The sequence below is a fragment of the Tessaracoccus flavescens genome (assembly GCF_001998865.1).
Taxonomy (GTDB): Bacteria; Actinomycetota; Actinomycetes; order Propionibacteriales; family Propionibacteriaceae; genus Arachnia; species Arachnia flavescens.
Window position 1 is genome coordinate 1,313,533 of sequence record NZ_CP019607.1, and the last position, 56,606, is coordinate 1,370,138.

The window sequence follows — 56,606 nt, forward strand, 5'->3', positions numbered from 1 at the left end:
GCGCAAGCCGCCGGACCACCGTGTCCCGCGGAACCCCTTCGCAGCCGCAGCGACGGCACCACTGGTCGAGCTCGACGACGCGGCAAGCGATCACCGCGCGGTCGGGCTCGAGCCGTTGCCCAACGGCTTCGAGACCGAGCTCATCCAGTCGGCAGAACGTGGTCAGGTCAGGGCGAGTGAAGGTAGCGTCGTGCACGTCGAGGTCTTCCGGATGGGCAGTGTGAGAACTTCCATCCTCGGGAGACCTCGACTTCGATCCCGACACCGCCGCGCCGTCAGCTTCTACACCCTCATCTGCGAAGAGCCGGTAAATCTCGTCGGTCGGGGTTACTCTGCCCAGCTCAGCGCCGACGGGAGAGCGAGTTGACCCAGGATGCGGCCGCGTCGAACTCCTGGTCGCTGAACCCGATGCCGATCTCAGGGCGTCGCTGGTTGGCTCGCGGGTACGACCCGAGGAAGTAGACCTGGGGGCAGACCCGGTGCAGGCCCTGCAGCGTCTCGGCGACCCGCCTGTCGTGCAGGTGTCCCTCGCAGTCGATGGAGAAGAAGTAGGAACCGAGCGCGGTCTTGGTGGGGCGAGACTCGATCCGGCTCAGGTTGACCCCTCGCACCGCGAACTGTTCGAGGATTTCCAGCAGGGCGCCCGCGTGGTCCTGGCGCATGAACGCCACGATGGTCGTCTTGTCCGCGCCTGTCTGGGGCGGGACGGGGCCGGCGGGCCCCACCTCGACGAAGCGGGTGACGGCGCCCGCGTTGTCCTCGATCTGGTAGGCGAGCTCGGTCAGCCCGTACATCTCGCCTGCGACCCGCGCGCAGACGGCCGCATCGAAACGCGAGTCGGGACTGGCGACCTCAGCCGCCGCTCCTGCCGTGGAGCCGGCCTCGGTCACCGTCGCCTCGGGCAGCGTCACTGACAGCCAGTTGCGGCACTGCGCCGCGGCGTGGCCATGGGTCAGGACGTTGCGCACGTCTTCGATCCGCGTGCCCTCACGGGCGTACAGCCCGAACTCCACCGGGATCACGATCTCGCGGCGGATAGAGAGCGGGCTGCCTGCGATCAGCTCGTCCAACGTCGCCGAGACGCCGCCCTCGACCGAGTTCTCGATCGGCACGACGGCGCCGTCCACAACGCCGCTGCGGACGGCGTCGAGGGCCTCGCGAACGCTCGCGAAGGCGAGCGCCTCCTCGTCGGTGACCGTACGCAGCGCCTGATGGGTGAACGTCCCAGCGGGACCGAAGTATCCGAGCACGGTCCTATCCTGCCCCCTCGGCCGCGGGACTTCGCACCGCGTCTTAGGTCGTGGCCCGCCACGGCGTTACCCTGTCGATCGTGAAGCGATGGTTGTGGCGCGTGGCATCGGCCGCGGTGGCGGCGAGTTTCTTCGCCGCGCAGGCGGCCGTCCCCGCCCTCGCAGACGGCTCCGGCCCGCTCCAGTTCATGTCCGACCGGTGCGCGGCACAGGCCCCGACGCCGCGCGAGGAACTGCGCAACGCATGGCAGCTGCAGCGACTCCAGATGGACAGCGTGTGGACCATGGCAACGGGCAAGGGCGTGAAGGTCGCGGTGATCGACACCGGTTCGTCCACCGCAGGTTCGCCCTATCTGAGCGGCGGAGGCCGGGTCCGCGGCTACAACATGATCCCGGACGTGCGCGCCGAGGACGGCACGATCACCTACGACTGCGCCCACGGGACGGCCGTCACCTCGATCATCGGGGCTGGCCGCACGGAGTCCGGCCAGGCTGTGCACGGGGCGACCAACTTCTCGGGCATCGCACCCGACGCAGAGATCGTCACCTACCGGGCGCTCAAGAACTCAACGCAGCCGGAGGGAGAGCCGAGCGAGGAGGAGAAGGAGAACCTGACCTACACGATCGACGCCATCCGGCACGCGACCGATGTCGAGAAGGTCGATGTGATCAACCTCTCCCAGGCCACGTTCAATGACGCGAAGCTCGGTCAGTTGCAGGAGGCGGTGCTTGACGCCATCGCCAAGGGCATCGTGGTGGTCGCCGCCGCTGGCAACCAGGGCCAGGCCGACAGCGAGACCGCCTCCGCCTTCCCGGCCGCGATCGAGGGTGTGATCGCGGTCGGAATGTCGAACCAGCAGGACTCCGGCGACGAGATGACCCACGTGGGCAGATACATCTCCATCGGTGCCCCCGGACGCAACCTCGTCGCACTCGCACCGTCGCAGCCGACGCAGACGCCGACGGCCGACAACCAGGCCTTCGCCCTCGAGGCCTCGGGCACGTCCTATGCGGCGCCCATCGTCAGCGGCGTCGTCGCCCTGATGATCGAGCACAACAACAACATGGGTAACCCGGAGGACCTGACCCCCGCGAGGGTGCGCGACATCCTCGTGCGCACGGCCGACCCGTCCGGGGTCCGCCCGCCCGACCCTTTCATCGGCTACGGCATCGTCAACCCGCTCAAGGCCCTCACGGGGACCATGGGCGCGTCGCCGACCCCGATGGCTGTCGAGACCGAGTCGACGGGCAAGATCCGCGTCGCGCCCGACGAGGGGACACCGCTGTCGTCCATGGTCGGGCTCGGGGTCGCGATCGGCGCCGTCATCCTCGTCGCCCTCGGCGTCGTCGCCGCCATCGCCATCCCGGCCGCCGTCCGCCGCCGCGCGACCGACTGACCAGGCTCTGCCGCGCCCCGCCACCCCGGCCGCGCCCCGCCACCTGGGCACGCCGCGGGGTCCGAGCATGCGAAACGCCCGCCGTCACGGGGACGGCGGGCGCTCGGCCGGGATCAGTCCTCGGCGCGGGGCAGGTGCGCCGTCTGGATCAGGCCCTTGAACTGGCGCGTGATCAGCGTGCCGCGGCCGGGAGGCATCGGCGAGCCCTTGACGTCGCCGTAGAGGTTGCCCTCCTCCTTGTTGCCGGACATCACGAGCGCCGGGTTGACCGAGTCCTTCATGCGGCTGATCAGCGGGTCGCCGAAGATGGCCCGGCTCGCACCGCCGAAGGCGCGCGTCATGATGATGTGCAGGCCGATGTCACCCGCCTGGTTGATCAGGTCCGCGAACACGGCCATCGGGTTGCCGGTGTTGGTCGCGACGAGCTCGTAGTCGTCGACGATGATGAACACCTCGGCGCCGGTCCACCAGGAACGGTCGCGCAGCTGCTGCTGGGTGACGTCCGGCCCTGGCAGCCTCGCCCGCACCGCCTCGGCCGTCTGCTGCAGCATCGGGGTGGCTGCGGACGCAGACGGGTAGTAGCCGATCAGATGCTCGGACTCGACCTCGCCGAGCAGCGAGCGTCGGTAGTCGACGATCATGATCTTGGCTTCCTTCGGGGTGAACCTCGTGGTGATGCCCTTCAGGAAGACCCGCAGCAGGTTCGACTTGCCCGACTCGGGACCGCCGATGGCGACGAAGTGCGGTTCCGACATCGTCTCGAGGTACATCGGCGCGAGCTCCAGCTCGTCGACGGCGTACGGGATCCGCTTGTCGGCGTCGTGGCCGATGGCGGGCAGCGACGAGAAGTCGAGGTTCTCGGGGAGCAGCCGGACCTCGGCCGCGCGGGGTCCCTTCCACGCGGAGTTGACCGCCTTGATGAACTCGCGCTGCCCTGCGCTGACGTCGGTCGCGTCTTCGACGCCGTCGATCCGGGGCAGCCCGATCAGCGTGTGCATGCCGCCGGTCATGATGCCGCGGCCGGGCCGGGCGGTCGGGATGATCGCCTGGATCTTGCGGTCGATCTCGGAGTCGAACGGGTCGCCGAGCTTCAGCTCGACGCGCGACTGCAGCGTGTCCTTCGTCGCGGCGCGGATCTCGGACCACTTGGCTGCGGCGATCCAGACGTGGATGCCGAAGCCGAGGCCGCCGTTGGCGATGGCCTGGATCTGGGGCTCGAGGGTCTCGAACTCCGTCTTGAGGGTCGCCCAGCCGTCGATCACCAGGAACACGTCGGTCGGGAATCGGTCGGCGGGGATGGAGCCGTCGCGACGGCCCTGCCGGTACGTCGTCATCGAGTCGATGCCGAGCTCAGAGAACTGCAGCTCGCGGCTCGAGCGCAGGGAGGTGATCTCGGCGACCGTGCGGCGCACGCGGTCGACGTCGAGGCGTCCGGTCACGGAGCCGACGTGGACGAGGTTGCGCATCGAGGTCAGCGAGCCGCCGCCGAAGTCGAGGCAGTAGAAGCCGACCTCCTGGGGGGTGTGGGTCAGCGACAGTCCGGCGATGCCTGCGCGAAGTGCCATCGACTTGCCTGCCTGCGGGCCGCCGACGACGCCAAGGTTGCCCCCCGAGCCGTCGAAGCGGATCCACCACGGGTCGCGTCGCTGCTGGCGGGGACGGTCGATCAGGCCGAACGGGGCCGCGAGGGTGCCGCGGTACTTCGGGTCGGCGATCTGCAGCCCGCGGCCCTCGACCTCCGCGAGGCCGCCGAGCAGCTGATCCACGGTGGGCGGGTCGTCGAGCGGGGGAAGCCACACCTTGTGGGAGGGCCAGCCGTGTCCCTTCAGACGACCGACGGCGATGCTGAGCAGCGTCTCGTCCTCGTCCTCCTCGCGCTCCCCCTGCTCCTCGGCCGGCTCGGCGCCGGCTGACGCCGTCAGGACCGGAAGCTCATCGGCATCGGGTTCCGGCGGCACGACGGGGATCACGTAGTCGGCGGTGAACTCGAGCACCGGCGGCGTCCAGCCCTTCGACTCGACGATGACCTCGTCGATCGGGCGGTCCTCCTGCGCGGCGGGCGCACTCGTGCCGTGCCAGGGCCCGGACACATAGGCGGCCTTGAAGCGCGTCATGCCGGTGGTATCGAACTTCAGATAGCCGTTGCCAGGCGGGGTGGGCAGTTCGTAGGCGTCGGGGACGCCGATGACGGTGCGCGACTCGGCGGGCGAGAACGTGCGCAGGGCGATCCGGTACGACAGGAAGGTGTCGAGGCCGCGCAGCTTGTTCTCCTCGAGCCGCTGCGAGGCGAGCAACTGGTGCACGGCGATGGATCGGCCGACGCGACCGATCTGGACGAACAGGTCAATGAACTCCGGTCGCGCGGAGAGCAGCTCGGAGAACTCGTCGACGACGACGAAGAGGCTCGGCATCGGCGGAATGTCCGCGCCCGCCTGGCGCGCGTTCTCGTAGTCCTCACGGTTCTTGAAGTTGCCCGCATCGCGCAGCACCTCCATCCGCCGGTCGAGCTCGCCGCCGATGGCGTCGGCCATGCGGTCGACGAGGGAGAGCTCGCCCTCGAGGTTGGTGATGACGGCCGACACGTGCGGCAGATGCTCGAGGCCGAGGAAGGTCGCGCCGCCCTTGAAGTCGACGAGGATGAAGTTGAGCTGCTCGGTCGAATGGGTCATCGCCAGGCCGAGCACGAGCGTGCGTAGGAACTCGGACTTGCCGGAACCCGTCGCGCCGATGCAGATGCCGTGCGGCCCCATGCCTCCCTGTGCCGACTCCTTGATGTCGAGTTCGACGGGCGATCCGTCGTCGGCCGTGCCGAACGGGATCCGCAGATGCTGGCGGAGCGGTCGTGGGCGCCACGCCTGGCGCGGATCGAGCGTCAGCGGATCGCCGACGCCGAGCATCGCCGGATAGTCCTTCGGCGGCTCGAAGACGACCTCTGCCGGGGTCTCCTCGTCACCGCCGGTGAGCTCCGGCATGCGGTACGGCGACATGGCGCGGGCGAGCATCTCGCAGTAGACGACGGGCACCTGGTCCGGCCGACCGAACGGTGTCTGGGCGTGCGGGGTGCGCGAGGTTCGACGATGCAGGATCACCGAGTCGGGCGTCACCTCGAAGACGGCGACGCCGAGCTCGAGGTTGCGGGGCAGTTCCTTACGGCCCGTGACCTCGATCGTCACGGCCTTGGTCGACGGGGTGACGAACTGCTGCGAGTTGACACCCTCGACACCGTCCGAGACGACGACGGTGAGCGAGGGAGGGTTGCTCGCCGACTGCGCGGAGGTGCCCATCTGGCTGAGCTCGCCCGCGCCGGTGGCGAACATGCGCACCGGCCCGACGCCGTCGGCCTCTGTCGGGTGCTGCAGGTGGGGAAGCCACTTGACCCACTGCCAGGCCTGCTGGTTCGCCTTGCTGGCCGCCACGAGCAGCGACACATCGGTCGGCGCATGCCAGGTGGCGAGCTGGGCGACCATCGAAAAGGCCAGCTTGCGGCAGGCCTCCTCGTCGCCGATCAGCGAGATGGAGCGGAAGCCGCGCAGGTCGACGGCGAGCGGAACCGACTGGATGACGCGGTGGGTGCGGATGAACCGGCGCAGCGCTCCGGTGGTGAGCGGCTCCAGGTCCTCGATCGGCTGCGACTCGGGAGGGGTGATCCGTTTTGCCGACTGCTGCCGACCGACGGAGAGGCGCACGGAGCCGAACTCCTCGGCGTCGGGACGGCGCTCCCACATCCGCATTCCCCCGACCACGGTCCAGAGGCTGTCGGGCGAGGGATGCCGGTAGGCGACGCTGGCGCGCTGCTCGTCTGCGGTCTTTGCGAAGTTGCGCCGGGTCTGGGCCAGGTAGCGGAAGTAGTCGCGGCGGTTGGCGTCGAGCTGGGCCGACTGGTCGTCGTTCTGCCTTCCGACCTGGGAGAGCATCATGCCCATCATCGAGACGGCGTAGAGGCCGCCGACGATGCTGCCCATCAGGCCGCGGCTGCCGCTGGAGAACATGATGCCCATCGCGAGGCCGCCCGCCACCATCGGCAGCATGCGCAGCAGGTTGCCGAACGGTTTCGACGGCGAAGGCGGCGGGATCTCCGGCGGGGACTCGAGGAGGAGGTCACCTCGTGGCATCGCCGGCGGGGTCACGCGCTTCGGCCGATGGAACGTGATCAGACCCATGCGTTGATTTCCCTCCAGAGACAACTCGACGCCTAACCTAACTCACAACCCGTCCGCTACAGCCGGGGTTCGGGCGGTGCCGGGGCGCCGAACCTGCCCGCGAGCAGCGCCGCCCCTGCCCTTCGCCTCCGGCCGCGCCACCCACAGAGTCGTCGACGACCCGCCTTCGTCCGGATGACTGGGTGCTGCTCCCGACGGGCGTTAGGGTGTCCAGCGTGACTACCACGCCCGAAGAAGACCTGTCGCGGGTCACTATCATCTCCAGCAGCCGTCGAGTCGACCTCGCCCTGCCGGGAGCCGTGACGCTGAGCGAGCTGATGCCGAGCATCGTGCGCTTCTCCGGGCTGGAGTCGAACACCCCCACCGACGCCGTGCACGCGTGGGTGCTTCAGCGCTTCGGTTCCGATCCGTTCGACCTCTACACCCCGGTCAACAAGCTGAACCTGCGTGACGGAGAGACGCTTCACCTCAGGCAGCGCGAGAACGCCATCCCGGACGCGGCCTTCGACGATGTCGTGGACGCGGTCGCCGGGGCCACCAACTCCCGCCCCTCCTGGATGGCGCGCAACTCGCAGCGCATGGGCCTGATCCTGATGATGCTGGTGCTGATCGGCCTTCCGCTGATGATCATCTTGTCGCAGGAGCCGATCGACCCCGAACGCGCCCGCTTCGACCCGTCGCTGCGGTTCCCGCTCGGTCTCGCCGTGATCGCCACCGCCTTCCTCAGCTTCGCCGCCTGCATCGGCTCGGTCGCACTGGCTAGGGCGGCGAAAGAGATCCCCACAGCCACCTGCCTGGCCTGGGCGAGCGCGGCGCTTGCAGGCATCGCCGGCTGGTTCGCCGCCGACCCCGTCTCGGAGTCGGTGCCGTTGTCGATCCGTTTCGTGCTGAGTTCCGCCGCCGTCCTCGTCGCCGCCGCAGCCTGTGCCCTCGCGGCGAAGGTGAGTGCGCTCGCCCTGTTCGCGGTGGCCCTCTCCGCGCTGTTCTGCCTGATCTCGGCCTCCTGCATGATCCTGTTTCCCGGCAATGACATCGAGGTCGCCGCGATCACCATGACGGTGATGGCCTTCCTCACGTCCTTCCTACCGACGATCAGCTACCGGATCGCCGGGATCGCAATGCCGAACCTGCCGGTCACGACCGAGGCGATGCTCGCCGACGAGACCCCTGTCCAGTCCGACATCGTCAGCCGCGCCCTCCTCGCCGACCACCTGCTCGGCTCGATGCTTGCGGCCACCTCTGCGACGGCGGTGCTCGGCGCGATCATGACGCTGATGCAGGGCAGCCTGTGGTCGACGCTGCTCGTGCTGTGCATCGGGTTGGCGTTCCTGCTGCGGGCCCGCGCCTTCGTCGGCCTGACCCAGCGCATGGCGCTGCTCCTCGGTGGGGCGCTCAACGTCTCGATGGCGCTGGTCGCCGTCGGCGTCGGCTTCGCGCAGTCCCTGCTCGGCATGTCGCTGCTGTTCGGCGGCTGCCTGCTGGTCGCCTACGTCTTCGCGCACTACTCCGCGACGACCTACAACAAGGTGCTCTCCCCCACCGTCGGCCGCTGGGGCGACGTGTTCGAGTGGCTCGCCATCATCGGCATCGTGCCGTCGCTGCTTGGCGTGCTCGACCTCTACTCGTACTTCAACAACCTGCTCTGAGCCTGCGGCGGCTCAGCGGCCGAAGAGCATCCGGTACTCCGTCGGCGACGGGGCAACGTTGACGCGGGACATGCGGCGCACGCTGGCCACCACCAGTTCGGTCTCCTCGAGGTCGGTGACCGCCTTCACCTGGCCGGAAGCCAGCGCGTAGGCGCGGCGCAGATGCTCGGCCGCCTTCGACGACATGGGGGCGATGAGCGCGACGTCTGCGGCGCGCAGGTCGCTGACCGCCTTCCCCGCCGACGGGTCACCCAGCGTGACGAGGCTCTGCCAGGCGCCGAGACGCTCGGTCGGAGGGATCGCCTGCATGCCGTCGATGATCAGGCTCGGGCGGTACGGGCGGCCCTGGCCGGGGATGTTCTCCGTGCCGCGCAGCAGGTCGATCGTGCCTCCGCACGCGCGGACGGTGTCGGCGAGGGTCAGCCAGCGGCGATGGTCCTCGACGATCACCGAGAGGTGCGCGCCGAGGCACATGGCGCGGAAGGCGAGCAGCCAGGTCATGTACTCCGGCGTCGCGAGGAAGAGCCGGGTCGCCTGGGAGCGGAAGAGGCGCATCGTGACGGGACCGCCCTGCCCGATGCCGAGGACCAGCCCCGATGGCCCGGTGGTCATGGTCTTGAGGTTCGGGTCTGCCGTGGGCGCACCGCTCAGCGCGGTGAAGGTGATCTCGCTCACTGTTCGATCTGCCTTCCGAGCGGAATCGTGGCCAGCATGCCCGGCACCTGGTTGCCGCCTCGCGGGCCGATCTTCAGATCGCCCTGGACCGACGACATCACGTACTCGTCTGCCGCGGTGGCCTGTTCGAGGTTCGAGGTGACGAGCCGGACGGCACCCTGCGGCGGCTCGCCGGGCGCGACGGTGATGGAGGTGACGGCGAACATGGCCGGCGCTGTCGTGATGACGTCGAGCAGACCCTGGTAGAGGGCACTCGGGCCGCCGCCGAAGCCGCGGAGGCCACGCGTCTCGTGGATGAGAGAATCGCAGACCCACTGGTTCCAGTCCTCACGGCTGCGGTCGTCGTCGCCGTGGTCGGCGGCGCCGGTGGTCAGCGCGAGCACCTCCGCGATCCCCATGGGGTCGAGCGGCTCGGTCACCATGCCGTGGCGCTTCAGGGTCGCCTGGGCGCGGTGCAGACCGAACCGCAGGGTCGCGAACACGCCCACCTGGCCGGAACCGCGGCGGTCGACGGCCTCGAGGCAGAGCCGGGGGTCGAGCCGCAGCGCGATCCAGGTGCGGCGGATCGCCGGGGGTGTGCCGTCGCCCGCGATCTCGCGGTACGCGCCGACCGCGGGCGAGTCCGGGGGCAGCATGGCCGCTGCCGGGCCGGGGACGGTGAAGGTCACGACCTGGATGCCCGCGAAGACGACGTCGTCCTGGCGGGTGAGCGACCCGAGTACCGCGAGGTCGAGCTTTGCGCCTCGGTCGGTGAAGAGCGAGTTGTCGGCGGTGACCTCGAGCAGGCCCGACCAGGACTCACCGTCGGCGACGACACCGATCTCGCCGTCGTGCGCGTCCTTGATCTGGGTCAGCTCGAGCTTCGGCAGCCACTGTGCGAGCGGAACGAGGCCGGGCGCGACGTCCGGCACGGCGACCTGGTGCCGCTTGCGGGCCGAGAACTCGCGCCGGATTCGGATGGTGGTCACGAGGGTGCGGCCGTTGACCGGGATGCTCAGGAGCAGCGCGACGAGCAGGATCACGGCTGCGACGGCGATGGACCAGATCTGGCGCTGGAGCACGAGCGCGAGGATGGCGATCACGACGATCTGCCAGGCCACGACGAGCCCGATATAGCGGGTCGAGCGCGTCCGGCGGGGCAGAGCCGCCCGCGACTGCTGGGTCCTGCGCAGCATCATTCCTCCTTCGCGACGCCGCTTACTCTATGGCCTCGTGGGGGCCAGACCCAGCGCCCCGCGACGCCAGAGGGCGGCTGGGGACCACCTGAGAGCTAAAGTTGCCGACGACCACCCGAGCCCGCTTCGACTTCCAGGACAGGTATGGCGACCCGGAAAGACCTCCTGAAGGCGCAGTCCTTCACGTCACGGCGCATGATCGCCGCGTTCGTCGACCGCGATCCGGACGATCCGACACCGCCGCTGCGCCGGATCGGGACGGCGACGTTCGTCTCGGTACTGATCGGTGTGGTGCTGCTCGCGGGCACGACGCTGCTCGGCCTGCTGGGCGGGGGCACGGCGAACGACTCGTGGAAGCAGGAGCAGAACGTCATCCTCTCCGATGCGCAGTCGGGCGCGCTCTTCGTCTACCAGGACGAGGTGCTCTACCCGATGGCCGATGTCGCGTCCGCCCGCCTGTTCGCCGCGGGACGCAACCCCTCCGGGCAGCCGCGCGTCATCGAGGTCAAGACCGAGGCGCTGCGAGGCGTCGAGATGGGCCCGGAGCACGGCATCCCGGGGGCGCCGCGCCAGCTTCCCGAAGCGAAGCACCTCGCGTCCTACCCGGTGCGGCTCTGCTCGACGGCCCCCCAGGGCGCCAACCGCTATCTGACCCTCGAGTTCGGCACCGACGATCCGAGCAGCACCAGCTTCGCGTTCGTGGCACAGCATTCCTCAGGTCGCCAGTACCTGATCTACGGCGGCCGCACCCACAGCCTCTACGCCAGGAACGGCCAGACCTCGTCGATCGTGCCCGATCTGCCCGTCGTCACCCCCGGCGACAGCTGGATCAACGCCCTCCCGGACGGACTGCCCGTCGTGCCGAAGGAGATCCCGGGTGAGGGTGAGCGCGGCAACATGATGGACGTGGGCGATGTTGGCATGGTCGTCGACGGCGACTCGACCCGCTACTACATCCAGCTGCTCGACGGCCTGTCGCGCATCTCCTACCTGGACATGAAGGCGATCCAGGCGAAGAAGGGCCTCGACGGTGACCCTGGCCTTTTGAAGACCGGCGAGGTCCCCTCTGCGACCAGCGCGACCCGCCCGATGTTCAGCGACGAGTCGATGCCGATGGACGAGCCGAAGGGGCCGCCCGGAATCTCGGGGCTGAACGACGTGTCGGTGTGCGCCACCTTCCGCCAGGACTCCCCCGGCCGCGTCTCGTTGAGCGTCGACCAGAAGACCCCGGAGATCGCGTCGAACGCCGCAGCACCGAAGGAGCAGTACGTAGACAAGATCACGCTGCCCACCCTGTCGGGTGCGCTCCTGCGCAACAGCGACATGGTCACCGATGACGGCGCGAGCACGCTGCTGCTCAACAACCGGGCCTACTCGATCCCGACGATGGGCGACCGCAGGGCCCTCGGCTACGGCGATGTAACCCCTCTTCCGGTGCCTCCCGGCCTGATCGCGCTGCTCGAGCCGGGGCTCACCGATCCGGGCAACTCGCTGACCTATTCGATGATCGTGGATGGGAACTGAGTAGGGGCGACACCCCCTCAGCGGCACGTCTAGGTATTGCTACTTGTTTACGACGAAGACCCTGGGAACTGACCCTGCCTCCGCATAGTGTCTTTCTCGACAGCACAGCAGCCCGAGTTAGCTCGAAGTTGCTACCAACGAGTCCAACCGGGCTCAACGTCGAAGGGAATGAACCATGGGCGACAAGTCCGTTGACCGCGCTGCAATGCAGAAGGCCACGCAGCAGATCGAGACCAAGCACCAGCAGATCCACCAGCTGCAGACGCGCCTCCAGGGCCAGATGACCGACCTCGCTTCGCGCTGGCACGGCAACGCCTCGACCGCCTTCCAGCAGGGCTACCAGCAGTTCGACACCGAGTTCGAGAAGGTCAAGCAGGGTCTCGACAAGATCCACACCTCCCTCGTCGAGACGCTGCGCGAGTACGGCTCCCGTGAGGAAGAGAACCAGGCAACCGCCAACCAGATCGCCGGCCTCATCGGCTGACCCCGTCTACACAAGATTCGATAGGAGAAACCAATGAGCGATTCAACCACGTACTCCGTTGCCGGCCTTCAGGAAGGCATCGGCAACCTCTCGGCAGCTCACAAGGAGCTGACCACCCTTCTCGACGACCTCAAGGCTGAGCTCTCGACCTCCCTCGGCGCGTGGGAAGACAACGCCCGCAACGCCTACGTCGAGGTTCAGCGTTCGTGGGACGCCTCGGCCGCCAAGCAGCAGGACATCGTGCAGCGCATGCCCGTGCTCCTCGGCAACATCGCCGATGGCTACAACGCCACCGAGTCCCGTAACGCGGGTATCTGGGGCTGATCCCACAACACCCTTCAGAAGGGGTCCGGCTTCGGCCGGACCCCTTTCGTGTTGCCCAGGATCGGCGGATTCCGACGGCGCGCGTCCGGTGGGCGTCGTGGATGTCGCGAACGCCCCTGCCCGACCGCTCCTCCCAGCGTCACGCCGCCGTCCCGGCCGGGCGATCAGCACAGCCCGCGACCCCCGTTGCCGGGCTGGTCGCGGGCTGCGAGGTGTTCGTCCTGAGGATGGCGGTGACGGCCCCCTTCCCGCCGGCGGGACTGGCCGCGGCTTCGCTTCGGGCTCAGTCGGCCCGGCGCACCACGGTCCGTGCCTTCGCGAAGCAGAAGATGCCGTAGAGGATCAGGCCGAGGCCGACCAGGACGAGCAGGAAGACGCCGAACGGCAGGCCGATCAGGGTCTTGAGGGCGCCGTCGAGCCCGGCGGCCTCCTCGGGGTTGCGGGTGAGCACCGCGACGATGAACAGCACGCCCATGATGCCGATGGCGACGCCCTTCGCGATGTAGCCGACGGTGCCGAGGCGGGAGAAGGTGGTGCGGAAGCGTCCGCTGATGTCGACGTCCTTGAGGAACTTCTTCTTCACGCCGCTGACGATCATGCCGATGCCGATGGCGAGCACGACGGCACCGATGATGAACAGAAGCACCGCACCCCAGGTGGTCGCCATGAGCTGGGCACTGATGCTCTCGTTCGTCTGCTCGCCGTCCGAGGAGCCGCCGAGGGCGTAGGTGAGCGCGACGGAGCCGACGGCGCCGAAACCGATGGCCTGGCCGGCGGCCTTCACCGCGTCCTTTGCGTCCTCGCGGGCGAGGCCGATCGCGGAGATGACCGAGTAGACGGCGAGCGCGAAGAGGGCGATGGCTGCCACCCAGAGCACGATGCCTCCCACCGGCGTGGAGCGGATGGCCTGCATGGCGCCCTGCTTGTCTGCCGACTCGCCTCCGAGGCCCGTGGCGACTCCGACGGCGAGTGCCCCGATCAGGATGTGCACGAGGCCGTTGACGACGTGACCGACCGACGCGAACCCTGCCGCAACCGGGTGGTTCTCGATCTGTGCGGCCTTCTGCTCAACTTTTCCCATCCCTTCATCCTAGGGAAGGGCCTCCACCCGCCCGCGGTTCAGGCGATGGTGAGCGTCTCGTCGGGCGCGGCGAGCGTGATCGACGGCGCATTCAGGTCGATCCGCACTTCGCAGACCTCGCCCCCCGACGTGCATCGGTAGGCCAGTTCCGTGTTGCTCTTCTCCCCCACCTCGACGTGGGCTGTCGCCAGCCAGGGGTGACGGCGACGGAAGCCGATCAGATCGCGATACGACTCGTACATCCCGCGCCCCAGCTGGCTCAGCTGGCTCGGTTCGTCGGGGAGCAGCGGTCGCACCTCGTCGTCGCCGCCGAACTGGTCGCGTTTGGTTCCGGTGTATCCCTGCTCGTCGCCGTAGTACACGCTCGGACTTCCCGGAAGCGACATCAGCACCCCCGCAGCGACGGCGGCGAGCTCGGGCCCGACGAGCGTGGCGATGCGCGTGACGTCGTGGTTACCGACGAAGGTCTGCGGAATGAAGCTGCGGCAGAACTCGTCGTGCCTGCCGATGGCATGGGCGAGTTCCCAGAGGTTGCGGTCGTGCAGCGACGACCAGATCCCCTTCCACAACTCGTACTGGGTGAGGGTGTTCAGCGTGGAGTCCTCGATGAAGGCCGGATAGTCGCCGTGGATGACCTCGCCGATGAAGACCACGTCCGGGAACTGGGCCCGGACCCTCGCCGCAACCTCGCGCCAGAACTGGGTCGGCACCGCGTAGGCGACGTCGAGCCTCCAGCCTGCGATGCCACGGCGCAACCAGTGCACCATGACGTCGACGACGAGGTCGACGACGGCAGGGTTCGAGTGGTCGAGCTCGACGAGGTCGTCGTGCCCCTCCCACGACCTGGGCCGGTCACCGTCGCGTGCGATGAGCTCTGGGCGTTCGGTGACGTAAGGATGGGTCCGGGCGACGTGGTTGAACACGCCGTCGAGCACCACCGCGAGGCCACGCCTGCCGCACTGGTCGATCAGCCGGTCCAGGTCGGCGTCGTCGCCCAGGCGCGGGTCGACCCGGTAGTGGTCGAGCGTGTCGTAGCCGTGGCTGACCGAGGCGAAGATCGGGTTGAGGATCAGGCCGTTGCAGCCGAGCTCGACCGCATAGTCGAGCCACCGTTCCAACCTCTGCAGCCGGTGCTGAGGCTCACCGTGTTCCTCGCGGATCGGCGCACCGACGGCGCCGAGTGGGTAGATCTGATACCAGATCGCGTGCTCAAGCATGTCCTCAAGCCTATCGCCGCCCACGTGGGCCCGGCGCAGTCGACGCGCTCCCCCGCCCGACCACCTCGCCGCAGCCGGCGGACGGGGTCGCGATACGGTCGGGGCGTGGAGAGGGCAGAGCCGTTCACGCGGTTGATCACCGAGGGTGCCCGAGCGGTGCGCGACGGGACATATGCGCGCGACGAGCGGCCCCGCGAGGGAGCTGCGCGGTGGCCGGTGACGGTCGTGTCTCCCCGACCGTGCAACCCGCGGCTGGACACGGCACTCGCCGAGTTGGAGCCGTTCGTCGGCCCGGGGCACTTCGCGACCGGGAACGCGGCTTCGGCGCACGTGACGGTCAGGGCCCTCGCTGTCTACGCGACCGGGCCGATCCCACGGCTGACGTCAACGCACAGCGGATGGCTGCGGTGCGCCGGACGGCCGCCTGTGTCGAGGCTTCCACTCTCCGGCACACGGGTTACGCCCTCACCCCCAGTCGCGTCATGGCGGCGCTGGATGCCGCCCGACGAATGGCAGCGCTCGGCCCTTCGTCCGGCTTGACGCTACTTCAGGAGCTTGGACATCCGGCGGTCGGCGAGCGGCTTGCCGCCGGTCTGGCAGCCGGGGCAGTACTGCAGCGACGAGTCGGCGAAGGAAACCTCGAGGATGGTCGAGCCGCAGACGTCACACTCCTCTCCCGCGCGGCCGTGGACCCGCATGCCGGAGCGTTTCGCGTCCTTGAGCTTGTCGATGGGCACGTCAGCGGCCGATGCGATGGCATGGCCGAGCACCTCGCGCAGCCGCTCGAACAGGTCGGCGACGGCGTCGTCGTCAAGTCCGTCGGTCGGCTTGAACGGGCTGAGTCTCGCCGCGTGGAGGATCTCATCGGAGTAGGCGTTTCCGATCCCGGCCAGCCGCTTCTGGTCGCGCAGCACGCCCTTGAGTTGGGCCTTGCCCGCATCCTTCAGCACCCGCCTGAAGTCGTCGAGGGTGAACGACGGGTCCATCGGATCGGGGCCGAGAGCCGCGATTCCCGGCACCTCCTGCGGGTCGTCGACGACGTAGACGGCGAGGTGTTTCTGGGTGCCTGCCTCGGTGAGGCTGAAGCCGGAGTCGTCGTCGAGGACGATCCGCAGCGCCAACCCGGACCTGCCCGGACGCGCTGGGACCTTCGGGGCGACGTCGTGCCAGGTGACCCAGCCGCCGCGGGCGAGGTGGAAGATCAGATGCACGCCCTGAGCGTCGATGTCGATGAACTTTCCGTGCCTGCCTACCCCGTCGACCTCGAGGCCTGCCAGCGCGTCGAGGGGGATCTTGAAGGTCTTCAGCGCGGAGAAGGAGACGAGGTGGCCCGCAGCAATACTGCGACCGCGGAGCTGTTCGTCGAGCGCGGCGGCGAGGGCTGCCACCTCTGGCATTTCGGGCATATCGACCTCCTCAGCGACGGTGCCTGGATGCCGTCAGGCTAGCAGCGCCGTCCGACCGATCCGCTCAGCCGATCCGGCCTATGGCATCGTGGCGCGCCTGCATCGCGCTCCACGCCCCGATCAGGTCCCGGCCGGGCATCGGCTCACGGGCGGGCCAGGCACGGTTGGGCAGGTCGAGCGCGCGGGAGAGGCGCCTCAGGTAGTCGGCGCGGGGGACCTCGTAGGCACCGAGCGAGCCGAGGTGCTCGGTGAGCCACTGCACGTCGAGCAGCGCGACACCGGTGGCGTCGAGCTCGAGCGCGAGCCGGATCAGCGCCGTCTTCGAGGCGTCCCTGCCCCGCTCGGGGTCGTGGAACATCGACTCTCCGGCGAAGAGACCTCCGACCTGGATGCCGTAAAGCCCACCGACGAGTTCGCCGTCGTCGTCCCACACCTCGACGGAGTGGGCCCATCCCGCGGCGGCGAGGCGCCGGTAGGCGGCTGCGATCCGGGTGTCGATCCAGGCGCCGTCGCGCGACGGCTCGGCGCAGCGCACGATCACGTCGTCGAAGGCCGTGTCGGTGGTGGTCGTGTACCGCTTGGCGAGCTTGCGCAGCGAGCGGGTCACCCGCAGGCCGTGCACCGGGAGCAGCCCGCGGTCCATGGGCGACCACCAGCCCATCTCCCGGTCGTTCATCGGCATCGGGAAGACGCCGCACCGGTAGGCCTCGAGCGCAAGCGCAGCGTCGAACTCATCGGAGTAGCCGATGAGGTCGCGCTGCGGCCAGTCCTCCGGCCGCCCGAACAACGAGCTGAGCATTGCTCCAGTGTGGCAGCGTCTGCCCCGGGTGCGCGGGATCGGCCCACGAGGATGCCCGGAGTCGACCCGGATTCCACCCGGAGTACCCTCGACTCGTTTGACAGCGTGTGCCACGCTTGACGTAAAGGAAAGGGGGCGCTGATGAGCAACCAGAACCAGGCGGTCGCGCTCACCGAGGGCATCACCGCCAACGTGTTCCACGAGATCCTCGAGTTCGCCATCGAGGGCAAGGGAAAGCTCCCAGGTGCCAAGCACGCAGCCAAGCAGTTGCTCGTGCAGCGCAACGATGTCGAGTCGGCCATCTCGCGGATGGTCACGACGCACATTGCCATGGCGAGCGGACAGGGCTTCGCCACCAACTGGGGCGGGTTCCTCGTCTCCATCGTCACCATCCCCGCCAACCTCGCGGCCGCGTCGTTCCTCCAGGCCCGGCTGGTCTCCGGCATCGCCCACCTCCGCGGCTACGAACTCAGCGACCCGCGGGTCCGCACGGCCATCCTGATGGTCATGCTCGGCCCGAGCGGCAACGCGGAGCTCGTCTCGAGGGGCGTGCTTCCTTCGTCCCCTCTCGTCGTGGCGACCGCGCCCGTTTTCGACGCCCGGCTCGACCTCCAGGTGTCGAAGGCGCTGCTGGATCGCGCCCTCAACCAGGTAACAGGCAAGCGCTTCGGCGTCTGGATCGGCAAGCGGATCCCGTTCGTCGGTGGCGGCGTCGGCGCGGCCGTCGACGGCTGGTCGACCAGGTCGATCGCCATGCACGCGCTGAGCGAGTTCCCGAGCCGCCGTCCGAAGCTGGCCCGTGGAACGGTCGAGACGACCGACTGAGCTTCAGACGTGTCCGGCCCCGCAGAGATGTGGGGCCGTCGGCGTCAGTAGGTGCGCTCGACGCGCCCGGCGATCAGGCAGGTCACCTCGTAGGTGATGGTGCCCATCAGCTGGGCCAGTTCCTCGACGCCGATGCGCTGCCCGCCACTGGTGCCGATCAGCACGACCTCGTCGCCGACGGCGACTGCAGGCGGTTCCGGGCCGAGGTCGATCATGGTCTGGTCCATGCATACGCGCCCGGCAACCGGGTAGGAGACGCCGCCGATCAGCATCCGTCCGCGGGACGAGTTCAGCCGGGAGTAGCCGTCGCCGTAGCCGACGGCGACTGTCGCGATCCAGGTGTCGCGCTCCGCCGTCCAGGTGCGGCCGTAGCCGACGCTCTCTCCGGCGTTGATCCGCTTGACGAAGTTGACCCGGCTGGTCCAGCGTCCGACGTCGCGCAGGTCGGCCGGATGGGACCCGACGACATCGGGGTAGGAGCCGTAGACCATGATGCCGGGGCGGATCAGGTTGGTGCGGCCGAGGTCGTGGCCGAGCACGGCGCCCGAGTTCGCGGAGTGGACCAGCTCGACCTGACCCGCGACGGCCTCGATCCGCTCGACGACCTCGTCGAAGCGGGCCAGTTGCTCGTGGGTGAAGTCGTCGCCCTCGTCGACGTCGCTGATGGGCAGGTGCGTGAAGACGCCCTGGAGCCTGAGGTTTGCCGCGGCGACAATCTGTTCGGCCAATTCCTCGGCCTGCACGGGTTCGGCGCCGACCCTGCGCATGCCCGTGTCGATCTTGAGGTGGACGGCGACTTCGCGCCCGGCGCGGCGGGCCGCGTCCTGGGCCTGGGAGATGGCGGCGGCGTCACCGACGGAGAGAGTGATGTCGGCCGCGATCGCCTCGTCCAGATCCTCGGGAAGGGTGGGAGAGAACTTGAGGATCGGGAGGGTGACACCCGTCGCGCGCAGCTGCGCGCCCTCCGCCGTCACGGCGATCCCGAGCCACTCGGCGGTGCCGCGTTCCTGGATGCTGCGGGCGACCTCGACGAGGCCGTGACCGTAGGCGTTCGCCTTCACCGGAGCCAGCACCTGCCTGCCGCCTGCGAGACGACGGGCGACGACGAGATTGTGGTGCAGCGCGTCGAGGTCGACATGGAACCTGGTCGGAGCGGGCATGGCCCAAGTGTCCACCTATGTCTCTTCAATCTGAAAACCACCCGGGGCTGAGCTGTGAACGTGGCAGACTTTGCGGCATGTCGAACAACCAGTGGAACAGCGGCCAGGGCTCGAACGAGTGGGCACCGCAGCAGGGCGGCTCCAACGAGTGGGGCGCTCAGCAGGGTGGCCAGCAGGAGTGGAACCAGCAGGGCTCCAACCAGGAATGGGGTCAGGCGCAGCCGCAGTCGAGCGCCCAGGAGTGGGGCCAGGCTCAGCCGCAGGCCTCTGCGCAGGACTGGAACCAGCAGCAGGGCCAGGCCGCTTCGGGCAACGACTGGGGCCAGGCTCAGCCGCAGGCCTCCGCCCAGGAGTGGGGCCAGGCTCAGCCGCAGGCCTCCGCCCAGGACTGGAACCAGCAGCAGGGCCAGGCGGCCGCGGGCAACGACTGGGGCCAGGGCCAGCAGTCGGCGCAGGACTGGAACCAGCAGGGCGGCCAGCAGGACTGGGGCCAGCAGGGCGCCCAGGGTGGTCAGCAGGACTGGAACCAGCAGCAGGGCCAGAACTGGAACCAGCAGCAGGGCGGCCAGTACTTCCCGGCGCAGCAGGGTCAGTTCCAGGGGCAGCCGGCCGAGCGTAAGGACAGCCCGTTCGACTTCAGCTTCAAGCAACTCTCACTGCCCAGCGCTGCAGGCATGATCTTCATGATCGGCGTCATCGCGGTCGGGGTCGAGTGGCTGTTCGGCTTCCTTCAGATCCTGGTCGTTGGGAACGTCTTGGGTGGCGCCCCTTCCGCGATGAGCATCGTCAGCGCCCTCGTCGGAGGCCTCGCGGCAGCACTGTTCAAGGTACTGGTGCTGCGCGTGCTGATCGAGATCGGCGTCGCCGGCGCCAAGCTCCTCAAGAAGGCCGAGGAGCCCAAGGACGAGGCGTAACCACACTTTCGCCTGAGCAGCGGGGCGCGCGGACTTCGGTCCGCGCGCCCCGTTGTTTCGCGAGCGGGTCGTCGGGCTCCCAGGGGCGCCCCAGTCGCCTCCCCGCCTCATGGCCAGAACCTGATGGTCGTCTGCGGACGTGGCCAGTACCTGATGGTCGTCCGCGGAAGTGGCCGGAACCTTTCGACGACGCCTCGCACGACTGCGTCGGCGGAGGCTGCTCAAGGAACGGCGGAGGGGCGACCGGACGGGTTCGTGCCACAGTCGCGCAACGACACGCGACCACCGCTCCCGACCCCCGACAGGACGCGACGACACGGACGGAAGGGACCGGGACGTCCGGCGGCCTCCCCCGACACCGCACGAAACAACCAGACGAGGAGCCAAGACCGGCCACGACGCCGCCGGATACCCGGAACCGACCGGCCGCCACCAAGCCCGACCACCGAGACCCGGCCAGGACCCAGCCCCAGCCTCAAGCCCAGACCCAGGCCCCAGGGAGCGGTAGCGCGTCAGTACAGCAGGCGGACACCGGCAGCCGCCAACTGCACCCACGGAGCACAGACCACGCGCCCAACTTCGGCCCGACCCCTACCGTCGCCCCTCGGCGCAGCACCGCCCAACCCAACCACCCACCAGAGCCGGACCGCCCGAGATCAACCCGGGACAACGGGGCGACCGGACGGGTTCGTGCCACAGCCGTGCAACGACACGCGACCACCGCTCCCGACCCCCGACAGGACGCGACAACACGGACGGACGGGACCGGGACGTCCAGCGGCCTCACCCCCGACACCGCACGAAACAACCAGACGAGGAACCAAGACCGACCACGACGCCGCCGGATACCCGGAACCGGCCGGCCGCCACCGAACCCGACCGCCGAGACCCGACATAGGCCCCCAGGGAGCGGTAGCGCGTCCGTACAGCAGGCGGACACCGGCAGCCGCCAACTGCACCCACGGAGCACAGACCACGCGCCCAACTTCGGCCCGACCCCTACCGTCGCCCCTCGGCGCAGCACCGCCCAACCCAACCACCCACCAGAGCCGGACCGCCCGAGATCAACCCGGGACAACGGGGCGACCGGACGGGTTCGTGCCACAGCCGTGCAACGACACGCGACCACCGCTCCCGACCCCCGACAGGACGCGACAACACGGACGGACGGGACCGGGACGTCCAGCGGCCTCACCCCCGACACCGCACGAAACAACCAGACGAGGAACCAAGACCGACCACGACGCCGCCGGATACCCGGAACCGGCCGGCCGCCACCGAACCCGACCGCCGAGACCCGACATAGGCCCCCAGGGAGCGGTAGCGCGTCAGTACAGCAGGCGGACACCGGCAGCCGCCAACTGCACCCACGGAGCACAGACCACGCGCCCAACTTCGGCCCGACCCCTACCGTCGCCCCTCGGCGCAGCACCGCCCAACCCAACCACCCACCAGAGCCGGACCGCCCGAGATCAACCCGGGACAACGGGGCGACCGGACGGGTTCGTGCCACAGCCGTGCAACGACACGCGACCACCGCTCCCGACCCCCGACAGGACGCGACAACACGGACGGACGGGACCGGGACGTCCGGCGGCCTCACCCCCGACACCGCACGAAACAACCAGACGAGGAACCAAGACCGACCACGACGCCGCCGGATACCCGGAACCGGCCGGCCGCCACCGAACCCGACCGCCGAGACCCGACATAGGCCCCCAGGGAGCGGTAGCGCGTCAGTACAGCAGGGCCATGGCGGGTTCCGCCAGAATCGACCCCACGTCGTGCAGGAACCGCGACCCCTGCTCGCCGTCGATGATCCGATGGTCGAACGCCACCGCCAGCGTCGTCACCCACCTGGGCTCGACGCGTTCGTTGGCGCCCTCCCCGACGACCCACGGCCGACGCTCGATCGCGCCCATGCAGAAGATCGCCGACTCGTCGCCGTTGATGATCGGCGTTCCGGCGTCGATCCCGAACACTCCGACGTTGGTGACGGTGAACGTGCCGTGCGCGTAGTCGCCCGGCTGCAGCTTGCCTTCGCGGGAGACCTGCACCAGCTGGTTGATCGACTGGCAGAGCTCGAGCAGGCTGAGGCGCTGCGCCGCCTTGATATTGGGCACCATCAGCCCGCGCGGTGTGGCGGCCGCGATGCCCAGGTTCACGTCGCGGTAGTAGACGATCTCCTGACGCTCCTCGTCCCACGACGTGTTGAGGTCAGGGTTGCGCCCGAGCGCGAGGCAGATGGCCTTGGCGTAGACAAGCAGCGGGGACACGCGCAGCCCGGAGAACTCGCGGCGCTCCTTGAGCCGCTCGACGAACTCCATGGTCCCGGTGACGTCGATGGTGGTCCACTCGGTGACGTGCACGTGGGTGTTGACGGAGCGCACCATGTTCTCGGCGGTGAACTTCCGCACCCCCTTGATGGGGACGCGACGCTCGGCCCTGCCCTCGAACGGGTCGAACCCACCGAGGCCCTCGGTGGGGCCGAAGCCTCCGCCGAAGCTGGACCCGCTGTAGGAGGTTCCGGCGTGGCTGGGCTGTTCCTGCGCCCCCTGGAACGGGCCACCCGACTGGAAGCCGCCCGCCTGGAAGGATGCCTGGTCGTTGATGATCCGGCCCTGCTTCGGCTGGTCGTCGAGGTAGCGGAAGGCGGCGGCCGCCTCGACGTCGCGGCGGGTGATGGTGCCGTCCGGGCCGGTGCCGACGACGGTGCTGAGGTCGACGCCGAGGTCCTTCGCGTACTTGCGCACGGGCGGCTTCGCCTTGACGGAGTTCGCGTCTGAGGCGAGCAGGAGCTGGGACTCGGCGGGGGCGCGTCCCGGTGTGGGGAGTGGGTCGCCCTCGGCCTTCGCGTGGACGGTGGTCGCGGGATGCACCTCGTCTGCTCGGCGTCCGGGCTCGTGCTGGTCGTAGGCGGCGGAGAGGGCCTCGGACGCCTCCGAGCGCTCGGGCGCGCTCTGCACGCGGCGACGGCGGCGGGTGGGAGCGGCGTCGCTGGCGCCGTAGCCGACCAGGTTGGGGCCGGACTCTTCGGCCTCGTCCTCGCCGTCATCGATCTCGACGATGGGCGAGCCGACCTCGACGGTGGTTCCCTCGGCGACCAGCAGCGACGTCACGGTGCCCGCGTACGGCGAGGGCAGCTCGACGAGCGACTTGGCCGTCTCGATCTCGACGAGCACGTCGTTGACCTCGATGCTCTGCCCCTCCGTGACCCGCCAGGCCACGATCTCGGCCTCGAGCAGGCCCTCGCCCGGGTCTGGCAGCAGGAACTGTCGCTTCACTTCTTGGCTCCCTTCGGGGACTTCACGGTCATCCTATGGCTCGGCTGCCCGCTGACGGCGCGATGTGGCGCACCCCTGCTCATCAGTACGCCAGCGACCGGTCGACGGCGTCGAGGATCCGGTCGACGGAGGGCAGGTACTCGCCCTCGACCCGTGCAGGCGGGTAGGGCATGTCGTAGCCGGCCACTCGAAGCACCGGGGACTCCATCACGTAGAACAGTTCCTCGTTCAGCTTCGCGGCGAGTTCCGCGCCGAGGCCCAGCGTGAGAGGTGCCTCGTGCACGACGATGGCCCGCTTGGTGCGGCGCACCGACGAGATCACCGTCACCCAGTCGACGGGGCTGATGGTGCGCAGGTCGACCACCTCGAGCGAGGTGCCCTCGTCGGCCGCGACGGCCGCCGCGTCCATGCAGCTCTTGACCATCGGGCCGTAGCAGATCAGGGTCGCGTCGGTGCCGTAGCGGGTGATGGCCGCCTGGTGCATCGGCGCCGGCTTCGCGCTGAAGTTGACCGCGTCCTTGACGTGGTAGCGGCGCTTCGGTTCGAGGAAGACGACCGGATCGTCGGACTGGATGGCCTGCTGGATCATCCAGTAGGCGTCGTTGGGGTTCGAGCAGCTGACGACTTTGAGGCCGGGGGTGTGCGCGAAGTAGGCCTCGGGCGACTCGGAGTGGTGTTCGACGGCGCCGATCCCGCCCCCGAACGGGATCCGGATCACCATCGGCATGGGCGTCTGCCCGCCTGTGCGCATGTTCATCTTGGCCACCTGCGTCACGATCTGCGCGAACCCCGGGAACACGAAGCCGTCGAACTGGATCTCGAGCACCGGGCGGTAGCCGCGCATGCACAGTCCGACGGCGGTGCCGATGATGCCCGATTCGGCCAGCGGCGAGTCGATCACGCGGTTCTCACCGAACTCGGCCTGGAGTCCCTCGGTGATCCGGAAGACGCCGCCGAGCTTTCCGATGTCCTCGCCCGCGAGGAGCACCTTCGGGTCGGCCTGGAGTGCACGGCGCAGCCCCCTGTTGAGGGCCTTCGCCATCGTCAACGACTCGCTCATGCTTCCTCCCCTGCGGCGTAGGTGGCGTACTCGCGGCGCTGCGCCTCGAGGGCGACGGTCGGCTCCGCGTACACGGTCTCGAAGAGCCGATCCATGGTGATGTCCTGCAGTTCAGGGATGACGGCACGCACCTGCGAGCCGAACTCCTTCGCGTCGTCCTCGACGGAGGCGAGCCAGGCGTCGTCGATCGCCCCGATCCGTTCCAGATATCGGGTGAGTCTGAGGATCGGGTCGCGTCCGCGCCACTCCTCCTCGTCGTCGGAGGCGCGGTACTTGGTCGGATCGTCGGAGGTGGTGTGCGCTCCCATCCGGTAGGTGAAGGCCTCGATGAAGGCAGGTCCCTCTCCGCGGCGGGCACGGTCGAGCGCCCAGTCGGTGACGGCCTTGACCGCGAGCACGTCGTTGCCGTCGACCTGGATGCCCGGGAACCCGAAGCCGCTCGCGCGTTCGAACAGCGGGATCCGCGACTGCAGGGCGATGGGTTCCGAGATGGCCCACTGGTTGTTCTGGCAGAAGAAGACGACGGGGGCGTTGTAGGAGGCGGCGAAGACGTAGGCCTCGTTGACGTCGCCCTGGCTGGCCGCTCCGTCTCCGTGGTAGACGATCACGGCCGCGTTCTCGTCGTCGTCGGGATTGCCAACGGCGCCGTCGAGCTGGATGCCCATGGCGTAGCCCGTTGCGTGAAGGGCCTGACAGCCGATCACGATCTGGTAGTTCTTGAATGTCTCGAGCCGCTCCCAGTCGCCGCCGGTGGATCCGCGGAAGAGCGCGAGCAGGTTGGTGACCGGCACGCCGAGCACCATCGCGACGGCGTGCTCCCGGTAGGAGGGGAACACGACGTCTTGCGTGCGCAGCGCATGCCCGGACCCGACCTGGGCGGCCTCCTGGCCGAGGAGCGGGGTCCAGAGACCGAGCTCGCCGTGACGCTGGAGGGCCGTCGCCTCGGCGTCGAAGCGCCTGGCGAGGATCATGTCGCGTAGGTAGCCGACGAGATCGCCGGTACTTCCCGTGAACTCGAACTCGTCGTGGGAGACGAGCTCACCCTCGGGGGTGAGAAGCTGCACCATGTCGTGGCTCTGACCGCGCACGCGGGCCCCTTTCGACAACCTACGAAACCGTAACTTACGCCAGCGTAGCTTAGGCGACGACGGCATTCCGGGGGTCGACCCGCACAATGCTGGCCGTCGTCATTGTGGGATTCCCACAACGTCCCCCGGCCCCCGGCTCGGGAGGGACGGCGCGGCGAACCTCAGATGACCCTTCGGTGAAGCGTCAATGAACTCCCCCATTCCGCCTTGACCGACCCGACGATTATCTAAAGTGTGGGCTCCGAGCCACGGCGGCCGGTGGCCCCCTTCATCGATCCCGTCGTGCATCCCCCCATCAGATCCACGAATCGGAGCAAGATGACCAGCAGGACAAGGCGGACCACGGCGGGACTCGCCGCCTCCGCGTTGGTGGCGAGCGGACTCTCCTTCGCCACCTTCACTCCCATGGCACACGCGGACGCCCTCGTGTGCACCGATCCGGCGAGCACCATCGACGTGTTCGCGTTCAACGATTTCCACGGCCGCGTCGAGGGCGCGGCGGCCCTCTTCACCCCGGTGGAGGCGGCGCGTACGGCGAACGGCGACGACGGCGTTCTCCTGATCAGCTCCGGCGACAACATCGGCGGCTCGACCTTCGTGTCGATGAGCCAGGATGACGTTCCGACCCTCGACGTGTTGAAGGCGATCGAGGTCGACTCGGTCACGGTCGGCAACCACGAGTTCGACAAGGGCTGGTCCGATCTCAAGGACCGCGTCATCCCCCAGATGGACGGGATGGCTTTCCTCGGCGCCAACGTCTACACGGCGGGCACCACGACGGTCGCTCCCGGCCTGAAGGCGTCCACGATCGTGCAGAAGGGCGGCCTCGACATCGCCATCGTCGGCGCCGTGACCGGAGACCTTGCGACGCTCGTCTCGCCCGACGGCATCTCGGCCCTCACGATCGGCGACCCCGTCGCGGCCGTGAACCGTGAGGTCGCGGCGCTCAAGGCGAATTCGGACGTCGACGTGATCATCGCCAGCTTCCACGAGGGCGCACCTGACGGCAACCAGACGATCGACCAGAACATCGCCGAGAGCGGCCGCTTCGCACAGATCGCCAACGACCTGGACGACGACGTGGACGTGATCCTCAACGCCCACACACACCAGAAGTACACGTGGACGAACAAGAACGGCACCCCCGTCCTGCAGGCCGGCGAGTACGCGCACAACCTCAACACCTTCACGCTGGGCGTCAGCGCGGCAGATGAGTACTGCGGCCTCGTTGGCACCCCGGCCGTGGTCGCCGCGCCGAAGCCCGAGCACGCAGGCACCAGCCCCCGCCTGACCTTGATCAAGGACATCGTCGCCAAGGCCGTCGCCGAGGCCGACGTCGTCGGCAGCCAGGTCGTCGGGTTCGCCAACAAGGCCGTCTCCACCCCTGCAAACGGTGGCAACGGCAAGCGCGACGTCGAGTCGCCCCTGTCGAACATGGTGGCCGAGATGTTCTACGAGGTGCTCAGCAACGGCAACACCGAGTTCATCGGGGTGCAGAACCCTGGCGGCACCCGTGCGAGCATCGACCGCGGATCGATCACCTACAAGGAAGCCAACGAGGTGCTTCCCTTCGCCAACTCGCTGATGACCACCGACCTCACGGGCGCGCAGGTCAAGAAGATGCTCGAGCAGCAGTGGCAGCGCACCAAGGACGACAAGCCGATCGACCCGGCCCCCAGCCGTCCGTTCCTCGCTCTCGGCCTCTCGAAGAACGTCAGCTACACGATGGACGAGTCCCGCGAGTGGGGCGACCGGATCACGTCGCTGAAGATCAACGGCAAGCCGATCGACCCCGCAAAGACCTACACCGTCGGCTCGGGCTCCTTCCTGATCACCGGAGGCGACAACTTCTGGGAGGTCGGAAAGGGAACCAACCGCGTCGACACCGGTCGCGTCGACCTTGAGGCGTGGGTCGGCTGGCTGAAGGAGGGCGACGCCATCTCGCCCGACTACACCAAGCGTGGCGTGAACCTCACCGGCGGAGCCGACACCCTCACCGAGGGCGCGGCGGGCGTCGACTTCACGCTCGGCAAGCCGCTCGAGGGCGGCCTGCAGATCGACACCCTCGACATGCTGCTCGACCCGGAGGGCGCCAAGGTCTCCCCGCAGCTGCCCAACACCTCGGTCGTGGCCACCATCAACGGCGTCGAGGTCGGAAAGGGCACCGTCACCGACGGCGTCTCCACCGTCAAGGTCGCCATCGCGAAGGGCGCAAAGATCGCCGCGGGCGGGCAGACGCTGACCTTCACCGTTCAGCCGTCCGGCACCGTCGTCACGAAGCAGGTCACGGTCAAGAAGGCCGCCGTCCCGCCGACGACTCCTCCGCCGACCGCTCCCCCGACGACGAAGCCCACCCCGCCGAAGCGTCCCGACACGATCTACACCACCCCCGGTGTGCACCGCGTCAACGGCCGCATCTGGGTCACCTCGTGTGAGCCCTACTCGCAGACCGAGCGCTGCCGCACCGACATCTGGGCCACCCAGATCAAGCTGGTGAACGGCAAGTACACCCAGGTCAACGACTTCGTGTTCAACAACCTGACCTACCTGCCGTCGAAGCGTTCGCTGTGGACGGGCAACCCGCTCGCGACGCCTGGCGACCACACGGTCAACGGTCGCAAGTGGCGCACCGAGTGCGACACCCCGACCACCGGCCGCAACGGCTGCCGCAGCTACATCATGGCGACGGTCATCGAGGCCACGCCCAGCGGCTACCGCCAGGTCGACAAGTACATCCTGAACAACATCGTGATGTTCTCCTGATGAACCGTTGAGGAGGGGCCGGACGCCACGCGTCCGGCCCCTCTTCTGCGTTCAGCACCCTGAGCGTCCGCGCCCCTCGGGCGCCTGCGGTCAGCCTGCCAGGGTGGCGACCAGGATCGCCTTGATGGTGTGCATCCGGTTCTCGGCCTGGTCGAAGACGACGCTGGCCTCCGACTCGAAGACCTCGTCTGTGACCTCGACGCCCTCGATACCGAACTGCTCCTTCAGGTCCCGACCGACCGAGGTCTCGAGGTCGTGGAAGGCCGGGAGGCAGTGCATGAACTTCACGTCGGGATTGCCGGTCGCCGCCATCAGCTCAGCGTTGACCTGGTACGGGCGCAGCAGGTCGATCCGCTCGGCCCACACCTCCTTCGGCTCGCCGAGGGAGACCCACACGTCGGTGTAGATGAAGTCGGCGCCGCGCACGCCCTCAGCGACGTCGGAGGTGATGGTGATCCGCGCGCCGCTCTTTTCCGCGATCCGGCGCGCCTCCTCCACGACCTCAGGCGCGTTCAGCTGTGAGGCGGGGCCGACCATGCGCACGTCCATACCCATCATCGCGCCGGAGATCAGCAGCGAGTTGCCGACGTTGTTGCGGGCGTCGCCCACGAAGGCGAAGGCAATCTCCTCCAACGGCTTCGACGAGTGCTCCAGCATGGTGAGCTGGTCGGCGAGCATCTGCGTCGGGTGCCAGTCGTCGGTGAGGCCGTTGTAGACCGGGACGCCCGCATTGGCGGCGAGGGTCTCGACGATGTCCTGTCCGGCGCCGCGGTACTCGATGCCGTCGTACCAGCGGCCGAGCACCCGGGCCGTGTCGGCCGCCGACTCCTTGTGCCCGATCTGCGATCCGGACGGGTCGAGGTAGGTCGTCGTCCCGCCCTGGTCGGCCATGGCGACCTCGAAGGCGCAGCGGGTGCGGGTTGAGGTCTTCTCGAACAGCAGCGCGACCTTCCTGCCCTGGAGACGCTGGCGCTCGCGACCGTCGCGCCGCTCGGCCTTGAGCTGGGCGGACAGGTCGAGCAGCGAGCGCCACTCGTCGGCCGTGAAGTCGAGTTCCTTGAGGAAGCTGCGTCCGAGCAGGGTCATCGTCGCGCCTTTCGGTGAGGAAGACCTCACAATACTGGCTGGCCATCCGCGCTCCGCGCCCGTCCGTGGGTAGCCGCCCGCGCCGGAGTCCGACCTCGGCGGGAGCGTTGGCCGGAGCGCGGCGGTCGCACCATGCAGGACCGCAGGCGGCCTCCAGTCAGGCCGTCGTGCCGGGGAAGAGCCGTGCCCCGGCGGGCAGGACGGAGTCGACGGTGCTTTCCCTGCCGATCACCGCGACGGCGTCGGGGTCTTCGAGGTCGGCGTCCTGCGAACCGACCCGCGCATCGGGGCCCAGTTCGGCCCCGTAGTCGATGATGCTGCGCCACGCCTTCGCACCGGCTCTGATCCGCACGCCGTCACCGATGACGCACTCCATGACGTCTGCGCCCGGTTCGATGACCACGCCGGGCGCGAGCACGCTGCGGGTCACTCGGCCACCGACCACGCAGCCGGGGCTGATCAGGCTCTCGTGGACCTCGGCCTCCTGTTCGATCCGGGCGGGCAGGGTCTGCGGTTGGTGTCCGATGACGGGCCAGGCGGGGTCGAACAGGTCTGTCTGTTGCCTGACCAGTTCGAGATGTGCGTTGAGGTAGTGGTGGGGCTGCCCGAGGTCGCGCCAGTAGCCGTCGAGCTGGTGAGCGTAGGCCTTGCCGCGTTCGACGAGGCGCGGCAGCAGCAGGTCGCCGTAGTCGCCCAGCCCTGGCGTCTCCTCCTCACCGCGGTCGACGGCGTTGACCTCACGGTGGAGCTGCTCCAGCACCTCGATCATGACCGACGCGTCGTAGGCGATCGCCTCGGCGGCGATCAGGTCCGAGGTCGGGGACTCCGGCTTGTAATCGAAGCCGGTGACCCGCCCGAGCCGGTTCACCTCGAGCACCGCGTGGTCGCTGGCCTTCGCGCCGTCCAGCCCGGAGATGTCGGTGCTGAGCAGCGTCACCTCCGCCCCCTTCGTCAGGTGGGTGTCGATCAGCTCGCGGTAATCGAGGCGGTAGGCGTGGTCGGCGCTGAGCACGAGGACGATGTCCGGATCCTCGGCGCGGATCCGGTCGCGCAGCATGTAGAGCTCGTCCGCGTTGCCGCCGCTCATGCCCGACTCGTGCGGGCTGAAGCCCTCCTGCGGTCCGATGAAGCGCAGCCCGCCGTAGGTGCGATCGAGGTCCCACGCCCGCCCGTTTCGGACCGCCTCCACGACGGACGCACCCTGGTAGGAGACGCTGAGCCAGACGTCGTCCAGGCGGGAATGCATGAGATTGGACAAGACGAAGTCGATCAGGCGATAGCTGCCGCCGAAGCGCAGCACCGGCTTCGGCCGTTCGGTGGTCAGCACGTCCATGCGGCCGCCCGCGCCGCCGGCCTGGATGATGGCGAGGATCTTCGCGCTTGTCATCTAAGAATTCTAAGTGGCAGACCCGCGCTCCGTGACGGCATCGAGGATGCCGGGGACCGCCGCCTCCACGTCCTCGAGGGTCTCCTCGAAGCCCGCCTGGTCGCCGTACCACGGGTCGACGAGCGCCTCACCCTTCGGCTTGGCCGGATTGAAATCGTTGAGCAGCGCGACGTTCGCGTCGGGTGCCATGGCCTTCAGCCGGTCCACCTGGAACGGCTCGACGGCGACCACGAGATCGGCCGAGGAGAGGTCGGCAGCGCTCACCCGACGCGCGCGGTGCCCGGAGGCGTCGTAGCCATGGGCCGTCAGCGTGCGCACCGCGCGCCGGTCGATCGGGTTGCCGGACTCCTCGGATGAGATGCCGAAGCTCTCGACGTCGACATCGAGTCCACGCTCCTCTGACTCGCGACGAGCCACGCGTTCGGCCATGGGAGAGCGGCAGATGTTGCCCCAGCACACGAAAACGAGCTTTGCCATTGCGCCAGCCTAGCCAGACGGGTCCGCACCACCGGTGAGGGCGCGAGCGACCCGTCGCGAGGAGCCGTCCGACACCTCTGGTCGCGCACCCTTGCGACCCCACCGCCCACTTTCGTGCACAGGGGGCCGCTGCGCTCGGCAACTCGGTTGAGACCCAGGTAGGATCCGATCAAGCAGAGGAAGGTGGCAGGTTAGGACCATGCAGATCTTGGTGGTGGACGACGATCAGGCCGTGCGCGACTCGCTCGCCCGTTCCCTGACGTATTCCGGCGACGATGTCCAGACCGCCACCAACGGTGTGGAGGCGCTGGCGAAGCTCGTCGGCTACACACCGGACGCGATCATCATGGACGTGATGATGCCGCGCATGGACGGCCTTGAGACCACCCGCATGCTCCGCGAGGGCGGCAACGACGTCCCGATCCTCATCCTGACCGCTCGCGACGCCGTCGGTGACCGGGTCGACGGGCTCGACGCCGGGGCCGACGACTACATGGTCAAGCCGTTCGCGCTCGACGAGCTGCTCGCCCGCCTCCGGGCGCTCACCCGACGCTCGAAGGCGAACCCCGAGGCCGAGTCGAAGGTGCTGACCTTCCAGGACGTGACGCTGGACACCCAGCACCGCGAGGTCACCCGCGACGGCCAGCACATCTCGCTGACCCGCACCGAGTTCGCGCTGCTCCAGGTGTTCATGGAGAACCCCCGACGCGTGATGGAGCGCAACACGCTGCTCAACGAGGTGTGGGGCTTCGAGTTCCCGACCACGGCGAACTCGCTCGAGGTCTACATCGGCTACCTCCGGCGCAAGACCGAGACAGGTGGCCGTCCCCGTCTGATCCACACCGTGCGCGGCATCGGCTACGTCCTGCGTGAAACACCCCCGTGATCTACAGCTGGTGGATCCGGATACTCCGAGCCATCGGCCGGCTTGTCAGCGGCCAGTCACTGCAGTGGCGACTCGCGCTGCTGACCGGCGCGAGCGTGGCCATCTCCGTCATGCTCGTCGGTGCGACCACGTTCACCGTCACCCGCTGGTCCCTGCTTGATCAGCTCGACCGCGAGCTGGTCGAGGTGGCCCAGACGGCGACCTCCTCAGTCGCGGCCGACTACGCGGACATGGGCGGGCTCTCCGCCGGCCTGCTCGCCGCCTCCAACGGCCTGCTCGCCGTCGTCGGGGCGGACGGCACCGTCGAACAACTGCCCGGTCAGGACCGCGACCTGCCTCCCGGCAACGAGGAGATCAAGGTCGCAAGACTGCAGGTGGGCTCCTCGGCGCGCACCATCGAGGGCAACGGCGTGACCTACCGCGCGGTCGCCGTCCCGATGCGGCTCAACGATGGCACCCCCGTCGCAGTGATGTTCGCACGACCGATGTCCGGCCTCGAGTCGACGCTCGGGTCGCTGTGGGTGGTCCTGCTGATCGCGGGCGGCCTGGGCGTCCTGACCGCGACCCTCGCCGCCCTGTGGACCGCACGCGCGGTGCTCGCACCGGTGCGCCGCCTGTCCCAGGCCGTGAAGTCGGTCACCCAGACAGATGAGCTCAACCCCATCCGGATCTACGGTCGCGACGATCTCGGCGAGCTGACCCAGTTGTTCAACACGATGCTGCGCTCGCTCGCGCAGTCAAGGGAGCAGCAGCGCCAGCTGATCGCCGACGCCGGGCATGAGTTGCGCACCCCGCTCACCTCCATGCGCACCAACGTCGAGCTGCTCCTCGCCGACGACAGCACAGGCATGCTGCCGCCGGGCGCACGCACCGAGGTGCTCGGTGACGTCGCGGCCCAGCTTGGCGAGTTCTCGGCCCTAGTGGGCGACCTGGTCGCGCTGACCCGCGACGACCACCTGCAGCGGCCGCACGAGCTCGTCGACCTGGCCGACGTCACCGTCGCCGCGATCGAGCGGGCCAAGCGTCGCGGTCCGGGCATCGAGTTCGATGCGAAGCTCGAGCCGACCCCCATCATGGGCGACCCCTCCACCCTCGAGCGCGCCATCACGAACCTGCTCGACAACGCGGTCAAGTTCTCGCCGCAGGACGGCACCATCCGGATCCATCTGAGCGAGGGGTCGCTGGTCATCATCGACGAGGGGCCGGGCATCGACGAGGCCGACCTGCCCAACGTCTTCGACCGCTTCTACCGCTCCGACAAGGCACGCAACACGCCCGGAACGGGCCTCGGGCTCGCCATCGTCGCGCACACAGCAGAGGTGCACGGCGGGTCCGTCAAGGCCGACAACGAGCCAGGGGCCGGCGCCCGCTTCACGCTCCGGCTCCCGGTGCTCGAGCCGCTCGACGACCCGTTCCTCATCTGAGGTCACGCCAAGAACGTTCCTGAGCCGGGAATATCGGTATTTATCTGTAGTTCCAGGTAATTGACGAGAGTGAATCTCATGACGCGCACAGGACGGGTGGCCATCGCCCGCAGGTTCGGACCCCCGAGGTCACCACCATCGAGGACCACCCGAGTCCGGCACTCGGTCGCGGGCAGGTGCGGGTCGCCCGCGCCGGCGGCCTCAACCCGGTCAACGCACGCCGCCGCGCGGGCACCTTCCCCGCCAACGCGCCGCTCGCGCTCGGCTCGGAGTTCTCCGGAACCGTGCTCGAGTCGACCGACCCGCGGTGGAAGCCGGGCGACGTCTCCTGGTTCAGCGCCACCAGCGTCGGAGGCGTGCCAGACGGCCATGACGGCGCTCAAGGACGTTCCCCTGAACGCGGGAGACACGATCGTCGTGCACGGCGCCTCCGGCGGCATGCTGGTGCAGCTCGCGGTTGCCCGCTGCATCACCGTCATCGCCACGGCGAGCGAGCCCAACCACGAGTACCTGCGTTGGCTCGGGGCCGTCCCGGTCGCCTACAGGTCATGATCCCGTGGAGCACGGAGAAGGTCGCGGCGATAAAGCCCATCATGAGGACGAACCTGGTCTGGAAATCGAGGTCGAGAGCGGGCGCGAGCAGCAGTCCGGAGGCATACCCGGCCACCACCCCATCCCCGACGAGGCAAGGCTCGATGAAGTCCATGTGCACGCGGGGGAGAAACACTTGGCGGGGATCTCGCCGTGGCTGCGGTGCGAGCCGAACAGGGTGACGGGCGTCACGACCAACCCGACCATCCTCAGGGCCGAGGGCAAGATCGACTTCTACGCACACCTGCGTCGGATCCGGGAAATCATCGGCGCCGACCGCACGCTCCACGTGCAGGTGCTCGCCAAGGACACCCGGGGGGTGATCGACGACGCGCACCGCCTCCTCGACAAGATCGACGGCAACGTCTACCCCAAGATCCCGACGACCGAGGCCGGCATCGCCGCGATGCGCCAGCTCAAGCAGCAGGGCGCGAAGGTGACGGCCACCGCCATCTACTCCAAGACCCCAGGGCTTCCTCGCAATCGCCACCGGCGTCGACTACCTGGCTCCGTACTACAACCGGATGCAGAGCCTCGACATCGACACCCGCGGCACGCTTGAGGTGCTCGCGGGCTTGATCAAGCGCTTCGACGCCCCCAGCAAGATCATGGCCGCGAGCTTCAAGAACGTCGCGCAGGTCTCTCACGCTCTTGAGTCGGGAGCCGACGCCGTGACCTTGTCGCCAGAACTGCTGCGTGCCGCGCTGTCGGCCCCCGACATCGACCGCGCGGTCGACGATTTCATCAAGGACTGGAAGTCCGTCTACGGCACGAGCCAACTGCCAGACTGATCGATCGTTACGCCCTGCCTCGCGCCGTCAGCCGTCGAGCCGCGCGAAGACGGGGTCCAGTTCAGCGGCGACGCTGGCGCTTGGGGTCCACGTCATCACCCGGTCACCATCTCGGAACTGGTAGCTGCCGTCGTCTTGTCGCTCGAGGGCGATCTGGTCACCCCACGCCGTGGACAGCACGACCCAGCGCATGGTGCCCATCTGGACCGCCTCCTCCTGCGTCGCCTTGGCGGCCTCCTCACCGATCCGGCGAGCGAGATCCTCAGACAGGTCCACCCATTTGGCGTCTGCGGGGGTCTCGCCGACGCAGGCAACGCCACCGACAGCGTCGCCCACTTTGCCCTGAATCAGGGAGTACTGCGCAGGAAGGCACATGTGGGGCAGGAACTCGAGCTCGGGACCCATCTCGGCGAGGTCAGCGCGCTGGGCTTTCCACAGGTCCACCATGGCGGCCACGAAGTCGCCGCTCTGCTTCTGGGTGTGGCCGTCGGTCAGTTCGCTGCACCCCTCTTCGGCACCCTTCACCACGGTGGTGGAGCCGTCGTCATATTCGAGCACCACCCTGACCACCGTGGAGTACTCGTACCCGCAATCCTTGTTGGCGCTGTCGAGGGCTGGCTGGTCGTTGAAGAAATCAAGAATCCGGTCGACGTCAGTGGTCAACGCGTCGACAGGACCAACGGTTCCCATCCCCTCCGGCGCGTCGCCGCAGAGCCAGGCCCGCACGGCGCCTCGGGTGAGCGGCTTGCCGCCCTCGCTGCTGTCAACCTGGCGGGCGCCCTCGTCGAAGCACGCCGCAGCCCCGAGTTGGGCTATTGCGGGCCCTAGGTCGGGCTGCGACGCCGTCTGGGCCGGCGGAGACGAGGGCGCCTCGGAGGGGGGCGGAGACGAGGTCGGGGTCGACGTCGGGCTGGGCGACGGCGACGGCGTCACGGCGGTGGGTGTCGGTGAGGCCGTCACTGCGGTGGGCTCCGGCGATGCAACCTGCGGGGAGTTGAACTGAGGGAGGTTGAGGGCCACCGGCAGCGCGACTGCTGTCACGGCGGCCGCGGTGGCCATGCTCACCGCGACCTGACGGTTGCGACGACGGCGGCGTGCGCCCTGCGCCCAACCCTCGCTGGTGGGCGGCTCGGGAATGACGGATTTGAAGGCGTTGCCCAGCGGATCGTTCACAGCGATACACCTGATTCAATGAGGTGGGCCGAGGTGCGAAGAGATGCACGTCCTCGGCTGGAATGTGTCTTGACGGTGCCGGTGGTGACGCCCAGCTCCCGGGCGATCTCCTCGACGGACAGGTCCTCGAAGTACTGCAGCACCAGGACGGCGCGCTGCATGCGCGGCAACTCGTCGAGGGCCCGCACCAGGTCGATCCGGAGGGTGGACTGGGAATCGGGAGTCGGAGCGTCGGCGTGAGTCTCCGTTGGCTTCTCGTTGCGCCAGCTGAGCTTGCGCCACCAGGAGACGAAGGTGCGGTAGATGGTGGTGCGGACATAGGCCTCGAACTGGTGGTCGTTGCCGATCTCGTCGTAGCGCGTGTAGGTCTTCGACAGCGCAGTCTGGACGAGGTCCTCCGCATGTTGGGAGTCGCCGGTGAGGAGCCATGCGGCCCGCCACAGGTCACGACCGCGGCGGGTGACGAAAAGCTCGAAGCTGGTGGCCTCAGCCTCAAACTCGGACACGGAACCTCCTTCGCGACAGCCCGGGACGATGGACTGGCGCCCAGCATGCCGGACTACCCCGCGCAGGAACCGTGCTGTTCGCCACCCGCCGATGGCCGTGGTGCTCATGTCAGGCGTTCGGCTCTAGGGCGTCGATGTCGCGAGCCAAGTCCGCCGGGACGAGGTACTTCATCATCGAGCTTTCGCCGCGGTACTGGAAGCCGTCTTCGTCCGCGAGACTTTGCAGCAGGATCGACTCACCCCAGGGGGTGACGAGGTGGATGGAGTTCTGGTTGACCGATTCGCCCCCCTCCATCGGGGTGGAGTTGATGTCGAGAGACTCGGCGATCCGCTTGGCCAGTGCGCCGTCGATGATCGTCTTCTTCACGGTGTCGTGTGTCTTGCCGTGGCACATCCACCCGGCGTTGACGTCGTCGATGGGGCTGGCGAGCACATTGTGTTCCGGGCCAGGACAGCTGGCCACGAGGTTGATCACTTCACCGGGGACGGGAACCTTGGTGACGAAGCGCTGGTCGAGCCAGTGGCCGCGCACCTTGCTGGCGAATTCGGAACTGCCCTGCTTCGGCTTCCCGCTGCCGATGACGGGGGTGGAGTCCTGGTCGTCGCCCTCGATCACGCGACGGGTGCCGTCGGGGTACACGAGCACCACGTGGAAGAACGAGGCCGCCTCCTGCGCGTTGCCGTCGGTGAGGGGAGGCAGGGCGAGGTAATCGCCGACGAGGGCGTCGACGTTCGTGATGAGGGGTTCGAGGGGGCCCACGGTGCCGTGGCCGTCAGGGGCCTCACCGCACAGCCAGGCTTCCACGGCGCCCTTGGTGATCTCCGGCTGATTCTCGGGCACACGGATGCCCTTCCCCTCGGCGTCGTAGCACGCGGCGGCGCCAGGCCTGCCGTCCGGGGCGGGATCGAAGCGCATGGTCCCCACCGCGCCGGTGGCCGACGGGGAGCTCTCGGTGGCACTCGGAGTTGGGCTCGGGCTCTCATCGGTGGGCTCGGTCTCCGTGGCGGAAGGGCTCGGCGCCTGGGAGGAGGGGGTGGATTCGACGGACTGGGCCGACGTCGGGGTGGTCGGCGTCGGGGTGGCGGGCGCGGTGCTCTGGTTGCAGGCGGTGAGGCCGACGGCCAGAGTCGCGGCGGTAGCGGTGAGGGCAAAGGTCTTGAATGTCATGTTCATGCCCACTACCACGCCGCCAGCGACTGGCCCGGTTGACAAGGTGGCAGGAATTTTCTCCGGGGGCCTGTGGGCCATCAGGAGGCGGATCGCGCAGGGCCGCCCTACATCAGTTTGAGAGCATGACGGGCCCGGGCCGTCCAGCCGGAAGATCGACCGTGTGCGTCGCTCCATCGATGGCTACGTCGAGGACCGCTCCAACGGCTTCACGCTCATGCCCGGCAACATCCACGAAGACATGCCGTTGGCCATCCTTCTCGATCGCACGCACCCACGCATTGTCAGGTACGGCGCTGCCGTCAAGGGACGCGGGCCGGGCCCGCTTCAGTAGTTCCTTGGGTCCGGATTGCATCCACTTGCCCAACTCGACCAGCGCCTGCTGCTGCAGGGGCGGGAGGGTCCCGTCAGCCCGCGGCCCCACATTGAGCAGAAGAGCCGGAAAAGTGCTCAAATATCAGCCCGGCCCAGGAGCCGAGGCTCAGTCCTTGCGACCCCAGATCAGGTACGCGAGCGGCACGAGGCCGAAGCTGCTGACCACGGAGAGGGCGACGACCCAGGCCGGCTTTGGGCCGTTGACGTCGTTGTCGTCACGCTTGGCGATGTCGACCAGGGCGTAGGCCCGCATGGCGCCGTCGACAAGGCCGCCGATGCTGAGCAGCACCCGCACCGGCTTGGGAAGATTCTCGAACTTCTTGGACTTGCTCATCGTTGTGCCTCCTGCCCCAAGACTAGACCCGCCCGACGGTCCGTGGCGGGCGGACGGCCTCGATGTGCCACCCACCTCCCCCGACTGGCCGACGCTGGGACAATCTCCCATGGGAACCATCGACGAGTACCTCACCACCCTCGACCCCGCCGATGCCGAGGTGGTCGGCCACGCCTACGACGTCGCACGCCGCGTCGTCCCGGAGGCGGAGCAGGGACTCGGCTACGGCATGCCTGCGCTCACCTACAAGGGCAAGTCCCTCCTGTCGGTGATGCGCACGAAACATCACTTCGGCATCTATCCGTTCAGCGCGAGAGTGGTCGAGATCAGCGAGGATCTCCTCGAGGGCGTCGACCACGCCAAGGGGTCGATCCGGTGCGCCCCCGGGTCCTTCCTGAGCAACGCGGCGCTTGCCGAACTCGTCTCGCGACGCAGGGACGAGATCGACGGGTAGCCTCCGAGCATGGATCCGGTCAGACACGTCAGCGACGACGAGCGGCGCGCCCGGCTCGGCCTGCGCCAGGGGCTCTTCGAGGCCGTCTCGACCGTCGAGGCCGCTGGCTCGCCACGCACGGCCCTGGCACCGTCGACGACGCGGCCTGGTGGATCGGCGCGACGAAGGCGGCCGTCCGCACGGCGCTCGCCGACGTGGAGGCGGTGCCGGTCTCGCTGGACTCCGGCTCGATCGGCGGGCTGCTGCCAGACGACATCGACCCGGTGCCGCCGCCCGAGTCATGGGTGACGCTGCTCCCGCTGCTCGACCCGGCCATCATGGGGTGGCGCGACCGCGACTTCCTGCTCGGCACCCATCGCGGGCGCCTGTTCGACTCCGTCGGCAATGCCGGAACGACGGCTCTCGCCGACGGCAGGGTGGTCGGCGTGTGGGTGCAGGACGCGTCGGGCGAGGTCCGCATCTCCGAGCTCGAGCGGCTGGACGGGCCGACCCGGGCGCGCCTGGACGAGCGGGCCGCCGCCCTGACCGGATGGCTCGACGGCGACCGGGTGTTCTCCGTCTATCCATCGTCAGCCATGCAGGAGGCGCGCGGCGAACTCGGCGGGGCTTAGTCGCCGACGGGCCGTCCGAGAGCGGTGACGGCGGCCAGGTCGGCGACGGTGAGTCCGCCGAGCGCGACCGCCACCACCCGCGGTACGGGCGCCTTCTCCCGCAGCAGCAACCCAGCCGCGACCAGGTTCGCAGCCGCCCTCGCCAACAGCCAGCCGCGCTTCCTGCCTGCTCGGAGCAGCCCGGGGCGAGCGCCAGATCGGTGACCGCGACGACCCGGAGGGTCCGTTCGTCGGAGACGCCGGTCGCCTCCGCGACCGTCCGCGGGGCGGCGAGGAGCGCGACGCCGAGCACCGCCGTCATCGCCCCCCGCGATGCGGGCCGAGCCTTCTGCGGAGGCGGAGTCCATGGGCCGCAGGCTACGCGAGCGACCGACCGTCGCGACCCCGTTCGACAATCCTGTCGGCGCGACGCGGAGACCTGCTGCTAGCTTCAGGGCCATGACCGAACGCCCCGTCAGCCCGCTGCTCGAGTTCGACCACGACCGCGAGGCCTTCATTTCCCCTTCGGCACTCATCACGCCGCGCGACGACGTGCCTAGGGCCTGCGTGCTCACCTGGTTCCGCGACGCCGCCGACCGCGCCGTGGAGGAGACCCACGGCAGGCGGATCATGCAACTGCGTTGGGAGGACGGCCCGCGCCCGGTCTACGAGATCAACCACGAGGGCCGCCAGGTGACGCTCGCGCCGATGCCCGTCGGTGCGGCGCCGGCCGCGAGCATGCTGGAGGAGCTGATCGCGCTCGGTTGTCGCTCGTTCATCGCCTGCGGGGGCGCCGGAGCGCTGCGCCCCGACCTGACGCTCGGACACCTCGTCCTGGTCACCTCCGCCCTGCGCGACGAGGGCGCGTCCCACCACTATCTGCCCCCGGCGCGGACGCTCGACTCCGACCCGGTCGCCGTCGACGTGCTGCGCGCCACGCTCACCGACCTGAGCCTTCCGTTCGCCGAGGGGCGCGCCTGGACCACTGATGGGATCTACCGCGAGACTCCCGGCAGGATCGCCGCCCGCGTCGAGGAAGGCTGCCTCACCGTCGACATGGAGGCCTCCGCGGTGGCCGCCGTCGCCCGGTTCCGCGGCGTCCCGCTCGCCCAGGTGCTCTACGGAGGCGACGACCTGACCGGCGAGGTCTGGGACGAGCGCGGCTGGCAGGACAACCACGAGGTGCGAGACCGCCTGATCCGCGTCGCAGCGACCGCCGCGCTGCGGCTGGAGGGTGCGACGGGTCAGGGTCGGTAGCGCCTGAACGCGGGGAACGCGACGGCGACCACGGCGATCCCGACCAGCACGAGCAGCCCGCCCCCGCCGGTGGCCCAGGCTGGCCCAACGACCTCCGACGCCGCGCCGTGCAGCACGTCGGCGACCCTCGGTCCGCCCGCGACGACGACGATGAACACGCCCTGGAGCCGGCCCCGGACGTCGTCATCGGCCGCGCTCAGCAGCATCGACTGACGGAAGGCCGCCGAGACCATGTCCGCTGCGCCGCCCACGACCAGCATGGCGAGGGAGGCCCCGAGCATCATCCGCGTGGCAAGGGGTGCCAGCCCGACCCACAGGCCGAGCAGGGCCATCGCCGTCCCCCAGACGCCGATCGAGACGAGCACCGCCATCCCGTGTCGGCGCACCCGCGACACCCAGCCGCTGAACACGCCGCCCAGCACCGCGCCGAGCGGCATCGCGGCATAGAGGAGGGCGAACTCGACGCCTCCCTCCTCGGGTCCGCCGAACGCGACGTGCGCGATCTCCGGGTAGAGGGCGCGCGGCATGCCGAAGACCATGGCGATCAGGTCGACCAGGAAGCTGAGCAGCAGGATCTTGTGCCAGGCCAGGTAGCGCAGGCCTTCGATGACGGAGCGCAGCCCCGGCGACCCCTTCGGGCTCTCGACGGGCAGCGGCGGCAGCTTGTAGACGGCGTAGAGCGTCGCGAGCAGCGTGACGGTGTCGATCAGGTAGAGCCACGAGTAGCCGAGCACAGGGATCAGCGCGCCGCCGACGAGCGGGCCGGCGATCGCCCCTGCCGACATCACTGTCATGTTCAGCGCGTTCGCGGCGGGTAGCTGAACCAGCGGGATCAGTTTGGGCAGGATGGCGGTGCGGGTCGGCTGGTTGACGGCGAAGAACGCCTGCTGCAGGGAGAAGAGACCGAGCAGCAGCCACACGTTGTTCAGCCCGAGGAAGGCCTGCACCCAGAACAGCGCAGAGGTGGCGACCAGGCCGAAGGTCGTGATCTCGAGCAGCCGCCTGCGGTCGACATGGTCGGCGAGCGCGCCGCCCCACAGGCCGAAGACGATCAGCGGGACAAGGCCGAAGACGCCGGTGAGGCCGACCATCCCCGACGAGTCGGTGATGGCGTAGATCTGGGCGGGGACGGCGACGACGGTGAGCTGGGCCCCGATCACCGTGACGATGTTGGCGACCCACAGCCTCCGGAAGTCGGGTTGGCGGAGCGGTCGGACGTCGGCGAAGACGCCGCGGAGCCGGTCTGCGAGGCTCACCGAGCGGAGGTGGGGTCGGGCATGGGTGTCAGGCTACCCCCGGTCGATCAGCCCGGCCTCGCACAGTCCTTTCCACTGCAGCACCGCCCAGGGGCTGATCAGGAACGGCGCGTTGTCGATGATCGCGTCCATCTCCAGGGCGGTGACCCACTGCAGGGCCGCGACCTCCTCCAGGTTCGGGCGCGCCTCGGGATCGGCCTCCAGGATCCACACCGGGCAGATCTCGTTCTCGACGATGCCGGAATCGTCGACGGCCCGGTAGCGGAAGTCGGGCAGCGCGACCGCGAGAGCCGACGGGTCGACGTCGAAGCCGAGCTCGTCGCGGCCGTGCCGAACGATCGCCTCGACCGGGTCCTCGTCCGGCTGCGGGTGTCCGCAGAACGCGTTTGTCCACACGCCCGGCCAGGTGCGCTTGGTGACGGCACGCCGCGAGAGGAGCCACCGACCGTCGGAGCGCCGGACGTGGCAGGAGAAGGCGCGGTGCAGCGGCGTCTGCGTGGTGTGGACCGTCGACCGCGCCGCCGTTCCGAGGACGCGGTTGTCGTCGTCGACGAGGATCACCTGGCGGTCGTCTGAGCTCATGGGACTGGACCCTACCCATCGCGGCAAGCAGCGACGAGTCCGTCTTGCCTGCGCAACTGCACCTGCCACCCGCCGGGTGGCACCGCGCACCAGCCGTTGTCGCCGCTCCACCGCGCATAGGCTCGGGCCATGAGCGTGCCGACGTCGAGCCTGCCCGGGCCCTCCCCCGTCCACTCCCTCGCGGGAATCGCGCGGCACGGGTTCCTCGGGCAGACGGGGCGGATGTGGCGCGAGCACGGTGACCTGTTCCGGCTTCGGCTCGGCATCGGCTCGATGGGCGCCCGCGACGACGACGGTCCGCGATGGGCGCGTCGCTGCTGCGCGACGAGTCGATCACGATGTTCTTCGCCGGCCACGAGACGACGGCCCGCACGATGACGGCCACCTGGGCCGCGCTGGCGGCGAACCAGGAGGTCGCGGCGCGGCTGCACGAGGAGCTGGATTCGGTGTTGGGCGACCGGGAGCCGACGGTCGATGACCTGAAGCGGCTGCCCTACACGCTGCAGGTGGTCAAGGAGGTGCTCCGCCTGTGGCCCGCCGCACCGTTCTACGTGCGCGACGCCGTCGAGCCGGTCGACCTGCTCGGCACCCACCTCGAGCCGGGCACCCCTGTGATGCTCGCGCCGTACTGGACGCACCGTCACCCCGATTTCTGGGACCATCCCGAGCGCTTCGATCCCGACCGCTTCGCCCGCGGGGCCGAGGCGGCGCGCCATCCGCAGGCCTACCATCCGTTCGCCACCGGCGAGCGGGTCTGCATCGGCAACCACTTCTCGCTGCTCGAGTCGCACCTGTTGGTGGCGACCCTCGGTCGGCGCTGCTCCCCACGGCTGGCTCCCGGCCACCGGCCGGCCTGGGCGATGGAGGGCACGTTGAGCCCCGTCGGCGGCATGCCGATGCTCATCGAGCGACGAGGGTGATGACTGGTCTGGCAGTCCCCTTGGATCGGACTGCGTCGTCAGGTTTCGGCCGGGCGTTCCCCGCCGATGGCACGCACCAGAAAGATCAGGCCCGCGCCACCGGCTGCGTAGGCAAGGACCGTGCCGGCAACCGCGGTTGCCTGCACATCGGTCGGCGAGACGAGACTCCACAGCGTGAGCCAGCTGAAGCCAAGCACGAGCACCGGCAGGGCACCCCGGAGCAGTCCTGAACGACGACGAGACACATCCAGGCAGATCATCAGTGGCAGGGCCAGCGGAACAGCCAGGTCGTCGATCCACCCGAGAGCCGAAAAGACCACGACCGCGACCAGGAAAAGGACGGGCATGACCGCGCCGGTCCCGACATCGCCCTTACCAGGGGGCAAGGCGCGTAGTGGGGTGCGTCGTCCCATGGCGTCCTCGACTTCAGTCACCGTGCAGTTCGAAGCGTAAAGCGACCATCGCCCGCCGGTCAGTACCCCTCGTCGTCGGGCTCGGCGACGTCGCCGACGAGCAGTTCCTCGTCAGCCGTGTCGTCGTCCTCGGAGTACTCGTAGTCGGAGGTCGCGTTCGGGTCGGGCTCCTCCTGGGCGAGGTACTCGTCGATCGTCCCGCCCCCACCGGTGTCGTTGCGGGCACGCAGGGCCACGTCGACCGGGGTTTCGGGGTCCTCGGGGACCCAGAAGGCCGGGTCGGCGCCGTCGTCGATCAACTCGTCGCTGCCGAGGTCCTCGGCCGTCACCTCGCCGTAGGGGTGGCTCTTATCGGCGATCTGCTCTGCGGTCAACGACTCGAGACCGTCAGGGTTTCCGTCCTCGAGGTCGAAGTCGAGTGCGTCCTTGTCTTCGCTCATGGGTCAAGCCTGCTGCCACGGGCGGCCCCACGCAACGGATCGGGGCGAAAAGATTCAGTCCGCGTTGATCCTGCGGGCGATGATCCGCATGCCCGCAGCGGCCAGGTCGGCCTCGATGGCCTCGGTGTTTCGGCTGTTCAGGCCGACCACCACCACGCTGGTGTCGAGGTTGCCGCGGTGCACGGCGAGGTGCTGGATGTTGGCCTGGTGCGCTGCGGTGATGCCGGTCAGCCTGCTCAGGCCGCCCGGCTCGTCCTTCGCCTCGATGGTGAGGCGGGTGCCGTGGTCGCGGAAACCGAGGATGTCGATGAACGCGTCGAGCAGGTCCGACTCGGTGATCACGCCGACCAGCTCATCGCCCGAAACGACGGGCAGCATCTCGATCTTCGCGTCGCGCATGATCGTCGCCGCCTCCTCGAGGAGCGCGTCGGGGGCGATCACGACGGGGGGACAGCTCATCACCTTCGCGACCTTCAGCTTCGAGATCAGGTAGGTGGCCTCCTGCGCGCTCAGCGTCGTGGCCTTCGACGGCGACGCGGCGGCGATGTCGTTGCGGGAGATCACTCCGACGACCCGGCTCCCCTCGACGACAGGGAGATGCCGGACTCCGTGCTCGTCCATCACCGACTGCGCATCGGGGATCGAGCGGTCGGGGGCGACGGTGTACGGGTTGGCCGTCATCCGCTGCTTCACGAACATCTCTGTTGCCCTCCAGTTTCCGCGCCTCACACCCTTGTTCGGCGCTCGGTGTCACCTAGCGACGACCCTAGCGTTCCGGTCCCCCGCGCGCCTGCCCGGGGGACACATACCCCTCAGCCGCCCAGGTAGGCGCGCTTGACCTCTTCCGCCTGCGACAGCTCCGCCGCCGGCCCGGACAGCACGACCGAGCCGGTCTCGAGCACGTAGGCCCGGTTGGCGATCTGCAGGGCGATGTTGGCGTTCTGCTCGACAAGCAGCACCGTCGTGCCCGCCTTGTTGATGTTGACGATGATGTCGAAGATCTCCTGCACGAGCAGGGGCGCCAGCCCCATGGAGGGCTCGTCGAGCAGCAGCACCTTCGGCTTTGCCATGAGGGCCCGACCCATGGCGAGCATCTGCTGCTCACCGCCCGAGAGGGTTCCCGCGAGCTGCTTGCGGCGCTCGGCCAGGATCGGGAAGCGTCCGTAGACCTCGTCGTAGTCGGCCGTGACGGCGTCCTTGCGCAGGAACGCCCCGAGCTCGAGGTTCTCCAGCACCGTCATGTCGGGGAAGATGCGACGGCCCTCGGGCACGTGCGACATGCCGCGACGGACCCGGTCCTGGGCAGACAGGCCGGTGATGTTCTTTCCCTCGAGGGTGATCGTTCCCCCGCTGGGCTTCTTCAGCCCGGAGAGAGCGCGCAGCGTCGTCGTCTTGCCCGCGCCGTTGGCGCCGATGAGCGTGACGATCTCGCCCTCGTTCACCTCGAAGGAGATGGACTTGATGGCCTTGATCACGCCGAAGTGGACCTGCAGGTCCTTGACCTCAAGCACTTGGCGCCTCCTCTCCCAGGTAGGCCTCGATGACCTTCGGGTTGTTGCGGACCTCACTCGGGGTGCCCGAGGCGATCACGATGCCGTGGTCGAGCACGTAGATGCGCTCGCAGATCTTCATCACGAGGCTCATGTCGTGCTCGATGAGCAGGACGGTGAGGCCGAAGTCCCTGCGGAGCTGGGCAATCAGTCCGGTCAGCTCAGCCGTCTCGGCCGGGTTCATGCCCGCGGCCGGCTCGTCGAGCAGGAGCAGCGACGGGCGCGTGGCGAGGGCGCGCGCGATCTCGAGGTGCCGCTGCTCGCCGTAGGACAGGTTCCTGGCCAGCTCGCCGGACTTTCGGCCGAGACCCATCAGGTCGAGCAGTTCCTGGCTCTCCTCGCGGATCCGCCGCTCGCTCGCTCCGTAGGGAGGGATGTGCAACAGCGAGGTGAACAGGTTGTACGGCACGTTCTGCTGCAGCGCGATCATCACGTTCTCGAGGACGGTGAGGTCCTTGAAGAGGCGGATGTTCTGGAAGGTGCGGCCGACGCCGGCCGCACAGATCCGGTGCGGCGCCTTGCCACCGAGCGAGGTCGTCTTGTCGTCGATCGTCAGCTCGATGGTGCCCGAGGACGGCGGGTAGACGCCCGTGAGGACGTTGAACAGCGTCGTCTTCCCGGCGCCGTTGGGGCCGATCAGGCCGATCAGTTCGCCCTTGTCGATGTGCAGGCTCGCCTCGAACACGGCGGTCAGGCCGCCGAAGTTGCGGGTCAGCTTCGAGACATTCAGCAGGATCATGCCGCCGCCTCCTCGGTCTTGTCGGACCGCCTGAACACCTTCCCGAACACGGTGTCGGTGATCTCCTTCGAGCCCATCAGGCCGCCTGGGCGGAAGATCATGATGAGCACCAGCACGAGCGAGTAGATGATCATCCGGATGTCGGAGAACTGCGCGAGCAGCATCGAGACGATGGCGAGCAGGATGGCCGCGATCACCGTGCCCGAAAGCGAGCCGAGTCCGCCGAGCACCACGATGACGAGGATGTCGATGGAGCGCAGGAAGCCGAACTGGTCGGGCTTGATCAGGAAGAAGTAGGACGCGTAGAGGCCGCCACCGATGCCCGCGAAGAACGCGCCGATCGTGAAGGCCTGGACCTTCGTGGCCGTCGTGTTGACGCCGATCGCCTCAGCCGCGATCTCGTCCTCGCGCACGGCGATGGCGCGTCGACCCTGGGAGCTTCGGATGTAGTTCCACAGCACGATCAGGGTCAGCGCCGTGAACAGGAACGCCCAGTTCCAGTCGACGACCTGCGGGATCCCCGACAGGCCGGCGGCGCCGTTGGTGATGGGCAGGTTCAGCATGATCACGCGGATGATCTCCGCCATGCCGAGGGTCGCGATGGCGAGGTAGTCGCCACGCAGCCGCAGCGTCGGAAGGCCGACGACGGCGCCGATCAGCGCCGCTGCCGTCGCGCCTGCCAGCATGCCGAGCAGGAAGGCGGGCACGTCACCGATGACGGGGCCGAGGTAGATGCAGATCAGGGCGCACGTGTAGGCGCCGACCGCCATGAAGCCCGCGTGGCCGAGCGAGAACTGCCCCGTGAAGCCGGTGACCAGGTTGAGGCTGGCGGCGAGGATGATGTTGACGCAGATCGTGACGATGATCGAGAAGATGTAGTCGTTGATGAGGCCGAGGTTCATCAGGGCGAGCACGACGACGTAGGACACGATGAACGGAAGGGCGCGCAGCCCGATGCTCTTGAACTTCGACATCACACCTTCTCCTTCCGGTTCTTGCCGAGGAGACCGGTCGGCTTGATGATCAGGATGGCGATCAGGATGGCGAAGACGACGCCGTCCTTGAACAGCGAGAAGCCGAGCGACGAAACGAGGGTTTCGGAGCCGCCGATGACGTAGCCGCCGATCAGGGCGCCCGGGATGATGCCGATGCCGCCGAAGACCGCGGCGACGAAGGCCTTCAGGCCGGGGATGATGCCCATCAGCGGGTTGATCGAGTTGTAGTAGACGCCGACCAGCACGCCCGCCGCTCCGGCGAGCGCGGAGCCGATGGCGAACGTGAACGAGATGGTCCGGTCGACGCTGATGCCCATCAGGCGCGCGGCGTCGGGGTCCTGCGAGACGGCCCGCATGGCCTTGCCCATCTTCGTCTTCTTCACGACGAACTGGAGCAGGATCATCAGCAGCACCGAGACGCCGATGATCAGGATCTGCTGGTTCTTGATCACGACGCCGCCGAGGTTGATCGAGCCGTTCATGAAGTCCGGCATCGCCGGGTAGGCGCGCGGGTCGGCACCGACGAAGAACATCATCGTGTACTGGATCAGGAGGGAGACACCGATCGCCGTGATCAGCGCGGCGATGCGCGTGGAGTTGCGCAGCGGTCGGTAGGCGATCCGCTCGATCAGCACGCCGAGCACGGTGCAGATCAGCATGGCGAGGACCAGCGACTCGAAGAATCCGAGCTTCAGCACCGACATGCTGAAGTAGCCGACGTACGCGCCGACCATGTAGACCTCGCCGTGGGCGAAGTTGATCAGCTTGATGATGCCGTAGACCATCGTGTAGCCGAGCGCGATCAGCGCGTAGATGCTGCCCAGCGACAACGAGTTGATCAGCTGTTGCAGAAACTCCGTCACGGTCCCACCCCTTCCATCGGTGAGGCGCGGCCGGGTCCGTCGGACTCGACCGCGCCTACCTGCCTTCTAGCTCAGCCGATCTTCTCGGAGGTGTCCTGGACGCCGTCCTTGAGCCCGATCACGACGATCGACTTGACCGGGTTGTGGTTCTCGTCCATGTCGAAGGTGCCGGTGACGCCGACGAAGCCCTTCGTCTCGGCCATGGCCTTCTGGACGGCCTCGCCGGTCAGCTCGCTCGCACGCGACACGGCGTCGGCGACGAACTTGCCGAGGTCGTAGCCGAGAGCGTGGAACGCGTTGGGCTCCTCATTGTTCTTCTTCTTGAACGCCTCGATGAACTCTTTCACCTTGGGGTCCTCGTCGATGGACGAGTAGTGGTTGGTGAAGTAGACGTCGTTCAGCGCCGCTGCGCCGCCGAGCTCGAGCAGCTTCGGCGAGTCGAAGCCGTCGCCGCCGAGGACCGGGGCGGTGATGCCGAGGTCGCGGGCCTGCTTGATGATCAGGCCTGCCTCCGAGTAGTAGCCCGGCAGGTAGATGACGTCGAAGGTCTCGCCCTTGATGCGGGTGAGGATGGTGTTGAAGTCGGTGTCACCGGCGACGAACGCCTCCTCGGCGACGATCTCGCCCGGGAACTCCTCGGTGAAGGCCGAGGCGAGGCCCTTGGAGTAGTCGTTGGAGTTGTCCTTGATGATGACGGCGGTCTTCGCAGACAGGTTCTCCGCCGCGAACTTCGCCATGATCGTGCCCTGGAACGAGTCGTTGAAGCAGATGCGGAACGCGTACTCCTCGACCTTGTCGCCGGAGACGGTCACGTCGTCGGCGGTGGCGGAGCCGGAGACGACCGGGATCTTGTTCTTGTTGGCGACCGGGACGGTTGCCTTGAAGTTGCCGGAGGTGGCGGGGCCCATGCAGGCGATGACGCCGTCCTGGGCCATCAGCTTGTTGGCGAGCGTGGTGGCCTCGGCGGCGTCGGACTTGTTGTCGTATTCCTTGAGCTCGACCTTCTTGCCGTCGATGCCCCCGGCCTCGTTCAGCTCGTCGAGGGCCATCTTGATGCCGACCACGGAGGCCTGGCCGTAGGTGGCGACGCCACCGGAGAGTTCGTAGTTGATGCCGAGCTTGACGGTGTCACCGCCGGCCTCGCCTCCCCCGCCGCCACCGGGCTTGGCGGAACAGGCGGAAAGGGCGCCGGCGACGGCGGCAGCTGCGGATGCTCCGAGCAGAGTGCGACGGCTCAGGTTCATGATGCCTCCATGGAAGGGAAGGGGCTTGGTCCGAAATGCCACGCCGGGCGTGACGTTGGGGCCATCTAAGCATCGAAGAACGCGAATTCGGCCGGAGGTCATGAAAGCGAGACGAGACCGATCCGTCTTGCGAAATGGTGTGCGGGCACTCGCGGCGCCCGTCGCCATGCCCCGGCCACCGCCTCCCGACCAGGTCGCCGCCCTGTCCCACGGGCGTCTTCTCGGCGTCAGTGCCGTAAGTGAGGCCGCTCAGCCCAGGCGGTCGCGGCGCAGGCAGAGGTCGCGCAGCAGCCAGATCTCGGCCCCGTGGTGGATGACCTCGCGGTGGATGTGCAGCAGCAGGTCCGCCATCGAGTCCGACTCGAAACCCGGCTCTCGACAGTCCAGTTGGAGGGCCTCGTCGGTGAGCCCTTCGGCGCCTGCGCGCCACCGAGCCTGCCCCTCGTCGAGCGCGGCGTCGGCCGTGAGCGGATAGGCCATGTTGCGGTGGTCCATGGCCGGGCCGTCGAAGTAGCGGGCGTTGCGCTCGCCGAAGACCACTGCGATCACGTGACCCAGCCGCCAGGCGATGGTGGTCAGCGGGGCGGGCTCAGGTGGCGGGAAGGTGAAGTCGATCACGCCAGGGGCGAACCCGAGAGTCGTGCCGGGCTCGGCATCGTCGACGTGGCGCACCGTCCACGCGTCAGGTTCGCGACGCCAGAGTTACTCGTCATCGGTGAGGCCCTCGAGTGGGGGACGGAGCTGGTTGTCCCAGGGCCACACCAGCTGGCTGAGCAGGCTGGCCCTCCGGGGGTTCTGTTCCATGGTGTCGTCCTCCGGTCACTGCGTGGCGCCGTCCGCTCTCGTGCAGCGTCGCGCGGTGTCGTCGATCGTAATGGAGCCCCTGCCTGCGGCGCGCGCCGGCGGCGACCACCTGGAACGGCTCGCGGGTGCGACCTGCACCGGCCTTCCAGCACACTGGCACGGTGAAGGCCTGGCCGGGAGACAGCAGACAGTTGCGCACGTGGTGCCGCGAGGAGATCCTCGGCGCGCTCGAGGAGGACGGGCTCCGGGTACGCGGGAAGCACAGGCTGCGGGTCGACGCCGAGGTGTCGGGCTCCGATGTGGTCAACCTCCAGATCGATGCCACCGGGCTCGAGTTCTCCTTCTCAGGCGGTTTCCCCGACACCGAACCGGAAGCGGAACCGGAGCCGGTCACGCGCACGCCCGGGCACCTGCACACGGCACGGGTGATCGCCGACCCGGTGCGGGTGCAGGGATTCAACGTGAGCCTCCTGGCGCATGTCACCGACCTGCCGATCGAGTGGTGGACGAACGCACGGCCGCGGCGTGCCGACCAGCCGCTGTCGGCGTTCGCCTTGGGGGTCGGCAACGAGGCCTCCGCCGCCTCGTCGGGAGCAGTCACGACCTGCACGAGCACCTCGACCCGTCCGAGTTGAGGATCAACGACCTGGACGTATCGATCGACCACGAGATCACCATCAGCGGGCGGATCGCGGTTCCCGAGCCAGGGACGGCGTCGACCTGGGCCCCTCCGCCTCACTGACGCTCGAGCAGGGCGGTCGCCGTCGGCTCGTCGGTGACGAGAGCATCGATCAGATGACCGGCGATCGCGCCGCGGATCGCGTCGACCTTCTCGACCCCTCCGGCCACGCCGACGACGTTGCTCAGGCCGCGCAGTTCGTCGAGGCCCAGCCCGATCCGACGCCTCGACCACGACGTCTCGACCACGTTCCCGTCGATGTCGTACCACTCGCCGAGCATGTCGCCCACGGCTCCTCTGGAGGCGAACTCGGCGACCTCGTCGTCGGTGGTGACCCCGAACTGGACGGCCGATCCGCCAGGAAGGGCGGCGCCCATACCGGTGAGGGTCACGACGGCGCCGCGCGCGAGCTCGAGCACGTCTCGCACAGCGGCTTCCTCACGCAGCGCGCCTGCGACCGTCTCGCTGGAGACGAGCAGCGGCGCGGGCAGCGTCCGCAGCCTGCGCATCACGTGCGGCGAACTGGTCAGCACCTCGTCAAGGGCGCTCAGCTCACCGGCGGTCGCGACGAGCTGGACGCCGTCGAGCGACTCCTCCGACAGCATCGAGAGGGCGCGGGCGACGGAGTCTCCCCAGCTGACGCCCACCACCGCTCCGGGGTGTAGGTGGCGTCGGACGAAGGCGGCGAGGGCGGCGGCGACCCGCTCGTTGGTGCGTTCGCGCGACAGGCGGCCCTGCGCGGTGGGCGCGACGATCGCGTCACGCAGGCCGTAACGCTCGCGCAGCCGGGTCGCCAGCTGCATGGCGGCGAGGTACTGCGAGTCGAGCTCGATCCGGACGATGCCGTGCTGGCGGGCGCTCTCGAGGAGGCGGCCGACGGTCTGCCGGGAGACGAAGAGGCGGGTCGCGATCTGGGCCTGGGTGAGGCCGTCCTCGTAGTAGAGCCAGGCGGCGCGCACGACGAGGTCGAGATCGTTGGGTGCGGGGTTCAGCACCATGGGTTCCCTTCCTCCAGGCAACGCTGTGGTGAGCATATGCCCAGTTGCCCCCGCAGGTCTGTCGGGGGCGGGGACCGCAGCCTAGATTGGTAGCACATCAACGTAGAAAGAGGCATGCAGTGAGCCAGATTCCTGCCCACCAGCACGCGATCCAGATCGTCGGCGTCGACGAGATCGTGGTCAACGACTCCAAGCCCGTCGACGAGGTCGGGCCGCATCAGCTGCTGCTGCAGGTCGAGGCCTGCGGCATCTGCTTCAGCGACACGAAGCTGCTGCACGCCTTCGACTCGCACCCCCGCAAGGCAGAGGTCGTCGAGGGCATCGCCCCCGATGCGCTGGCGGAGATCCCCAGCTACAAGCCGGGCACGCTTCCCGCCGTCCCGGGGCACGAGCCGGTCGGCCGGATCGTCGCCGTGGGCGACCAGGTCACCCACTACAAGGTCGGCGACCGCGTGCTTGTCCAGGCCGACTGGAAGCACCTGCGCACCCCCACGAGCAACGGCGCGCTCGGCTACAACTTCGAGGGCGCCCTGCAGGAGTACGTCGTCATCGACGAGCGCTGCGCCGTCTCCCCCTCCGGTGAGGAGTTCCTGATCCACGTCACGGACGGCCCGTCCGCCGCGGCCGTCGGCCTGATCGAGCCGTGGGCCACCGTCGAGGGCTCCTACGCCTGGGCCGAGCGCAACCACGTCAAGGACGACGGGCACCTCCTGGTCGTCTCCGAGGGCGAGACGCCCGGCCTCGAGGCCCTGACCGCGGAACACGTTCCGGCGGAGGTGCTGACGATCGGCGCCGCCGACCTGGACACGCTAGAGGGTCGCACGTTCGACGACATCGTCTACTACGGCGCAGACGCCGACGTGATCGAGCAGCTGGCGGCGCTGCTCGGCACCCGTTCGGTGTTCTGCATCGTGCTGGACGGCGCGACGATCGGCCGCAAGGTCTCGCTCGACATCGGCCGCGTCCACTACGACTTCATCCGCTTCGTCGGCACCACCGGTTCCGACCCGGCGGAGGGCTACGCCTGGATCCCGGCGAACGGCGACCTGCGCGCCGGGGACAAGGTCGCCATCATCGGCGCCGCCGGACCGATGGGCCTGATGCACACCATGCGCGCCGTCACCTCCGGCGTCGAGGGCATCACCGTCACGGGCACCGACCTGAGCGACGAGCGCCTGCGGCACCTCGCCGAGACGGTGGACCCGGTGGCGGCCGAGCGCGGCGTGGAGGTCTCCTACGTCAACACCGGTGAGACGCAGCTGCAGCCCGGCTTCACCCACATCTCCTGCATGGTCCCGGTCCCCGCGCTCGTGTCGCAGGCCGTCGACCTCGCCGCCGAGGATGCGATCTTCAACGCCTTCGCCGGCATCCCCGCTGGGACGCTCGGCGAGTTCGACCTGCAGGGCATCATCGAGCGTCGGATCTTCCTGCTCGGCACGTCGGGTTCCGACGTCTCCGACATGCGCACCGTGCTGCGCAAGATCGAGGAGGGGATCATCGACACCCACATCTCCCTCGACGCGGTGACCGGCATGGCCGGGTTCCAGGACGCCATCGACTCGGTGATGAACCGCACCTCGGGAGGAAAGATCATGGTCTACCCGATGCTGCACGACCTGCCGCTGACCCGCCTCGTCGACATGGACGAGAAGCTCCCGCACGTCGCGGCGAAGCTGAAGGACGGCATCTGGACCAAGGAGGCCGAGGAGGCCCTGCTCGCGGGAGCCTGATCCTCCCGCAGGTCGCGCGACTCGTGCCTCCAGTGCACGGGTCGCGCCTCCGAGCGTCGAAGGCGGATCAGGCCTTCCGCCTCGGCGCGACAATCGAGGCGGCCACAAGGAGCAGCCCGAACTCCAGGGTCGCCACCGTCACGCGTTCACCCGGGCCCAGCGACCCGGGGTCCTGCAACAGGTTCACGCTCGCGAGCGGGAGGGCGTGACCGAACACAGCGGGCCATACGCTCCCGAAACGGGCGACCGCCGCGCTCAGGAAGAGACCGAGCGCGAAGAGGGGCACGGTCACCAGAGCCGCCTCGCCCCAGGACAGTGTCCCCTGCGCCGCCATGACTCCGTGCACGGGGACGTGGAAGAGCACCCACACCGCCGAGACTCTCGCCGCGCCACCCCAGAAGCCCTTCGTCTCCAACAGTTTCTGCAGAAATCCCCGCCACCCGACCTCCTCACCAAAGGTGCTGAGCGTGATGAGCAGAAGAGTGACGACGAGAGTAGGAAGGACGGCGAGGAGGAAGCCGGCCGTCTGAAGTCGGCCGATGCCGAGCAGAGAGGCGATGGTCGCCGTCAGCGCGTAGACGGCGGCCAGGCCGAGGACCCCGACGCCCAGTCCCGCAAAGAAGCGCCCGACGCCCCCGGCCCGGAGGCGCCACCAGGCCCCGATGCCCCCTTCGAGCGGGACGAGGCGCAGCACGAGGAGGCTGACGAGCGCCGGGATCCAGCGACCGGCGAGGACCACCCACTCGGGAAGCTGAATGCCGAAGACAGGGAAGGCAAGGCTGACAACGGTGATGCTCGCAAGCACCGTGAGGACGTAGAGACGGACCGCTCTCGCATTGTTTGTACGCTGCACAAATAGGGACGTTATCATGGTGCCGTGACATCGAAAAGTAGACGCGGCCCGCGGGGCGACATCAGCGCAGCCCTGCTGCTGGACGCCGCTGAGCGTGTGCTCGCCGAGGCCGGAGTCGCGGGGCTGAGCCTTCGACGGGTGGCAAGGGAGGCGGGGATCGCCCCGAACGCCGTCTACACGTACTTCGATGACATGGCCGACCTCTCCACCGCACTCGCCGACTCCTTCCTGTCGCGCCTTGACCTGACCCAGTTGACGGTGGGCGTTCCCGAGGACGCACTCCGCGGACTCCTCAAGTCGGCGATGCGCCTGTTCACCGACTCTCCGCACCACGTCGCTTTGCTTGCGGCGCAGCGGGTCGCGGGGCCGAACGCGATGAACCTCAACGAAGCCCTCCTCGACTTCTTCATCGAGCGGGTCGGCGTCGAGACCGACCTGGCGGTCGCGTCGACCGGGTTCATCACGGAGTGGATCCACGGGTACGCCGCGCTCGCGCCGACCGACGCTCCAACCCCTGCGTTCGAGCGCGCCCTCTCTCGGCTCGATCTGACGCGCTGGCCGCGCACTGTCGACATGTTGGGCAGGCAGGACCAGCGGATCAGCGTCGATCTGCTCGTCCGAGCCGTCATCCCCGGCCACTGATGGGGACGCGGCGCTGCGACAGGCCGATACCATGCCGGGGCAAGGCACCATGGGGCCGCTCCAGCGGCAGATCTCCTGCCGCGTACCGGCGCCACAACTCAAGCCAGCCACACGGGTCCTGATCGGGCCAGCGGGAACCGGATCGCTCAGTCGCGTCCGCGCAGCTTCTCGATCGCGCGGCGGTCACGCTTGGTCGGGCGGCCGGTTCCCCGGTCGCGCACCGCGACCCTGCCCGTCATCTCGTTGATCGGCGGGGGCTTCTCGGGCGTCCGGTCGATGTAGGCGGCCTGAGCGAGCGGGGCGCCGACGCGCTTCTCCAGGGTCGGGTCGACGACCTCGAGCAGCTTCTCGTCCTGCTCCTTGCGCAACCGCACCTTCTGCCCGGTGACCACGTGCTGTGATGCCTTGGCGAGCTTGTCGTCGACGCGGACGTGGCCGCCTCGCACCGCCGCGGTGGCCATCGAGCGGGTCTTGTACATCCGCACGGCCCAGAGCCAGGAATCCAGTCGCGCCATTGCCCCAGCTTAGGGCGGCTAGCGTGATGCCATGGCCCAGCACACCGACCCGTCCGGCACCCCCTCGCTGCGCGGCAACCTCGACGCACTGATCGACCAGCACCGCGCCATGCTGCACGACTCCCTCGACGGACTCACCGAGGAGGAGGCGAGACGGCGGCTCGTCCCGTCGCTGACCACACCGCTCGGTCTGCTGAAGCACGCGGTCTTCGTGGAGAAGGTGTGGTTCGACGAGGCGGTCACCTGCCGGAGCCGCGACGAGATCGGCATCCCCCGCACCGTCGACGAGAGCTTCCTGATCGGCGAGGACGACACCGTCGCCTCGGTCCGGGCCGAGCACCGGGCCGTGTGCGAGGCCTCCCGCGCGGCCGTCGCCTCACTCGGGCTCGAGGAGGTGGTGCACGGCAACCGTCGCGGCCCACTGCCCCTGAGCTGGATCCTCCTGCACGTACTGCGCGAGCTGGCCCAACACTGCGGGCATGCCGACATCCTGCGCGAACAGATCCTCGCCACGCGCTGAGGTAGGCGTCACGATGAGGGTGATCCCCGGCGAACCCTTCTCGACGCGGTCTTGACCAGCCGCTAGCGTGGCCGGGTACGTCCAGACGAAGGGAAGCCCATGACCCGCAAAGCCATCGTGACCGGAATCAGC

At 68.7% G+C, this 56,606-nt stretch carries 56 protein-coding genes and 1 pseudogene (2 of these 57 only partly in view); 21 read left to right on the forward strand and 36 right to left on the reverse strand.

Going from position 1 to position 56,606, the window contains the following annotated elements:
• Positions 1–196 (reverse strand): annotated as a pseudogene (locus BW733_RS06340) (transposase); its annotated part reaches 322 nt to the left of the window's first position; the annotation flags it as partial.
• A 145-nt stretch (positions 197–341) separates the two neighbouring features.
• Positions 342–1,250, reverse strand: coding sequence for a prephenate dehydratase (gene pheA / locus BW733_RS06345; RefSeq protein WP_077348929.1), 909 nt, complete (start codon positions 1,248–1,250; stop codon positions 342–344).
• An 80-nt stretch (positions 1,251–1,330) separates the two neighbouring features.
• On the opposite strand from pheA, the gene BW733_RS06350 reads away from it, so the two are divergent.
• Entirely contained in the window at positions 1,331–2,647 is a 1,317-nt protein-coding gene (locus tag BW733_RS06350) for a S8 family serine peptidase (RefSeq protein ID WP_152024591.1), read from the forward strand.
• A 113-nt stretch (positions 2,648–2,760) separates the two neighbouring features.
• On the opposite strand, the gene eccCa is transcribed toward BW733_RS06350, so the two are convergent.
• Positions 2,761–6,807: a type VII secretion protein EccCa gene (gene eccCa, locus BW733_RS06355; protein WP_077348933.1), complete on the reverse strand. Its 4,047-nt coding sequence runs from the start codon at positions 6,805–6,807 to the stop codon at positions 2,761–2,763.
• A 215-nt stretch (positions 6,808–7,022) separates the two neighbouring features.
• Here eccCa and eccD point away from each other — a divergent pair, with 215 nt between their 5' ends.
• Complete coding sequence (gene eccD / locus BW733_RS06360; RefSeq protein ID WP_161490155.1) at positions 7,023–8,453, forward strand: type VII secretion integral membrane protein EccD; 1,431 nt, start codon at positions 7,023–7,025, stop codon at positions 8,451–8,453.
• Positions 8,454–8,465: 12 nt separating this feature from the next.
• Here the strand turns inward: eccD and BW733_RS06365 are convergent, their stop codons facing one another.
• Positions 8,466–9,128, reverse strand: coding sequence for a hypothetical protein (locus BW733_RS06365; RefSeq protein WP_077348937.1), 663 nt, complete (start codon positions 9,126–9,128; stop codon positions 8,466–8,468).
• Positions 9,125–10,303 (reverse strand): type VII secretion protein EccE, encoded by a 1,179-nt coding sequence (eccE, locus tag BW733_RS06370; RefSeq protein WP_161490156.1) that lies wholly within the window; start codon positions 10,301–10,303, stop codon positions 9,125–9,127. Before eccE ends, BW733_RS06365 begins: the two co-directional genes overlap by 4 nt.
• Positions 10,304–10,447: 144 nt before the next feature.
• Here eccE and eccB point away from each other — a divergent pair, with 144 nt between their 5' ends.
• From eccB to BW733_RS06385, 3 genes are all read left to right on the forward strand, one after another.
• A complete protein-coding gene (gene eccB / locus BW733_RS06375; protein ID WP_077348941.1) occupies positions 10,448–11,827 on the forward strand; it encodes a type VII secretion protein EccB in 1,380 nt (459 codons plus the stop codon).
• A 175-nt stretch (positions 11,828–12,002) separates the two neighbouring features.
• Positions 12,003–12,311, forward strand: coding sequence for a WXG100 family type VII secretion target (locus tag BW733_RS06380; RefSeq protein WP_077348943.1), 309 nt, complete (start codon positions 12,003–12,005; stop codon positions 12,309–12,311).
• 33 nt (positions 12,312–12,344) lie between these two features.
• Positions 12,345–12,635 (forward strand): WXG100 family type VII secretion target, encoded by a 291-nt coding sequence (locus BW733_RS06385; RefSeq protein WP_077348945.1) that lies wholly within the window; start codon positions 12,345–12,347, stop codon positions 12,633–12,635.
• 283 nt (positions 12,636–12,918) lie between these two features.
• Here BW733_RS06385 and BW733_RS06390 read toward each other — a convergent pair whose 3' ends face one another.
• The 4 genes from BW733_RS06390 to aat form a co-directional block, all read right to left on the reverse strand.
• Complete coding sequence (locus BW733_RS06390; RefSeq protein WP_077348947.1) at positions 12,919–13,716, reverse strand: DUF1206 domain-containing protein; 798 nt, start codon at positions 13,714–13,716, stop codon at positions 12,919–12,921.
• A gap of 38 nt (positions 13,717–13,754) precedes the next feature.
• A complete protein-coding gene (locus BW733_RS06395; RefSeq protein ID WP_077348949.1) occupies positions 13,755–14,933 on the reverse strand; it encodes an alpha-amylase family protein in 1,179 nt (392 codons plus the stop codon).
• A 542-nt stretch (positions 14,934–15,475) separates the two neighbouring features.
• Complete coding sequence (locus BW733_RS06400) at positions 15,476–16,339, reverse strand: DNA-formamidopyrimidine glycosylase family protein (protein ID WP_077348951.1); 864 nt, start codon at positions 16,337–16,339, stop codon at positions 15,476–15,478.
• A gap of 64 nt (positions 16,340–16,403) precedes the next feature.
• A complete protein-coding gene (aat, locus tag BW733_RS06405; RefSeq protein WP_077348953.1) occupies positions 16,404–17,138 on the reverse strand; it encodes a leucyl/phenylalanyl-tRNA--protein transferase in 735 nt (244 codons plus the stop codon).
• A gap of 141 nt (positions 17,139–17,279) precedes the next feature.
• Here aat and BW733_RS06410 point away from each other — a divergent pair, with 141 nt between their 5' ends.
• The gene (locus tag BW733_RS06410) at positions 17,280–17,963 is read left to right on the forward strand and encodes an EcsC family protein (protein WP_077348954.1); all 684 of its coding nucleotides are present in this window, start codon (positions 17,280–17,282) and stop codon (positions 17,961–17,963) included.
• 44 nt (positions 17,964–18,007) lie between these two features.
• Here the strand turns inward: BW733_RS06410 and alr are convergent, their stop codons facing one another.
• Entirely contained in the window at positions 18,008–19,123 is a 1,116-nt protein-coding gene (gene alr, locus BW733_RS06415; protein WP_077348955.1) for an alanine racemase, read from the reverse strand.
• Positions 19,124–19,200: 77 nt separating this feature from the next.
• Here alr and BW733_RS06420 point away from each other — a divergent pair, with 77 nt between their 5' ends.
• Positions 19,201–20,037 carry a hypothetical protein gene (locus tag BW733_RS06420; RefSeq protein ID WP_077348957.1) on the forward strand — a complete coding sequence of 279 codons (837 nt, stop codon included), beginning with the start codon at positions 19,201–19,203 and terminating at the stop codon, positions 20,035–20,037.
• A gap of 1,736 nt (positions 20,038–21,773) precedes the next feature.
• Here the strand turns inward: BW733_RS06420 and BW733_RS06425 are convergent.
• The 3 genes from BW733_RS06425 to pdhA all read right to left on the reverse strand — a co-directional run bounded on the left by BW733_RS06425 (position 21,774) and on the right by pdhA (position 25,469).
• Positions 21,774–23,321, reverse strand: a complete 1,548-nt coding sequence (locus BW733_RS06425; RefSeq protein WP_418361331.1) for a dihydrolipoamide acetyltransferase family protein — start codon at positions 23,319–23,321, stop codon at positions 21,774–21,776.
• 82 nt (positions 23,322–23,403) lie between these two features.
• Entirely contained in the window at positions 23,404–24,381 is a 978-nt protein-coding gene (locus tag BW733_RS06430) for an alpha-ketoacid dehydrogenase subunit beta (RefSeq protein ID WP_077348959.1), read from the reverse strand.
• On the reverse strand, positions 24,378–25,469 hold the full coding sequence (pdhA, locus tag BW733_RS06435; RefSeq protein ID WP_335755090.1) for a pyruvate dehydrogenase (acetyl-transferring) E1 component subunit alpha: 1,092 nt from the start codon (positions 25,467–25,469) through the stop codon (positions 24,378–24,380). The genes BW733_RS06430 and pdhA overlap by 4 nt, the downstream gene beginning before the upstream one ends.
• A 318-nt stretch (positions 25,470–25,787) precedes the next feature.
• Between pdhA and BW733_RS06440 the strand changes: the two genes are divergently transcribed.
• Positions 25,788–28,232, forward strand: coding sequence for a bifunctional metallophosphatase/5'-nucleotidase (locus BW733_RS06440; RefSeq protein WP_152024592.1), 2,445 nt, complete (start codon positions 25,788–25,790; stop codon positions 28,230–28,232).
• Positions 28,233–28,322: 90 nt separating this feature from the next.
• On the opposite strand, the gene argF is transcribed toward BW733_RS06440, so the two are convergent.
• The 3 genes from argF to BW733_RS06455 form a co-directional block, all read right to left on the reverse strand.
• The gene (gene argF / locus BW733_RS06445; protein ID WP_077348965.1) at positions 28,323–29,318 is read right to left on the reverse strand and encodes an ornithine carbamoyltransferase; all 996 of its coding nucleotides are present in this window, start codon (positions 29,316–29,318) and stop codon (positions 28,323–28,325) included.
• A gap of 157 nt (positions 29,319–29,475) precedes the next feature.
• On the reverse strand, positions 29,476–30,705 hold the full coding sequence (locus BW733_RS06450; protein WP_077348967.1) for a glucose-1-phosphate adenylyltransferase family protein: 1,230 nt from the start codon (positions 30,703–30,705) through the stop codon (positions 29,476–29,478).
• A 9-nt stretch (positions 30,706–30,714) separates the two neighbouring features.
• Positions 30,715–31,182, reverse strand: a complete 468-nt coding sequence (locus tag BW733_RS06455; protein ID WP_077348969.1) for a low molecular weight protein-tyrosine-phosphatase — start codon at positions 31,180–31,182, stop codon at positions 30,715–30,717.
• Positions 31,183–31,381: 199 nt separating this feature from the next.
• Here BW733_RS06455 and BW733_RS06460 point away from each other — a divergent pair, with 199 nt between their 5' ends.
• The 5 genes from BW733_RS06460 to BW733_RS19695 all read left to right on the forward strand — a co-directional run bounded on the left by BW733_RS06460 (position 31,382) and on the right by BW733_RS19695 (position 34,874).
• A complete protein-coding gene (locus BW733_RS06460; RefSeq protein ID WP_077348971.1) occupies positions 31,382–32,068 on the forward strand; it encodes a response regulator transcription factor in 687 nt (228 codons plus the stop codon).
• Positions 32,065–33,492 carry a sensor histidine kinase gene (locus BW733_RS06465; RefSeq protein ID WP_237268325.1) on the forward strand — a complete coding sequence of 476 codons (1,428 nt, stop codon included), beginning with the start codon at positions 32,065–32,067 and terminating at the stop codon, positions 33,490–33,492. The genes BW733_RS06460 and BW733_RS06465 overlap by 4 nt, the downstream gene beginning before the upstream one ends.
• Positions 33,493–33,861: 369 nt before the next feature.
• The gene (locus tag BW733_RS06470) at positions 33,862–34,044 is read left to right on the forward strand and encodes a hypothetical protein (protein WP_077348973.1); all 183 of its coding nucleotides are present in this window, start codon (positions 33,862–33,864) and stop codon (positions 34,042–34,044) included.
• 4 nt (positions 34,045–34,048) lie between these two features.
• The gene (locus BW733_RS19690) at positions 34,049–34,645 is read left to right on the forward strand and encodes a transaldolase family protein (protein ID WP_202970300.1); all 597 of its coding nucleotides are present in this window, start codon (positions 34,049–34,051) and stop codon (positions 34,643–34,645) included.
• Positions 34,608–34,874, forward strand: coding sequence for a transaldolase family protein (locus BW733_RS19695; protein WP_250638008.1), 267 nt, complete (start codon positions 34,608–34,610; stop codon positions 34,872–34,874). The genes BW733_RS19690 and BW733_RS19695 overlap by 38 nt, the downstream gene beginning before the upstream one ends.
• Before the next feature lie 27 nt (positions 34,875–34,901).
• Here the strand turns inward: BW733_RS19695 and BW733_RS06480 are convergent, their stop codons facing one another.
• From BW733_RS06480 to BW733_RS06500, 5 genes are all read right to left on the reverse strand, one after another.
• Positions 34,902–36,047 (reverse strand): hypothetical protein, encoded by a 1,146-nt coding sequence (locus BW733_RS06480; protein WP_077348975.1) that lies wholly within the window; start codon positions 36,045–36,047, stop codon positions 34,902–34,904.
• A complete protein-coding gene (locus BW733_RS06485; protein ID WP_202970301.1) occupies positions 36,044–36,553 on the reverse strand; it encodes a SigE family RNA polymerase sigma factor in 510 nt (169 codons plus the stop codon). The genes BW733_RS06480 and BW733_RS06485 overlap by 4 nt, the downstream gene beginning before the upstream one ends.
• A gap of 109 nt (positions 36,554–36,662) precedes the next feature.
• Positions 36,663–37,727, reverse strand: a complete 1,065-nt coding sequence (locus BW733_RS06490; RefSeq protein WP_152024593.1) for a hypothetical protein — start codon at positions 37,725–37,727, stop codon at positions 36,663–36,665.
• 106 nt (positions 37,728–37,833) lie between these two features.
• Positions 37,834–38,145 carry a hypothetical protein gene (locus BW733_RS20045; RefSeq protein ID WP_418361345.1) on the reverse strand — a complete coding sequence of 104 codons (312 nt, stop codon included), beginning with the start codon at positions 38,143–38,145 and terminating at the stop codon, positions 37,834–37,836.
• Positions 38,146–38,202: 57 nt separating this feature from the next.
• The gene (locus tag BW733_RS06500; RefSeq protein WP_077348983.1) at positions 38,203–38,430 is read right to left on the reverse strand and encodes a PLD nuclease N-terminal domain-containing protein; all 228 of its coding nucleotides are present in this window, start codon (positions 38,428–38,430) and stop codon (positions 38,203–38,205) included.
• 42 nt (positions 38,431–38,472) lie between these two features.
• Here BW733_RS06500 and BW733_RS06510 point away from each other — a divergent pair, with 42 nt between their 5' ends.
• Entirely contained in the window at positions 38,473–39,495 is a 1,023-nt protein-coding gene (locus tag BW733_RS06510; protein WP_503487615.1) for a DNA glycosylase AlkZ-like family protein, read from the forward strand.
• Here BW733_RS06510 and BW733_RS18225 read toward each other — a convergent pair.
• Positions 39,492–39,641 carry a hypothetical protein gene (locus tag BW733_RS18225; protein WP_161490157.1) on the reverse strand — a complete coding sequence of 50 codons (150 nt, stop codon included), beginning with the start codon at positions 39,639–39,641 and terminating at the stop codon, positions 39,492–39,494. The two genes, BW733_RS06510 and BW733_RS18225, sit on opposite strands and share 4 nt — an antisense overlap.
• A 292-nt stretch (positions 39,642–39,933) precedes the next feature.
• Between BW733_RS18225 and BW733_RS06515 the strand changes: the two genes are divergently transcribed.
• The gene (locus BW733_RS06515) at positions 39,934–40,731 is read left to right on the forward strand and encodes a nucleoside phosphorylase (RefSeq protein ID WP_077348989.1); all 798 of its coding nucleotides are present in this window, start codon (positions 39,934–39,936) and stop codon (positions 40,729–40,731) included.
• On the opposite strand, the gene BW733_RS06520 is transcribed toward BW733_RS06515, so the two are convergent.
• Together BW733_RS06520 and idi are read right to left on the reverse strand one after the other, a co-directional pair.
• Positions 40,719–41,987, reverse strand: a complete 1,269-nt coding sequence (locus BW733_RS06520; RefSeq protein WP_077348991.1) for an MFS transporter — start codon at positions 41,985–41,987, stop codon at positions 40,719–40,721. The two genes, BW733_RS06515 and BW733_RS06520, sit on opposite strands and share 13 nt — an antisense overlap.
• Before the next feature lie 33 nt (positions 41,988–42,020).
• Entirely contained in the window at positions 42,021–42,569 is a 549-nt protein-coding gene (gene idi / locus BW733_RS06525) for an isopentenyl-diphosphate Delta-isomerase (protein WP_077348993.1), read from the reverse strand.
• 302 nt (positions 42,570–42,871) lie between these two features.
• Between idi and BW733_RS06530 the strand changes: the two genes are divergently transcribed.
• On the forward strand, positions 42,872–43,489 hold the full coding sequence (locus BW733_RS06530) for a cytochrome P450 (RefSeq protein ID WP_077348995.1): 618 nt from the start codon (positions 42,872–42,874) through the stop codon (positions 43,487–43,489).
• 38 nt (positions 43,490–43,527) lie between these two features.
• Here BW733_RS06530 and BW733_RS06535 read toward each other — a convergent pair whose 3' ends face one another.
• From BW733_RS06535 to BW733_RS06575, 9 genes are all read right to left on the reverse strand, one after another.
• The gene (locus tag BW733_RS06535; RefSeq protein WP_152024596.1) at positions 43,528–43,923 is read right to left on the reverse strand and encodes a hypothetical protein; all 396 of its coding nucleotides are present in this window, start codon (positions 43,921–43,923) and stop codon (positions 43,528–43,530) included.
• 38 nt (positions 43,924–43,961) lie between these two features.
• The gene (locus BW733_RS06540; RefSeq protein ID WP_077348999.1) at positions 43,962–44,342 is read right to left on the reverse strand and encodes a hypothetical protein; all 381 of its coding nucleotides are present in this window, start codon (positions 44,340–44,342) and stop codon (positions 43,962–43,964) included.
• A 54-nt stretch (positions 44,343–44,396) separates the two neighbouring features.
• Positions 44,397–45,041, reverse strand: coding sequence for a CBS and ACT domain-containing protein (locus tag BW733_RS06545; protein ID WP_077349001.1), 645 nt, complete (start codon positions 45,039–45,041; stop codon positions 44,397–44,399).
• A gap of 113 nt (positions 45,042–45,154) precedes the next feature.
• Positions 45,155–45,853 (reverse strand): ABC transporter ATP-binding protein, encoded by a 699-nt coding sequence (locus tag BW733_RS06550; RefSeq protein ID WP_077349003.1) that lies wholly within the window; start codon positions 45,851–45,853, stop codon positions 45,155–45,157.
• On the reverse strand, positions 45,846–46,631 hold the full coding sequence (locus BW733_RS06555; RefSeq protein WP_077349005.1) for an ABC transporter ATP-binding protein: 786 nt from the start codon (positions 46,629–46,631) through the stop codon (positions 45,846–45,848). The genes BW733_RS06550 and BW733_RS06555 overlap by 8 nt, the downstream gene beginning before the upstream one ends.
• Positions 46,628–47,605 carry a branched-chain amino acid ABC transporter permease gene (locus BW733_RS06560; RefSeq protein WP_077349007.1) on the reverse strand — a complete coding sequence of 326 codons (978 nt, stop codon included), beginning with the start codon at positions 47,603–47,605 and terminating at the stop codon, positions 46,628–46,630. Before BW733_RS06560 ends, BW733_RS06555 begins: the two co-directional genes overlap by 4 nt.
• The gene (locus tag BW733_RS06565) at positions 47,605–48,489 is read right to left on the reverse strand and encodes a branched-chain amino acid ABC transporter permease (protein ID WP_077349009.1); all 885 of its coding nucleotides are present in this window, start codon (positions 48,487–48,489) and stop codon (positions 47,605–47,607) included. The genes BW733_RS06560 and BW733_RS06565 overlap by 1 nt, the downstream gene beginning before the upstream one ends.
• A gap of 71 nt (positions 48,490–48,560) precedes the next feature.
• Positions 48,561–49,733, reverse strand: a complete 1,173-nt coding sequence (locus BW733_RS06570; RefSeq protein WP_077349011.1) for an ABC transporter substrate-binding protein — start codon at positions 49,731–49,733, stop codon at positions 48,561–48,563.
• A gap of 249 nt (positions 49,734–49,982) precedes the next feature.
• Positions 49,983–50,405: a DinB family protein gene (locus tag BW733_RS06575; RefSeq protein WP_237268326.1), complete on the reverse strand. Its 423-nt coding sequence runs from the start codon at positions 50,403–50,405 to the stop codon at positions 49,983–49,985.
• A 293-nt stretch (positions 50,406–50,698) separates the two neighbouring features.
• Between BW733_RS06575 and BW733_RS06580 the strand changes: the two genes are divergently transcribed.
• On the forward strand, positions 50,699–51,172 hold the full coding sequence (locus tag BW733_RS06580) for a hypothetical protein (RefSeq protein WP_152024597.1): 474 nt from the start codon (positions 50,699–50,701) through the stop codon (positions 51,170–51,172).
• 100 nt (positions 51,173–51,272) lie between these two features.
• Here BW733_RS06580 and BW733_RS06585 read toward each other — a convergent pair whose 3' ends face one another.
• Positions 51,273–52,214: a sugar-binding transcriptional regulator gene (locus BW733_RS06585; RefSeq protein ID WP_161490158.1), complete on the reverse strand. Its 942-nt coding sequence runs from the start codon at positions 52,212–52,214 to the stop codon at positions 51,273–51,275.
• 119 nt (positions 52,215–52,333) lie between these two features.
• On the opposite strand from BW733_RS06585, the gene BW733_RS06590 reads away from it, so the two are divergent.
• Positions 52,334–53,944: an alcohol dehydrogenase catalytic domain-containing protein gene (locus BW733_RS06590; protein WP_077349017.1), complete on the forward strand. Its 1,611-nt coding sequence runs from the start codon at positions 52,334–52,336 to the stop codon at positions 53,942–53,944.
• Between the two features lie 67 nt (positions 53,945–54,011).
• Here the strand turns inward: BW733_RS06590 and BW733_RS06595 are convergent, their stop codons facing one another.
• Positions 54,012–54,749, reverse strand: coding sequence for a CPBP family intramembrane glutamic endopeptidase (locus BW733_RS06595; protein WP_161490159.1), 738 nt, complete (start codon positions 54,747–54,749; stop codon positions 54,012–54,014).
• Positions 54,750–54,821: 72 nt separating this feature from the next.
• On the opposite strand from BW733_RS06595, the gene BW733_RS06600 reads away from it, so the two are divergent.
• The gene (locus BW733_RS06600) at positions 54,822–55,439 is read left to right on the forward strand and encodes a TetR/AcrR family transcriptional regulator (protein WP_077349021.1); all 618 of its coding nucleotides are present in this window, start codon (positions 54,822–54,824) and stop codon (positions 55,437–55,439) included.
• Between the two features lie 146 nt (positions 55,440–55,585).
• On the opposite strand, the gene BW733_RS06605 is transcribed toward BW733_RS06600, so the two are convergent.
• Positions 55,586–55,954: an RNA-binding S4 domain-containing protein gene (locus BW733_RS06605; RefSeq protein WP_077349022.1), complete on the reverse strand. Its 369-nt coding sequence runs from the start codon at positions 55,952–55,954 to the stop codon at positions 55,586–55,588.
• 31 nt (positions 55,955–55,985) lie between these two features.
• Between BW733_RS06605 and BW733_RS06610 the strand changes: the two genes are divergently transcribed.
• Complete coding sequence (locus tag BW733_RS06610; RefSeq protein ID WP_077349024.1) at positions 55,986–56,474, forward strand: DinB family protein; 489 nt, start codon at positions 55,986–55,988, stop codon at positions 56,472–56,474.
• A gap of 99 nt (positions 56,475–56,573) precedes the next feature.
• Positions 56,574–56,606: the beginning of an SDR family NAD(P)-dependent oxidoreductase gene (locus BW733_RS06615; protein WP_077349026.1), read on the forward strand. Its footprint extends 648 nt past the window's final position; only the first 33 of its 681 coding nucleotides appear in the window; the start codon lies at positions 56,574–56,576; the stop codon falls past the right edge of the window.

Coding starts and splice junctions, on each gene's coding strand:
- eccCa (WP_077348933.1), bottom strand. CDS start 6,807: ATGGGTCTGATCACGTTCCATCGGCCGAAGCGCGTGACCCCGCCGGCG.
- eccE (WP_161490156.1), bottom strand. CDS start 10,303: ATGCTGCGCAGGACCCAGCAGTCGCGGGCGGCTCTGCCCCGCCGGACG.
- eccB (WP_077348941.1), top strand. CDS start 10,448: ATGGCGACCCGGAAAGACCTCCTGAAGGCGCAGTCCTTCACGTCACGG.
- BW733_RS06380 (WP_077348943.1), top strand. CDS start 12,003: ATGGGCGACAAGTCCGTTGACCGCGCTGCAATGCAGAAGGCCACGCAG.
- BW733_RS06385 (WP_077348945.1), top strand. CDS start 12,345: ATGAGCGATTCAACCACGTACTCCGTTGCCGGCCTTCAGGAAGGCATC.
- BW733_RS06390 (WP_077348947.1), bottom strand. CDS start 13,716: ATGGGAAAAGTTGAGCAGAAGGCCGCACAGATCGAGAACCACCCGGTT.
- BW733_RS06395 (WP_077348949.1), bottom strand. CDS start 14,933: ATGCTTGAGCACGCGATCTGGTATCAGATCTACCCACTCGGCGCCGTC.
- BW733_RS06400 (WP_077348951.1), bottom strand. CDS start 16,339: ATGCCCGAAATGCCAGAGGTGGCAGCCCTCGCCGCCGCGCTCGACGAA.
- aat (WP_077348953.1), bottom strand. CDS start 17,138: ATGCTCAGCTCGTTGTTCGGGCGGCCGGAGGACTGGCCGCAGCGCGAC.
- BW733_RS06410 (WP_077348954.1), top strand. CDS start 17,280: ATGAGCAACCAGAACCAGGCGGTCGCGCTCACCGAGGGCATCACCGCC.
- alr (WP_077348955.1), bottom strand. CDS start 19,123: ATGCCCGCTCCGACCAGGTTCCATGTCGACCTCGACGCGCTGCACCAC.
- BW733_RS06420 (WP_077348957.1), top strand. CDS start 19,201: ATGTCGAACAACCAGTGGAACAGCGGCCAGGGCTCGAACGAGTGGGCA.
- BW733_RS06430 (WP_077348959.1), bottom strand. CDS start 24,381: ATGAGCGAGTCGTTGACGATGGCGAAGGCCCTCAACAGGGGGCTGCGC.
- BW733_RS06440 (WP_152024592.1), top strand. CDS start 25,788: ATGACCAGCAGGACAAGGCGGACCACGGCGGGACTCGCCGCCTCCGCG.
- argF (WP_077348965.1), bottom strand. CDS start 29,318: ATGACCCTGCTCGGACGCAGCTTCCTCAAGGAACTCGACTTCACGGCC.
- BW733_RS06450 (WP_077348967.1), bottom strand. CDS start 30,705: ATGACAAGCGCGAAGATCCTCGCCATCATCCAGGCCGGCGGCGCGGGC.
- BW733_RS06455 (WP_077348969.1), bottom strand. CDS start 31,182: ATGGCAAAGCTCGTTTTCGTGTGCTGGGGCAACATCTGCCGCTCTCCC.
- BW733_RS06460 (WP_077348971.1), top strand. CDS start 31,382: ATGCAGATCTTGGTGGTGGACGACGATCAGGCCGTGCGCGACTCGCTC.
- BW733_RS06470 (WP_077348973.1), top strand. CDS start 33,862: ATGACGGCGCTCAAGGACGTTCCCCTGAACGCGGGAGACACGATCGTC.
- BW733_RS19695 (WP_250638008.1), top strand. CDS start 34,608: ATGCAGAGCCTCGACATCGACACCCGCGGCACGCTTGAGGTGCTCGCG.
- BW733_RS06490 (WP_152024593.1), bottom strand. CDS start 37,727: ATGAACATGACATTCAAGACCTTTGCCCTCACCGCTACCGCCGCGACT.
- BW733_RS06500 (WP_077348983.1), bottom strand. CDS start 38,430: ATGAGCAAGTCCAAGAAGTTCGAGAATCTTCCCAAGCCGGTGCGGGTG.
- BW733_RS06515 (WP_077348989.1), top strand. CDS start 39,934: ATGACCGAACGCCCCGTCAGCCCGCTGCTCGAGTTCGACCACGACCGC.
- idi (WP_077348993.1), bottom strand. CDS start 42,569: ATGAGCTCAGACGACCGCCAGGTGATCCTCGTCGACGACGACAACCGC.
- BW733_RS06530 (WP_077348995.1), top strand. CDS start 42,872: ATGGGCGCGTCGCTGCTGCGCGACGAGTCGATCACGATGTTCTTCGCC.
- BW733_RS06540 (WP_077348999.1), bottom strand. CDS start 44,342: ATGAGCGAAGACAAGGACGCACTCGACTTCGACCTCGAGGACGGAAAC.
- BW733_RS06545 (WP_077349001.1), bottom strand. CDS start 45,041: ATGTTCGTGAAGCAGCGGATGACGGCCAACCCGTACACCGTCGCCCCC.
- BW733_RS06555 (WP_077349005.1), bottom strand. CDS start 46,631: ATGATCCTGCTGAATGTCTCGAAGCTGACCCGCAACTTCGGCGGCCTG.
- BW733_RS06560 (WP_077349007.1), bottom strand. CDS start 47,605: ATGTCGAAGTTCAAGAGCATCGGGCTGCGCGCCCTTCCGTTCATCGTG.
- BW733_RS06570 (WP_077349011.1), bottom strand. CDS start 49,733: ATGAACCTGAGCCGTCGCACTCTGCTCGGAGCATCCGCAGCTGCCGCC.
- BW733_RS06585 (WP_161490158.1), bottom strand. CDS start 52,214: ATGGTGCTGAACCCCGCACCCAACGATCTCGACCTCGTCGTGCGCGCC.
- BW733_RS06605 (WP_077349022.1), bottom strand. CDS start 55,954: ATGGCGCGACTGGATTCCTGGCTCTGGGCCGTGCGGATGTACAAGACC.
- BW733_RS06610 (WP_077349024.1), top strand. CDS start 55,986: ATGGCCCAGCACACCGACCCGTCCGGCACCCCCTCGCTGCGCGGCAAC.